Below are 57222 nucleotides of genomic sequence, written 5' to 3'. Positions count from 1 at the left end.
CGTGGCGCGCAACTGCTGAACGTCGCGCTCGGCGGGACGCTCGTCCAGCACCTCCCCGACCTCGTCGGCGACGACTCCTTCCAGCCCGGCGAGGGTGTCTTCGGGCCGAAGACCGTCGCGATCGACGCCGACTCGCGGCTGGCCGCGCTGCTCCGGCAGGACGACGACGAGCTCGACGTGCACGTCTACCACCACCAGTCGATCGACCGCGTCGCCGACGGACTCGTCGTCACCGCCCGCACCGAGGAGGGCGTCATCGAGGCGGTCGAGCTGCCGACGGTCCCCTTCGGTCTCGCCGTGCAGTGGCACCCCGAGGAGGAGACGGCCGACCGGCGTCTCTTCGCCGGGCTCGTGGACGCCGCGCGTCGACACCGCGACGCCGGGACCACCGCAGGACTCAGCACCAGCACCAGCACCACACCCGGCACCGAGAGCAGGAGCACCGCACCGTGAGCTACACGATCCTCAATCCGGCGAACGAACACGTCGTCACGACCGTCGAGCACCTCGACCTCGCCGAGACGGACGCCGCCATCGCCCGCGCCGCCGTCGCCCAGCGGTCCTGGGCGGCCGTCAGCCCCGCCGACCGCGCCCAGGCGCTCCGCCGTTTCGCCGCATCGGTCGACGCCGACCGCGAGCACCTCGCGAGCCTCGAGGTCGTCAATTCGGGCCACCCCATCACCCAGGCGCGGTGGGAGGCCGGTCACGTCCGCGACGTGCTCGAGTACTACTCGGCGTCACCCGAACGGCTCTTCGGTCAGCAGATCCCCGTCGCCGGCGGCATCGACCTGACCTTCCACGAACCGCTCGGCGTCGTCGGCATCATCACCCCGTGGAACTTCCCGATGACGATCGCGGCCTGGGGCTTCGCGCCGGCGCTCGCGGCGGGGAACGCGGTGGTCCTGAAGCCCGCGGAGTGGACGCCGCTCACGAGCATCCGCCTCGGCGAACTCGCCCTCGAATCCGGCCTGCCCGAGGGCCTATTCCAGGTGTTGCCTGGCCGCGGGTCGGTCGTCGGCGAGCGCTTCGTCACGAACGAGACCGTCCGGAAGGTCGTCTTCACCGGATCGACCGCCGTCGGCAAGCGCATCATGGCCGGCGCGGCCGAGCAGGTGAAGCGGGTCACCCTCGAACTCGGCGGCAAGAGCGCCAACATCGTGTTCGCAGACGCCGACCTCGAACGCGCGGCCGCCGCCGCCCCCTACGGCGTCTTCGAGAACGCGGGCCAGGACTGCTGCGCCCGGAGCCGGATCCTCGTCCAACGGAGCGTCTACGAGCGGTTCATGGAGCTGTTGGAGCCGGCCGTGCAGGGTGTGGTCGTCGGCGATCCGAACGACGAAGCCACCGAGATGGGGCCGCTCGTCTCCGCTCCGCACCTGGCCGCTGTGCGCTCGTACGTGCCCGAAGGCGCGCCGGTCGCCTTCACCGGGAGCGCCCCGGACGGCCCGGGGTACTGGTTCGCGCCGACCGTGCTGACGCCCGGCCGCGACGACCGCACCGTCCGGGAGGAGATCTTCGGTCCCGTCGTCGCCGTCCTGCCCTTCGAGGACGAGGCCGACGCCCTCACCCTCGCGAACGACACGGAGTACGGCCTCTCCGGCTCGATCTGGACCCGCGACATCGGCCGTGCGATGCGGGCCGCTCGAGCGGTGGAGTCGGGCAACCTGTCCGTCAACTCCCACTCCTCCGTCCGCTACTCCACCCCCTTCGGCGGGTTCAAGCAGTCGGGTCTCGGGCGCGAGCTCGGTCCCGACGCGCCGCTCGCCTTCACCGAGACGAAGAACGTCTTCCTCGCCGTCGACCCCGGTCCCTGAGCTTGTCGAAGGGCCGCACCACCCCGGATCCGAGCACCACCCCGGTCCCCGAGCACCACCCCGGAACCTGAGCTTGTCGAAGGGCGGGGCAGAGAGAAAGAGCACCACATGACCATCACCCCCATCGACCTCACCCAGCGGCTCGCCGGGAAGGTCGCCGTGATCACCGGCGGCGCGAGCGGCATCGGCCTCGCCACCGCGAAGCGCTTCGCCGCTGAAGGCGCGACCGTCGTCATCGGCGACCTCGACCCCACGACCGGCCAGGCGGCGGCCGAGCTCGTCGGTGGGCTCTTCGTCCAGGTCGACGTGACCGACCAGGCGCAGGTCGACCACCTGTTCGACACCGCGGCCGAGACCTACGGCTCGGTCGACATCGCCTTCAACAACGCCGGCATCTCCCCACCCGACGACGACTCGATCGAGACGACCGAGCTCCCGGCCTGGGAGCGGGTGCAGGACGTGAACCTCAAGTCGGTCTACCTGTGCTCGCGCGCCGCCATCCGCCACATGGTGCGGCAGGGGAAGGGCTCGATCATCAACACGGCGTCGTTCGTCGCCGTCCTCGGTTCGGCCACCTCGCAGATCTCGTACACGGCGTCCAAGGGCGGAGTGCTCGCGATGAGCCGCGAGCTCGGCGTGCAGTTCGCGCGGCAGGGCATCCGCGTCAACGCCCTCTGCCCGGGTCCCGTCAACACCGCGCTGCTGCAGGAGCTCTTCGCGAAGGATCCGGTGCGCGCGCAGCGGCGACTCGTGCACATCCCCATCGGTCGGTTCGCGGAGCCCGAGGAGTTGGCCGCCTCCGTCGCCTTCCTCGCGAGCGACGACTCGTCCTTCATCACCGGGTCGACGTTCCTCGTCGACGGTGGCATCTCCTCCGCCTACGTGACACCGGAATGAGCTGACGACATGCCCGGGCTGGGGACGCGACCCCGGGGAAATAGACTGATCCGATGAGCGAGACGCGGAAGGGCGACGAGGCGACCGAGGTGCTCAGCGCCGAGCTCCTCCTGCGTCCGGGCCGCGCCGGGAACGCCTTCGAGGAGACCGTCCAGCGGCTCCTGCAGTCCATCCGTCTCGGGCTCATCGAGCCGGGCGGTCGTCTGCCTGCCGAGCGGGAACTCGCGACGATGCAAGGGGTCAGCCGAGACACCGTGCGGGATGCGATCGCCGCACTCACCGAGGCCGGTTACCTGACCTCGCGGCGCGGGCGCTACGGCGGGACGTTCGTCATGGACGAGCTGCCCGACGACGAGGCGATCAACGCGGCCGACTCCCCCGAGGTCGGCCGGGTCACGATCTCGGCGGCGGAGATCGAGGACACGCTCACGCTCCGCAGCATCCTCGAGGTCGGTGCGGCGCGCGAAGCGGCGCAGTGCAAGCTGTCCGGCGCCGACCGCGAACGCCTGTGGCAGGCGCTCGGAGACTGCCGGGACGCGGCGCCCGCCGACTACCGCCGCCACGACTCCCGCCTCCACCTGCTCATCGCGGAGCTCGTGGGTGCCCCCAGCCTGCTCCCGCTCGTCGCCGAGTCACGCATGCGGGTCAACGAACTCCTCAACGGCATCCCGCTGCTGGCCGTGAACATCGCGCACTCCGACGAGCAGCACGAGCGCATCGTCAAGGCGATCCTGCGCGGTCACCCCGAGGAGGCGGCGCAGGCGATGGCCGAGCACGTCGCCGGCTCCGAGGCGCTCCTCCGCGGCTTCCTCGCCTGAGCGCCTGTCGCGGCGCGGACATGGAACGACCTCCCGGCGACGAGTCGCGAGGAGGTCGGATGCGCCGGCCGGGCCGGCGGGTGCGAGGTCCTAGAAGGACTTCGGGTAGGTGCGGGCCGGGATGGCACGGTAGCCGTCGCGCTTGACGACGACGACCGATCCGACGGCTGCACTCGCAGCGAGGAGGGCGATGATGCCGAGATAGATGGTCATGGTTCTATGAAACGCCTGTCAGCCGTGAAGGACAAGCGAACAATACTGACGCTACTCGGTAGCATCGCTACATGGATGTCCGCCGACTCGACCTGCTTCGCGAACTCGCCGAGCGCGGCACGGTGCACGCCGTCGCCGAGGCCACGCATCGGACCCCGTCCGCGGTCTCCCAACAACTCAAGGTCCTCGAGCGCGAGGCCGGCCTGCCGCTCACCGAACGGCGTGGTCGCGGCCTCGTCCTCACCGACGCCGGCCGGGCACTCGCGGCCAGCGCCACGGACGTCGCCGTCGCGATCGAGCGGGCGACGAGCGTGTGGGACGAGTACCGCAACCGTCCGATCGGCACCGTCACGGTCGCGACCTTCCCCACCTTCGGGCAGATGGTCGTACCCGCCGTGCTCCGCACGCTCGAAGCGGTACCCGGCCTGCGGGTCGTCGTGAGCGACCGAGACCCCGACCTCGAGGACTTCCCCGACCTGGCGGCCGACTTCGACATCGTCATCGCGCAGGCGATCAGCGGCGAGCGCAACTGGGTCCGTCGCGGTCTCCGCATCACGCAGCTGCTCTCGGAGCCGCTCGACGTCGTGCTGCCGGTCGGGCATCGCCTCAGCGGCCAGACCGTCCTGACCCCGGCGGACCTCGCGGACGAGTCCTGGATCGGCGTGCCGGTCGGCTATCCGCTCGACCGCCTGCTCCGCAGCATCGAGGCCGAATCGGGCGGCGAGCTCCGAGTGGTGCAGCGGGTGAGCGACAACCGCATCGCCGAGGCGATGGTCGCGGCGGGCCTCGGTATCGGCCTCCTCCCGCGATACACGGCCAGCGGTCCGGAGCGCGGCATCGTCCTCCGTCCGCTCGCGGGGCTCGACGCGACGCGACGGATCGTCGCACTGTCGCGTCCCGACCGCGCCGAACGGCTGGCGGTGCGGACCGTCCTCGACGCGATCCGCGTGGAGGCGCAGTCGGTCGCCGCTTCGCACACCGCGCCGGAGCCCGAGGAACTCACCACGCCCCGCTGGGTGTGAGCGGGACCGTTCTCAGGAGTCCGTCGGTGCGCCGGAGGCGGCGACGACGGACACACCGCAAGAGTCCTGAGAACGGTCCCGCGGCGCCGGTCAGCCCTCGGCCCGACCGGCGCCGCTGCGCTCCCGGCGGTACCGCTGCACGCCGCGCCAGACCGCGACGCCGACGGCGATCACGACGCCTGCGATGACCACCTTCTGCAGGATGCCCGCGTACTCCTCGACGATGTGCCACTGCTCGCCCAGGAAGAACCCGGCGAGCACGAAGATGGTGTTCCAGATGGCGCTGCCCGCGAAGGTGAGCAGGGTGAACCGCAGGACCGGCATGCGTTCGACGCCGGCGGGTACCGAGATGAGGCTCCGGAAGATCGGGAGCATCCGCCCGAAGAACACCGCCTTCGAGCCGTGCTTCTGGAACCAGGCCTCGACGCGGTCGACGTCCTCGACGTGGACGAGCGGGACCCGCTCAGCGAGGCGGCGCATGCGGTCACGTCCGAGGACGGCGCCGATCGCGTAGAGGGCCAGCGCGCCGATCACGGAACCGGCCGTCGTCCAGATGAGGACCTCGACGAGACCGAGCTTGCCCTGACTGGCGGCGAATCCGGCGAGCGGCAGGATGATCTCGCTCGGCAACGGCGGGAAGAGGTTCTCGAGGGCGATGGCGAGCCCGGCTCCCGGACCACCCAACGTCTCCATGAGGTCGACCGCCCAGTCGGCGACTCCTCCGAGGGCACTGTCCCCTCCGGTCGAGGCTGCGGACAGGCTGAACGTGGCGGCGGTGGACGTCGTCATACCCTCGACGCTACGCGACACCAGCTCGCCATCCCTGGGAACCTCCGCTCAATCCCCACCCGTCGGCTCCACCGAACCGGTCCTTTCTCAGGACCTCTCCGGCATGGCGACCCTCCCCCGGGGCGACACGCCGGAGGTCTCCTGAGAAAGGAAACCGATAGCGTTGGGGCATGCGCATCGCCACCTGGAACGTCAACTCGATCCGTACCCGCGTCGGCCGCGTGGTCGACTGGCTCGTCCGAGAGGACGTCGACGTCCTCGCCATGCAGGAGCTCAAATGCAAGCCCGAGCAGTTCCCGATGGAGGCCTTCACGAAGGCCGGCTACCAGGTGGAGCTGCACGGGCTCAGCCAGTGGAACGGCGTCGGCATCGCCAGCCGCCTACCGATGGAGGACGTGCAGATCGGCTTCCCCGACATGCCGGGCTTCGGCAAGCCACCGGCGAGCCTCGCGCTGGACGGTCCCGGCTTCGACGCCGACGGCCTGCCGCTCGAAGCGCGAGCCATCGGCGCGACGGTCGACGGCGTCCGCCTCTGGAGCCTGTACGTCCCGAACGGCCGCGCGGTCGGCGACCCGCACTACGACTACAAGCTCCGCTGGCTCGCCGCGCTCGAAGCCGACACCCGCTCCTGGCTCGCCGAGAACCCCGAGCTGCCGCTCGCACTCATGGGCGACTGGAACGTCGCGCCGCTCGACTCCGACGTCGGCGACCCGAGCTTCGGCCCGGGCTCGACCCACATCTCGGCACCGGAGCGCGCCGCCCTCGCAGCCTTCGTCGACGCGGGACTCCAGGACACCGTCCGACCGTTCGTCCCCGAGGGCTACACCTTCTGGGACTACAAGCAGCTCCGGTTCCCCCGCAACGAGGGCCTCCGGATCGACTTCATCTACGGCTCACAGGCGTTCGCGGACCACGTCGTCGAGGCGTCGATCCACCGCAACGAGCGCAAGGGCGACAGTCCGAGCGACCACGTTCCCGTCGTCGTCGACCTCGACTTCACCCTCTCCGAGGAAGAGGACGACGACTCGCCGATGATCTTCGGCTGAGCCGGCGCCCCCTCACTCGAGTCCGGTCAGGCGTTCCGACGCCGGCGGGCGAGCAGGAGCGCGAGGGTTCCGAGTGCCACCACGCCACCGCCGAGGACCGCGGGAGCGAGCGACGAGACGCCCGTGTCGGGCAGCCTGGCCGCAGCACCGGCCACCGGTTCGGCCATGACGACGCCGTCGGCGCCGACGGTCACCTGACGCTGCAGGCTGTTCACGCCGGTCGCCGCGTCCCAGGTGCCGACGTTCGCCGTCTGGACGGCGTAGAGCGGGTTCGCCGCGACCGACTCGTGCGTGGCCGGCAGCGACAGCGCCGTGTCGTAGCGACCGGCCGGGACGTTGGCGAGTGACGCCTGAAGTGTGACGGTCTCCCCCGCACCCCAGGTGCGGGCGTCCGAACCGAACGGGACGCGCACCGTGCGCTCGGCGTTCGACAGCACGAGGTACGCGAGCCGGCTGTTGTACGGAGCCGCCCAACCGTCGTTCCGGACCGTGAGCGAGAGCGTGTCGTCCACGACCGAGCTCTCCGTCATCACGAAGCGGTAGCCGAGTCGCTTCGCGGTGGTGTCGAGGTTCTCCTGGCCCCAGGACTGCAGGACGTCCTGGAGGTAGTCCCAGTTCAGGTAGCTGAAGTTGTATCGCTCCATCTCGGCCGAGGCGGTCGCCCACTCCGACCGCGGCGGGTTCACGTTGCAGGTCTCGCCGCCGACCGGCACCCAGTCGCTCTCCTGCGCGAGGTAGTCCTGATCGAGGGAGATCGGGTCGGACAGGTAGGTGCCCCAGTCGTCGGGTGCCGCGAGGAAGCAGTCGTTGTGGTGCCCGATGCGCGAGATGGCGCTGCCGTCGAACGCCTGCGCCTCGGTGATGGCCCCAGCGGTTCCGGACGGCACCCCGAGGATGTTCTGCTTCATGTTCATGGTCCGCACCTGGATGGAGCGGTCAGCTGGAACCGCCTCGAGGAGCGCCTCGACGACTGCGCGACGCTTCGCCCAGTCCTCGTCCGTGAGGACACCGGGGTTCGCCGGGTCCGCGGCGAAGTGGTCCGTGTAGTAGCCCTCACCCCAGAGGCCGACGAAGCCGGCCTGCACGACCGAGATGACGTCGGCGTTGTCCTGGAAGATCGGCGTGAGCTGCTCGATGTGGGTGAGCACGATGTCGAGCGGTGCGTCGCCGTAGGGCGGTGTATAGGGCCAGTCACCGCCCGCCAGGTACGCGAAGCGGGGGATGATCGAGATGCCGGCGGTGCGAGCCGCGTCGAAGTCCGCCTGGACGAGCGCGAGCCAGGCCGGGTCGAGGGTCGGCTCGGCCACGAATCGTTCCATGTAGAAGACGCGGACGAGTTCGGTGATGCCCTCCTCGCGGTAGGCCGCCAGGGTGGCGACGTCGAGCGGCGTGTACCCCGGCCCGCCCTCGGTCCCCTCGGGGTGGTAGTGAGTGTTGTTCGTGTGGTCGAAGCCGCGCTCGGGATTTGCGATGATCGCATCGCTCGGCTCGTAGGCGACCGTGTCGGCCGGGGTCGGGGCAGGTGCTTGCGCCGCAGCGCTCAGCGGTGTGGCGACGACGATGCCGCACGCGGCGAGCACGGCGACGAGACGGAGACGACGGTTCACGGGAACTCCAGCGGGGTCCGGTGGTGCACGGAAGAGGTTGCCCACATCCTGCTGAACCGACACCCGAGGTGCAAGAGAATGCTCGAAACCGACCCGAAGTGATCACTATCGCTTAGCGATTCACCACGAAGCACTGACTCGCCGCCGTTTCCGCTCGCCCTATGAGCGAGGCGCGCCCCCGCGCTTCCGCTTGTTCGCATCGATGGCGGGACGCTCCGCGACCACCGGCCAGGTGCCCGTGTGCCCCTCGCGTGCGGCCGCAGCGGCGAGGATCCGCGGCTTGGCGGCGAACCATCCGACGATGAGCAGCGGGATGAGCACGACGAGGGAGGCGAGCACCCAGCGGCCGGTCTCCGAGAACCCCATCGTCACGAGGACGAACGCGAGGAACGCCAACGTGAGGTACGACGTGAACGGCGCCCCGAAGAGGCGGAACGACGGCCGCTCGACCTTGCCCTGCTTCGCCCAGCGCTGCAGCTGGATCTGGCAGAGGATGATCGTCGCCCACCCGCCGATGATGCCGATCGCCGAGATCTCGAGCACGATTTCGAACGCCTTCGACGGCACGAGCGCGTTGAGGCCGACACCCAGCAGGGTGAGTGCCGCCGTGAGCAGGATGCCACCGAACGGGACGCCGTTCTTGCTCATCTTGCCGGTGAACGCGGGGGCCGAACCGTTGACGGCCATCGACCGGAGGATGCGGCCGGTCGAGTAAAGCCCCGCGTTGAGGCTCGACAACGCCGCGGTCAGGACCACGAAGTTCATGACCGACGCCGAGATCGCCCCGGCCTGCTCCGACCCGATGTGCGAGAAGAAGGTGACGAACGGGCTCTCGCCGGCCTCGTAGGCCGTGTACGGGAGCAGGAGCGAGAGGAGCAGCACTGAGCCGACGTAGAAGATCGCGATGCGGAAGATGACCGTGTTGACGGCCTTCGGCATGATCTTCTTCGGCTCGGCCGTCTCACCGGCAGCCGTACCCACGAGCTCGATGGCCGCGTAGGCGAAGACCACACCGGAGATCGCGATCATCGGGGCGAAGGCGCCGACCGGGAACAGCCCTCCGTTGTCGCCGATGACCGAGAACCCGACGGCGCCGATGTCGGTGCGTCCGCCGAAGACGATGAAGCAGACGCCGACGATGAGGAAGATGACGAGCGCCGACACCTTGATGAGCGCGAACCAGAACTCCATCTCTCCGAACAGCTTGACGGAGACGAGGTTGAGCGCCAGCACGACCACCAGGGCGGCGAGCGCGAAGACCCACTGCGGGAAGTCCTCGAGCTCCTTCCAGCCGAACAGCTTGCCGAAGGTCTTGATGTAGAGCGCGGCCGCGGTGACGTCGACGATCGAGGTCATCGCCCAGTTGAGGAAGTACAACCAGCCCGCGCCGAACGCCATCTTCTCGCCGTAGAACTCACGCGCGTAGGAGATGAACGAGCCCGAAGACGGACGGTGGAGGACGAGCTCGCCGAGGGCGCGAAGGATGAGGAAGGCGAAGAACCCGCAGAGCGCGTACACGAGGATGAGCGCCGGGCCGGAACTGTTCAGGCGACCACCCGCGCCGAGGAAGAGTCCGGTGCCGATCGCGCCGCCGATCGCGATCATCTGGATCTGCCGCGGCTTGAGGGTCTTGTGGTACCCCTCCTCCTCGCCGGAGAAGTCCTGCACGGCGAGCATCTCGTCACCGACGGTCTCGCGGGATGCGGCCCAGTCTCCGGAACGTTCGTGTCGTGGGGTCGTGCCTTCGGTCATGTCGTCCCATCGGGTCGGGTCCGACGGGGCTCCGCCGGACTGGACGGTGGTATATCTCAGTCGTGCCCGCCCAAGAGTAGTCGCGATCGTTCGGCTTTTCCGGCCATCGCTGTCCATGCTTCGGAGGACAGCGGAGCTCCGGACGGACCGATTCGGGGGGTCAGGCGAGCAGGGCGGCGACGACGACGAGGACCGGCACGGAGAGGATCGTCGTCAGCAGGACGGTGTCGCGGGCGAGCGTGACACCCTGCTCGTACCGGCTGGCGAAGTTGTAGACGTTCTGGGCCGCCGGGAGGGCGGCGAGGACGACGGAGGCGAACAACGGCGTGTCGCTCAGCCCGAAACCGAAGTGGGCGATGAGGTAGGCGAACCCGGGCATGACGACCGACTTGATCGCTGTCGCCACGAAGATCTCCCGACGTCCGCTGCCGGCCTGCAACGGCCTCATGCCGTGCAGCGACATGCCGAACGCCATGAGGATGAGCGGCACGGCCGCGCCGCCGAGGAGCTCGAACGGGGCCATGACGGGCTCGGGGAGCCGGACGCCGAAGAGGTTGAGTACGACGCCGACGATCGACGCGACGATCATCGGGTTGCGGAAGGGCTGCGTCACGATGCCGAGGAACGAGACGGAGCCGCGCTGTCTGACATCGAGGATGGTGAGCGCGATCGGAGCGAAGACGAGCAGCTGCAGCAGGATGACCGGGGCGACGTAGCCGGCCTCACCGAGGACGTAGACCGCCACCGGGATGCCGATGTTGTTGGCGTTGACGTAGCCCGAGCCGAGTGCGCCGATCGTCGCGACGGAGAGGTCCTTGCGCAGCCACACCGCGTTCAGCAGCACGAAGAGCGCGGCGGCCGACAGGGCACTCGCGAGGGCGACCCAGATGAAACTGCTGAACACCTCGTGCAGGTCGGCCGTGGCGAGCACGGTGAACAGCAGCGCCGGGTTGGTGACGAAGAACGCCACCCGGTTGAGCACGTGCCCGGTCGTCGGCCCTCCGACCTCGAGGCGGCCGGCGAAGTAGCCGACGAGGATGACGGTGCCGATGATCGCGAACCCCGTCAGCACTCCACCCATGCCGTCCAGCCTAGGCGCAGCCCGTCCGGTGGCCCGTTGAGCCGACGGTTGTGGAGCGGGCGGTCGGCGTGGAGAATCTGGGGAGGAGAGTGGGGCACCACCATCGCCCCGCGATCCGCTCCCACCAGGAGCCCGCACCAATCACCCACGAGGAGATCCGACGATGACGTCATTCGACCCGGTCGCGTCCAGCGACGCGATGCACAGCACCACCCTCCCCCATGAACGCCTCTCCATCACCCGCGGACCGCGCTCCGGGCTGACCATCAGCGTCGCCCTGCACTCCACCGCCCTCGGACCCGCCCTCGGCGGCGCGCGACTCTGGCGCTACGGGTCCTGGCTCGAGGCCGTCGACGACTCCCTCCGCCTCGCCGCGGGGATGACGATGAAGAACGCGGCCGCCGGTCTCGCGCACGGCGGCGGCAAGTCCGTCATCCACCTGCCCGTCGGCACGACCCTCGACCCTGCGGAGCGCCGCGACGCGATGCTCGACCTCGGCGACGCGGTCGAGGCGCTCGGTGGCGCCTACCGCACCGCGGAGGACGTCGGCACGACCGCCGAGGACATGGCCGTCGTCGCCGAGCGGACCGACCACGTCAGCGGGCTGCCGGCCGATCGCGGTGGTGTCGGCGAACCGAGCGAGGCGACGGCGGCCGGCGTGCACGCGGCCGTCACCGCGACGCTCGAGACGGTCTTCGGCACCCCGCTCGTCGCGGGCCACCGGGCGACGATCTCCGGGCTCGGCCAGGTCGGCGGACGTCTGGCCCGACGGCTCGCGGCCGAGGGGGCTCGCCTCATCGTCACCGACGTCGACCCACGGAAGCGCGCCCTCGCCGAGGAGATCGGCGCCAGCTGGATCGAACCGGGCGACGAGCACCTCGTCGAGACGGACCTCTTCGTGCCGTGCGGTGTCGGCGGGGCCCTGAACGCCCGGGTGATCGGGCAGCTGCGGTGTCGCGCCGTGGTCGGGGCGGCGAACAACCAGCTCGCCTCCCGCGCCGACGCGGTGGCCCTCGAGGAGCGCGGCATCCTGTGGGCGCCGGACTTCGTCGCGAACGCGGGCGGCGTGATCTACCTCGCCATGGCGTCCGAACCGGGCGCCGATGCCGCTGCCATCGAGCAGCGGGTGTCGGCGATCGGGCGGACCGTGCAGTCGATCTACCGAAACGCCGCAGCGGAGGGCGTCACGACGCTCGTCGCCGCCGAACGCCTCGCGATGGCCCGCATCGATGCGGCCGGCGGGGTCCTCGCAGCGGTCTGACGACGACGAACGGCCCGTCCACCCGGAGCGGGTGGACAGGCCGTCGATCGCCGGTGTCAGGCGAGGTCGAGGGATCGCGTCAGAGCTTGACGACCATCTTCCCGGTGTTGGCGCCGCGCATGAGCGCGAGGAACGCGTCGAGCGTGTGGTCGAGGCCCTCGTAGACGGTCTCGTCGAAGACGACGTCGCCGTTCTGCAACCAGGCACCCATCTCACCGGAGAACGCCGGGAAGTGCTGCGTGTAGTTGCCGACGGTGAAGCCCGTGAGGGTGAGCCCGCGGGTCACGATGTTCGACAGGTTGCGCGGGCCCTCGGCACGCTCGGTGTCGTTGATCTGCGAGATGACGCCGCAGAGCGCTGCGCGTCCGCCGTCGTTGAAGGCGTCGATCGCCGCTTCGAGGTGCTCGCCGCCGACATTGTCGAAGTACACGTCGATGCCGTCGGGTGCCGCGGCCGCGAGCTGCTCGGTGACGGGGCCGTCCTTGTAGTTGAACGCGGCGTCGTAGCCGTACTTCTCCTTCAGCAGGGCGACCTTCTCAGCCGATCCGACCGAACCGATGACGCGCTTCGCGCCCTTGAGACGGGCGATCTGGCCGACCATCGTGCCGACGGCACCTGCAGCACCGGAGACGAACACCGTGTCGCCCTCCCGGAACTTGGCGACCTCGAGCAGACCGACGTACGCGGTGAGGGCCGTCATACCGAGGACGCCGAGGTAGGCGGACAGCGGGACGCCGGGGAGTTCAGGGACGACGCGGAACCCGCTGGCGTCCTCCTGGACGAGGTCGCGCCAGCCGAACTGGTGCAGGACGACGTCGCCGACGGAGAAGCCCTCGGCGGCCGACTCGACGACCCGGCCGATGGCGCCGCCGGTCATCGTCTCACCGAGCTGGTACGGCGCGACGTAGGAGCGGGCATCGTTCATGCGACCGCGCATGTAGGGGTCGACGGAGAGGAAGAGGTTCTGGACCCGGAGCTGGCCGGGCGCGAGCTCCGGGAGTTCGACGGAGACGGTCCGGAAGTCGGACTCGGTCGGCCAGCCGACCGGTCGCGAGACGAGCTGGATCTGGGTGCTGAGCGCGGGGGTGTTCATGTGGTGCCTTTCCTTGGTGCAGTGATTCGGTGGGCGGGCGCAGCACGTCGTCGGGTTGCGGACGGGGTGACGCCTGGGGCGTCGCGGAGGTGTCAGACGGCCAGTGCGATGACGAGCGCGATGAGTCCGAGCAACGGGGTGGTCCCCTGGACGATCGCGGCGCGGGCCTTCGTGCGGTCCGAGGTGATGAGGACGAGCGAGGCGAGGAGCATGGAGCCGGCCGAGGCGAAGACGAGGGCCGCGCCGATACCGGTCGAGCCGGTGATGAGGAAGACGATGCCGACGATCGTGCCGATCGCGAGGAACAGGTTGTAGAACCCCTGGTTGTACGCCATCCCGCGGGTGGTCTCGGCCTCGAGCTCCGAGGTGCCGAAGGTCTTGCGGGTGGCCGGGTCGGTCCAGCGCAGCGACTCGAGCACGAAGATGTAGACGTGCAGGAGGGCGGCGATGCCGACGAGGACGAGACTGACGACGAGCATGGGACGGGCCTTCCGGGAGATCGGCGTCGAGTCGTCCGGACGGAGCGACATTCTGTACCGATGGGTCTACTATAATAGTAGAACGCTCGGTCCACAACCCCGTCACGCGGATGCCGAGTGAGGAGGAGGCACCCATGGGACGCACGCAGGAGTTCGACACCGTCGCCGTCGTCCAGGCGGCGCGCGACGTCTTCTGGGACCGCGGGTACGAGGCGACCTCGCTCGCCGACCTCGAAGCGGCCACCGGTCTGCGACGGTCGAGCCTCTACCACGCCTTCGACAGCAAGCGCGGGCTCTTCGACGCCGCCGTGCAGGACTACCTCGACACCGTCATCCGACCGCGCCTCGCGGTCCTCGCGCTGGCGACGGACGGCAGAGCCGGGCTCACCACCTACTTCTCCGGCGTGCAGACGGTCATCGCGACCCTGCCCGACGACTCCCCCCGCCGCGGTTGCCTCCTCCTCAACAGCGCGGCCGGCCTCGCGGCCCACGACGACGCACTGCGCGAGGTCGTCGACGGCTACCGGGCCGAGCTCACCACCGCCGTCTCGGACGCCCTGGCCCTCGCCCGTCCCGAGGTGGACGCGGGCGAATTGGCCGCGGCCGCACGGCAGCTCACCTCGTTGTCGGTCAGCGCGCTGCTGCTCGCCCGAGTCAACCGGGAGGAGGCCGTCGCCATCCTCGACGTCGCCCTCACGCAGGTCGGCAGCTGGTAGCGGACGCATAACACCGGAACCCTCCGGATGTCACCGGCGGACGCCAATGTGACGCTCTGTTTCGGCGACCGAGAGGGGTCCGTCGCCCTCGCGTAGCATGGCGGGCACCCCACCCCTGGAGCCCGAGACCCATGACGAACGCTGCCCCAAGCCCGCTCGCCGCGGGCTCGCCGGCCACCCGCGACGCCGCCCCTGTCGGCTCGGCGGATCGTGCCTCCACGGTCGCGTTCGCCGGGGTCGGCCGCACCTTCGCGAGCGGTGCCGGCAAACGCACCGACGTCCCGCGGCCCGTGCTGCGCGACGTCACGATCACCGCCGAGGCCGGCGAGGTCGTGGCGATCCTCGGCACGAGCGGCTGCGGCAAGTCCACCCTGCTGCGGATCGCGGCCGGTCTCGACCACCCGACCGCCGGCTCCGTGCTCATCGACGGCACACCCGTCGCCGGCATCGACCCGCGCACGGCCTTCGGCTTCCAGGAGCCTCGACTCCTCCCCTGGCGCACCATCGCGGCGAACGTCGCACTCGGTCTGCCCAAACGGACACCCGCAACCGAAGGACGTGCCCGCGTCGCCGAGCTGCTCGAACTCGTCGGGCTCGCGGACTTCGCCGAGCACCGCCCACGGGAGGTCTCCGGCGGCATGGCGCAACGCGCCTCGCTCGCCAGGGCCCTCGCCCGCCGGCCGGGCGTCCTGCTCCTCGACGAACCGTTCGGTGCCCTCGACGCCCTCACCAGGCTGAAGATGCAGGATCTGCTGCTCGCCATCCACCTCGCCGCGCCCACCACGATCCTGCTCGTGACGCACGACGTCGACGAGGCCCTCCAGCTCGCCGACCGGGTCATCCTCCTGGGTCGTGAGGACGGACACCCCGGTTCGACCATCGCCCAGACCGTGACTGTCCCCGGCAACCGCCCGCGCGACCGCGGGTCGGCAGAGCTCGCCGAGCTGCGCGGCCGCCTCCTCGACGGACTCGGCATCGACCGCCACGGTCTCGCCCGCGGCGACCAACGACTGCCGTCCATCCCGCACTTCCCGTACTGAGCCACCCACCACCTCCGCCGTCATCCCGCACCGATCCACAGCAAGGACCAACGCATGACCTCACGACGCCGCTTCACCACCTCCCGCGCCGGGCGCGCTGCCCTCGTCGCCGCGACCGCCGCCGCAGCGCTCCTCCTCAGCGGCTGCGTCGCGGGCGAGAACGCTCCTGCGGCCGGCGGCGACAGCACCGCCGGCACCACCGAGGGCGGCACGCTCGACATCGACTTCGCGACCTACAACCCGCTCTCACTCATCATCAAGGACCAGGGCTGGCTCGAGGACGCACTCGACGACCAGGACATCACCGTCAACTGGGTCCAGTCGGCCGGCTCCAACAAGGCGAACGAGGCGCTGCGGGCCGACGCGATCGACGTCGGGTCCACCGCCGGCTCCGCCGCACTCCTGAACCGGGCGAACGGATCGGCCATCCAGGCGATCGACGTCTTCTCGCAGCCCGAGTGGTCGGCGATCGTCGTCGGCCAGGGCTCGACGATCACGGACGTCGCCGAGCTCAAGGGCAAGAAGGTCGCCGCGACGAAGGGCACCGACCCCTACTTCTTCCTCCTGCAGGCGCTGGAGGAGGCCGGCCTGTCCGCCTCGGACGTCACGATCGAGAACCTCCAGCACGCCGACGGCTGGGCTGCCCTGCAGAACGGTTCCGTCGACGCGTGGGCCGGTCTCGACCCGATCATGGCCGGCGCCGAGGAGGCGGGCGCGAAGCTCATCTACCGCAACGTCGACTTCAACAGCTACGGCATCCTGGCCGCGACCGAGTCCTTCATCGACGAGCGTCCGGACGTCGCGCAGACCGTCGTGAACGCCTATGAGCACGCTCGTGAATGGGCTGCGTCGAACCCCGACGAGACGGCGCAGATCCTCGCGGACGCCGCGGGCCTCGACCTCGCCGTGGCGACGAAGGTGATCGCGGAGCGCTCGAACCTCGACGTCGACCCGGCCCCGGGCAAGGCGCAGGAGCAGGTCCTGTCGATCATCGGCCCGATCTTCGTGGAGTCCGGCGACGTGTCGTCGCAGGACAAGGTCGACGACGCCCTGGCCGACCTCTTCAACCCGAGCTTCGTGGACGACGCGGACCCGTCCGTCATCGGCGCGAAGTAGTCCGCCCCCTGAACCGTCCCGAGAGGAACCCATGACCGAGTTCGCCGGTCTCGGCACCACCGCAGCCGCGGGTGCCCAGGCGACCCAGTCCGGCCGCGACGCGCGCGCCGTTCTCGGGTCCCGCAGGATCGTCGTCGTCCTCGGCGGCTTCCTCGTCCCCGTCGTCATCCTCGGGGCCTGGCAGCTCGTCACCGCGTTCGGCCTCGTCCCCGCCTCGCAACTCCCGGCACCCGCCGAGGTCTGGGCGGCCGGCGTGGATCTCGCGCAGCGCGGCTGGTTGCAGCAGGACGTGGCCATCTCGGTGCAGCGGGTCCTCATCGGCTTCCTCATCGGCGCTGTCCTCGGCCTCGTCCTCGGCGCGGTCGTGGGGCTCTCGCGCCTCGGCGACATCCTGCTGTCGACGACCTTCGCGGCGATCCGTGCCGTCCCGTCGCTCGCGTGGGTCCCGCTGCTCATCCTCTGGCTGAAGATCGGTGAGGAGTCGAAGATCACGCTCATCGCGATCGGCGCGTTCTTCCCGGTGTACACGACGGTCTCCGCCGCGCTCCGCCACGTGGACAAGCACCTGGTCGAGGCGGGCCGCGCCTTCGGGCTGAACGGCGTCGCGTTGTTCCGGACGGTGCAGCTGCCCGCCGTGACGCCCTCGGTCGTCTCCGGCCTCCGGCTCGCGCTGGCGCAGTCATGGCTGTTCCTCGTGGCGGCGGAGCTCATCGCCTCGTCCATGGGACTCGGGTTCCGCCTGGTGGACTCGCAGAACAACGGCCGGGTCGACCGCATCTTCTTCGTCATCATCGTGCTCGCGCTGCTCGGCGCGATCACCGACGCGCTCGTCGGTGTCCTCGACCGCTGGATCAAGCGCCGCTGGGGGTAGCGGCCCGCCGCGGTCGACCGTGCAGTTCCCCAGCGCGAACGGCCGAATGTTGCAGCGAAGTCGCTCCTGACGCAAGAAATCCGCACCCCCTCCGCCCCTACGCTCGAAGGAATCGTCACCCACCCCGGGCGACGCCTGCGCACGCGGAAGGAGGTTCACCATGTCGAACGTCGCCACCACCCACACGAAGAGCATCGTCGGAGAGCCGGAGGTCGTCGAAGACGCCGCCGCACTCGTCGGGCACCCGGCCTGGACGGACCTCAAGGCCGCCGCGACCGCGCTGCAGGCCGTCCAGGTGAAGGACGGCTCGATCCCCGAGTCAAACGACCACGAGTCGGCGGCAGGGCACGTCGCCACGATCGTCGCGAGCGTCCGCACCCTCACTCCGAACTTCCCGCACGGCGCCGAGTACCTCGACGCGCTCGTCGCCGACTTCGACCGCTGGGAGCGCGACGGCTTCGGCGTCCCGGACTTCCTCGACTCGCTCGTCGCCTTCCACCCCGAGCGGCATCGCGTGGACGGCCTGGGACACCTCGTCGTGTTCCCGATGGTCACGCAGAACGGTTCGACCGACCGCCACATCGAGGCCGTGCTCGTCGAGGTCATCTGGCCCGAGTTCATCGCAGCGCTCGAGGCCGGCGACTACACGAACGCGCTCTTCGTACCGATCCGCTTCCTCGACTTCACGCCGGGGTACGACACGAACTCCGCGGTCCTCTTCCCCGAGACGGTCGCGATGCGCGCGATCCCGGCGTTCACCTGGGGCGCGATCTTCCAGGACCGCGAGGCGGCCCGGTACCGGCGGGTCGTCCGAGCCGCTGCCGAGATCACCAAGCTCGAGCTCCCGGCCGAAGCCGCGTCCCTCCTGGACGACCAGCAGCTGGCCGAGGAGACCTTCGTGATGTGGGACCTCATCCACGACCGCACGCACATGCGCGGTGACCTCCCGTTCGACCCGTTCATGATCAAGCAGCGGATGCCGTTCTTCCTGTACTCCCTCGAGGAGCTGCGCTGCGACCTCACGGCGTTCCGCGAGTCGGTCAGGCTGGAGCGCACGCTGACGACCCGCGCGGAGTCCGAGACGCTCGACGCGGCGGACGTGGCGATCCTCGAGCACGCGAAGCTCGTCCAGTACGCGATCATCTTCGACCGCATCTTCCGGTTCGCCATCACCGGCTCGCGCGTCCGGAACTACGACGGCGTCGGCGGTCAGCTGCTGTTCGCGTGGATGCACCAGCACGGCGTGCTGCACTGGACCGACACCAGGCTCACGATCGACTGGGACGAGGTCCCCGACGTGGTCGTGCGGCTCGGCGAGAGCATCGACGAGTTGTACTGGCGATCGATCGACCGTCCGAAGACCGCGCACTGGCTCGCCGCGTACGAGCTCGTCCGCGCGACGCTCACGCCGCACCCCGCGTCGCAGTGGGCGCGTGGGCTGTCCGACGAGATCCTGAGCGGACCGCCGCGCGGACTCACCGACGCGGTCCTCGACGACGAGTTCCCCCTGTCGATGTTCTACGAGGCGCTGGGCAAGAAGATGGCGGACGTCATCACGTCGACCGCAGGGATCACGGGGCGATCCGCGGCCTGACCCGACCGTGCCGCGGAGGAGCCCGGAGCAGCACTCTCCTGAGTGCCGCTCCGGGCTCTTGTCCGAGTGCCGGACCGCCGCGCTCCGTCGCTCGACGGATGTCCCCGGCGGGGCGTCGCGCTAGCGTGGACGGCATGAGCGAGCCCGCCGTCGACCAGCAGGAGGACCGCCCGGTCGACCCCTACGACGCCGAGTGGCGGCGTCCGGCCGCGACGCCGTCGGAACAGCGATCCGACATCATCCTCGCCATCGCGCTCGGCGTCGGCACCCTCCTCAGCCTGACGCTGTACACGATCGCCGGGTTCTACCCCGAGCCCGCACCGATGTGGGCGTCCGTCCTCTGGGCGATCGGCATCACCGCGCCGCTCGCGTTCCGTCGCCGCTTCCCGTGCTCGGTGGCCGTCATCGTCGCCGTCATGTTCATCGTGGGCGGCACGGTGCTCGTACCCGAGGTCCTCTTCACGAACATCGCCCTGTTCCTCGCGATCTACACGGTCGGGGCGTGGGTTCCGAACCGACGTCGCGCTGCGCTCGTCCGCGTGCTCATCATCGTCGCCATGTTCGTCTGGCTGCTCGTCTCCATGTTCATCCAGGCGACCGACCCCGACGCCTTGCCCAGCCTCTCCCGGGTCGGGCTCTTCTCGCCCCTCGTGGCGTTCATCCTCATCCAGATCCTGACGAACATCCTCTACTTCGGAGCCGCGTACTTCTTCGGCGAGCGCGTGTACCAGTCCTCCCGGGAACGGGCGGCGCTCGAGCAGCGCACGGCCGAGCTCGAGGCGGAACGCGCCCGGTCCGCCCGGCAGGCGGTCGCCCTCGAGCGGGTGCGGATCGCGCGCGAGCTGCACGACGTCGTCGCCCACCACGTCTCGGTCATGGGCGTCCAGGCCGGTGCCGCGCGCACCGTGCTCGATGCGGACCCGGCCGCCGCGCGGGATGCACTCACGAACGTCGAGCTCGGCGCACGGAGCGCGATCGACGAGCTGCGCAAGATGCTCGGCACCCTCCGCGCACACGGCGAACCGACCGACGAGGAGAGCAGCCCGTCGACCGTCGGCGTCGGCCAGTTGGGTCGGCTCGCCGACGAGTCGACGGCGAACGGGCTGCCGACGAGGTTCGAACTCGTGGGGACACCGGTCGCGATCCCGGCCGTCGTCTCGTTCAACCTGTACCGGATCGCGCAGGAGGCGCTCACGAACGCCCGCAAGTACGGCGGTACCACGGCGACGGCCGAACTCAGGCTCCGCTATCTGGACGACGCGGTCGAACTCGAGGTCACGAACACGGGGACCGTCCCGACGGTGGCCCGACGCGGCGGGCTCGGGCTCATCGGGATGCGGGAGCGCGTGGCGTCGTCCGGTGGCGTCCTCGAGGTCGGGGCACGCGCCCGCGGCGGCTTCCTCGTGCGGGCCGCCATCCCGCTCGGCCGGCCGGGCGACCAGGCGATGGAGCCCGTCGCCGCGTCCATCGCCGACGCCCGCCTCGCCTCCACCTCCGCAGGACGACCCCAGACCACCACCACGAAGGACCAGGCATGACCGAGCAGCCCACCCGCATCCTCCTCGTCGACGACCAGGAGCTGCTGCGTGCGGGCTTCCGCATCATCCTGGGCTCACAGCCCGGGATCGAGATCGTCGGTGAGGCGTCGGACGGTGCCGAGGCCGTCGCGCTCGCGACGACACTCGCGCCGGACGTGATCTGCATGGACGTCCAGATGCCGGGCATGGACGGCCTCGAGGCCACCCGTCGGATCGTCGCGGATCCGGACACCAACGCCGCCGTCCTCATCCTCACCACCTTCGACCGCGACGACTACCTGGCCGAGGCGCTCCGTGCCGGCGCGAGCGGGTTCCTCCTGAAGAACTCCTCGCCGGAGGAACTCGTCGCGGCGGTCTCGGTGATCGCGGGCGGGGAGGCGCTCCTCTCCCCGGCGGTCACGCGCCGGGTCATCGAGGGGTTCACCCGTCAGAGCCCCGTCGTCGAGGACGCCGCGCAGGACCCCGCCCTCCCGGCCGGGCCGACGACCGGCGCCGACTATGAGCAGCTGACGGAGCGCGAGCGCGAGGTCCTGCAGCTGGTCGCCCAGGGCCTGTCCAACCAGGAGATCGCGACCACGCTCTTCGTCGGCGAGGCGACCGTGAAGTCGCACGTCTCGAAGGTGCTGCAGAAGCTCGCCCTCCGTGATCGCATCCAGGCGGTCATCTACACCTACGAGCACGGGCTGGCGTCGCCGCGCAGCTGAGGGTTCGCTCCGTCTCCGCGCAACCCCGTCGGTCGGTCGGATGCGAGGAGTAGCGTGACGACCATGGAATTTCGATACCTCGGCAACAGCGGACTCAAGATCTCAGAGATCATCTTCGGCAACTGGCTGACCCACGCCTCGCAGGTGGAGAACGACGTCGCCACGGCGAGCGTTCGCGCCGCCCTCGACGCGGGCATCACCACCTTCGACACGGCCGACGCCTACGCGAACACGGCGGCTGAGCAGGTGCTCGGCGACGCCCTCAAGGACGAACGACGCGCGAGCCTGGAGATCTTCACGAAGGTCTACTGGCCCACCGGCCCGAAGGGGCACAACGACGTCGGGCTGTCGCGCAAGCACATCATGGAGTCGGTCGACGGTTCACTCACGCGTCTCGGTACCGACTACGTCGACCTGTACCAGGCCCACCGCTACGACAGCGAGACGCCCCTCGAGGAGACGATGCAGGCCTTCGCCGACGTCGTCCGGGCGGGCAAGGCGCTCTACATCGGCGTGAGCGAGTGGAACGCCGAGCAGCTGCGCGCCGGCCACGCCCTGTCCAAGGAGCTGGGCTTCCAGCTCATCTCGAACCAGCCGCAGTATTCGATGCTGTGGCGGGTCATCGAGGAGGAGGTCGTCCCGACCTCGCGCGAACTCGGCATCTCCCAGATCGTCTGGTCGCCGGTGGCGCAGGGCGTCCTCAGCGGCAAGTACCTGCCGGGCGCAGAGCTCCCGCAGGGCAGCCGGGCCACCGACGAGAAGGGCGGCGCCGACACCATCAAGCGCTTCCTCGACGACGAGGTGCTGACGGCCGTCCAGCAGCTGAAGCCCATCGCCGACGAGCTCGACCTCACCATGGCGCAGCTGGCGCTCGCCTGGGTGCTGCACAACGACAACATCGCCGGTGCGATCGTCGGGGCCTCGCGTCCCGAGCAGGTCACCGCGAACGCCGCCGCGGCTGGTGTGAAGCTCGACGACGCGGTCATCGCCCGCATCGACGAGGCCATCGGCTCCGTCGCCGAGACCGACCCCTCGAAGACGGTCTCCCCGGAGTCCCGCCCCGCCTGATCCAGCGCTCGGCTGGTCCACGACGCCCGGTATCCCCCACTCGACGGAGAAGGAGACCGGGCGTCGTCGCGTCAACCCGTCCTACGGCGGATGCCGGTGGCACACCACGCCGCGTAGCGTGATCGCCATACCGGGAGAACCCGACGCAGGACACTCGGTCCAGCACGCAGATCACAGGAGGCGGCCGATGCTCGAACTCAGCCACATCGACAAGTCGTACGGCGAGCGGAAGGTGCTCGACGACGTCAGCTTCCAGGTCGCCCCCGGTCGCATGACGGGGTTCGTCGGCGGGAACGGTGCCGGCAAGACGACGACGATGCGCATCCTGCTCGGTGTCCTCGCCGCGAACGCCGGAACCGTCACCCTCGACGGCACCCCGCTCACCCCGGAGGACCGCCGCCGGTTCGGCTACATGCCGGAGGAGCGCGGCCTCTACCCGAAGATGCGGGTCGAGGAACAGCTCGTCTACCTGGCCCGCCTCCACGGGTTCACGACCCACGCCGCCAAGCGCAACGCCGGCGAACTGCTCGAGCGTCTCGGCCTCGGCGAGCGCCGGAACGACGCCCTCGAGAGCCTGTCGCTCGGCAACCAGCAGCGGGCGCAGATCGCCGCGGCGCTCGTGCACGACCCCGACGTCCTCGTCCTCGACGAGCCGTTCTCGGGCCTCGACCCGATGGCGGTCGACGTGGTCGTCGGGGTGCTCAGCGAGTTCGCCGCAGGCGGCTCGCCCGTCCTGTTCTCCAGTCACCAGCTCGACATCGTGGAACGCCTCTGCGACGACCTCGTGATCATCGCCGGTGGCAGGATCCGCGCCTCCGGCTCGCGCGAGTCCCTCCGCGAAGCCCACGCCGGCAACCGCTACGAGCTGCTCACCGCGGCCGACACCGGCTGGCTGCGCGAGCGTGCGGGGATCTCCGTCGTCGACTTCGACGGTGGCTACGCCCTCTTCGACGCCGACGACGCCCAGGCGGCGCAGGCCGTGCTCCGTGAGGCACTGACCCACGGTGACGTCACGAGCTTCGCCCCCCTCCGCCCCACCCTCGCCCAGATCTTCAAGGAGGTCATCCAGTGACCACGGCAACCGAGTCCCCGATCCAGCCCGCCGGTCGTCGTCGCTCCGGCCCGGCCTCCCCAAGCCTCGTGCAGAGCATCGGTCTCGTCGCCGAGCGCGAAGTCAAGATGCGTCTGCGGAGCAAGACGTTCCTCATCTCGACGGGCATCCTGCTCCTCGTGATCCTCGCCGGCATCGTCGTCGGTGGGTTCCTCGCGAAGAACACCGCCTCGGAGACCACGAAGGTCGCGGTCGTCGGGAACGCGGGTGCGGGACTCGTCGACGGCAAGACCTTCGACGTGACCGAGGCGGCCGACGTCGCCGCCGCTGAAGCCCTGGTGAAGTCGGGTGACGTCGAAGCGGCGATCACACCGGCCACCGACGACAACCCCACCGGCGTCCAGGTCATCTTCGACTCCGAGGCCTCCAACACGCTCATCATGCAACTGAGCGCGCAGCCGCAGGTCACCATCCTCGATCCCGACGCCGACGCCTCCGCGGGCTTCCTGCTCTACATCGTGTCGCTCGGGTTCGGTCTCGTGTTCTTCGTCTCCGCCACCACCTTCGGGGCGTCGATCGCGCAGAGCGTCGTCGAGGAGAAGCAGACCCGCGTCGTCGAGATCCTCATGTCCGCCATCCCCGTGAAGGCGCTCCTCGCAGGCAAGGTGCTCGGCAACAGCATCCTGGCGTTCGGGCAGATCCTGGCGATCGCGGCGCTGTCGGTGATCGGGCTGACCGTGACGGGCCAGACGGAGCTGCTCGCCGGACTCGGGACCCCGGTCGTCTGGTTCGTGGTGTTCTTCGTGCTCGGCTTCATCCTGCTGGCCGCGCTGTTCGCCGCTGCCGGATCGCTGGTCTCGCGTCAAGAGGACATCGGTTCGACGACGACCCCGATTACGATGCTGATCATGATCCCGTACTTCGCCGTCATCTTCTTCAACGACAACCCGGTGGTGATGACGATCATGTCCTACGTGCCGTTCTCGGCAGCCGTGGGCATGCCCGTCCGTCTCTTCGTCGGCTCGGCGCAGTGGTGGGAGCCGATCCTGTCCCTGCTGATCCTCGCGATCACCGCGGCACTCGTCATCCTCGTCGGCTCGCGGATCTACGAGAACTCGCTGCTGAAAATGGGTGGCCGGGTCAAACTCTCGGAAGCGCTCAAGGCATGAGCGGGCTCGGCGGGATCGACGAGGTCTTCAACCCGGGTGCCTTCGAGGCCAAGCAGTTCCTCGACGCCGAGCAGCGCCTCCCCGCGCCGGCCCCGCTCGCGGGCGATCCGGCCGGCGACATCTACGGCGACGAGCCCATCGTGCTCGACCTCGTGGACGAGGACGAGGAGGACCAGGACGCCCGGCTGACGCCCGAGCAGGCCGCCGCGCTGGCGGCCGAGCAGCCGGCTCAGCCCTCCGCCGAGGACGAGCAGCAGGCCGCCGTCGCCTCCTCGATCGCCGTGCACGCGCTCGCCTACGAGCACGCGCTCGCGCAGGAGACGCCGGACGCGGAGCCGGAGCCCGGTGCGCACGCCGACGTCGACGCCGCGATCGACGCCGTGCCCGAGGAGGTCGTCCCCTCCTCCGACGGCCCGCGTCACGCCGCCGACTGACCCTGTTTCCCGGTTCACAATTCAGGAGCGCCTCGGCGCGTCCCCGCCGACACGCAAGGTGCGGGCGCGCCACGCCCGGGCGCTCCTGAATTGTGAACATGCCCGACGGCGACCCGAGCACGCAGGAAGTCGGCCCGCGATGCACGGAAGCTGCGTGTGGCATGCGCGAGGATGGATCAGTGACCGACTCTCTGCATGACACCAGCATCCGTGGCTTCGCCTCCGACAACTACTCCGGCGTCCACCCCGAGATCCTCGACGCCCTCTCGGCGGCCAACGGCGGCCACCAGATCGCCTACGGCGAGGACGACTACACCCGTCGGCTGCACGAGGTCTTCGCCGATCACTTCGGCCGCGACGTCGCCGTGTTCCCCGTCTTCAACGGCACCGGCGCGAACGTCGTCGGTCTGCAGTCCATGCTCCCGCGCTGGGGTGCCGTCATCTCGGCGTCGACCGCGCACATCAACTCCGACGAGGGCGGCGCGCCGGAGCGGGTCGGTGGCATCAAGCTCCTGACGGTCGACGCCCCCGACGGCAAGCTCACGCCCGACCTCATCGACCGCGAAGCGTGGGGCTGGGGCGACGAGCACCGTGCACAGCCGCTCGTCGTCTCGATCACGCAGACCACCGAGCTCGGCACCCTGTACACGCCCGAGGAGATCCGCGCGATCGCCGACCACGCGCACGGTCACGGCATGAAGCTGCACCTCGACGGCGCCCGCATCGCCAACGCCGCAGCAGCCCTCGGCGTCCCACTGCGCGCGTTCACCGCCGATGCCGGCGTCGACGTGCTGTCCTTCGGTGGGACGAAGAACGGGCTCATGTTCGGCGAGGCCATCGTCGTCCTCGAACCGTCGGCGTCGGAGGGCCTCGTCTACCTCCGGAAGCTCAACATGCAGCTGGCGTCGAAGATGCGCTTCGGTGCGGCGCAGCTCATCGCCCTGCTCGAGCCGGCGGCCGACGGCGGCGACGGGCTCTGGCTCCGCTCCGCGACCCACGCCAATGCGATGGCCGCGCGCCTCCGCACCTCCCTCGAGGCCCTCATCGCCGCCGGCGAGGCACCGGGACTCGGCTTCAGCCAGCCGACCCAGGCCAACGCGGTGTTCGCGACCCTGCCAGCGGGCGTCCCCGACCGCTTGCGCGAACGCTTCCGCTTCTACGACTGGGACGCCGCCAAGGGCGAGGTCCGCTGGATGTGCTCGTTCGACACCACGGAGGACGACATCGACGCGTTCGTCGCCGCGATCCGCGAGGAACTCGCCCGCGCGTAGCGGCCGGTCACGATGACGGCAGGCCTCTGCGCGTCGACCCCCGATATGGCAAGGTTGGAGATCGGGCTTCCAACCGGATGAGAGAGACGGTCATGCACTATCAGTCGACGCGGGGCCACGATCTGCCCCAGCACTTCTCGGACATCCTCCTCGGCGGGCTCGCCCCGGACGGCGGCCTGTACCTCCCGGCCGAGTACCCGCAGCTGACCGCTGACGAGCTCGAGTCGTGGCGCGAGCTGTCCTATGCCGACCTCGCGTTCGCCGTGCTGTCGAAGTTCGCCGACGACATCCCCGCAGCCGACCTCCAGGACATCACCCGTCGCACCTACACCGCCGAGGTGTACTCGAACGGCCGCGCCGGCGACGACGCCTCGCTCATCACCCCGCTGCGCACCCTCGGCGAGGAGGGCGGCACCGAGCTGCAGCTCCTCGGCCTCTCGAACGGCCCGACGCTCGCCTTCAAGGACATGGCGATGCAGCTGCTCGGCAACCTCTTCGAGTACACGCTCGCGAAGAGCGGCGACGAGCTCAACATCCTCGGCGCGACGTCCGGCGACACCGGGAGCGCGGCCGAGCACGCCATGCGCGGCAAGACCGGCATCCGGGTCATCATGCTGAGCCCGCACGGCCGCATGAGCAGCTTCCAGCGCGCGCAGATGTTCAGCCTCCAGGACGACAACATCGTGAACCTCGCCGTCGAGGGGAACTTCGACGACTGCCAGGACATCGTGAAGGCCGTCTCGAAGGACGCTCCGTTCAAGGCACTCCACGCCGTCGGTACGGTCAACTCGATCAACTGGGCCCGCGTCGTCGCGCAGGTCGTGTACTACGTGCACGGCTGGCTGCTCGCGACCGACGGTCCGGGCCAGAAGGTGTCGTTCTCGGTGCCGTCCGGCAACTTCGGCAACGTCTGCGCCGGGCACATCGCCCGCTCCATGGGGCTCCCGATCGACCAGCTCGTCGTCGCGACGAACGAGAACGACGTCCTCGACGAGTTCTTCCGCACGGGCGTGTACCGCCCGCGCTCGGCGGCCGAGACGCACCACACCTCCAGCCCGAGCATGGACATCTCGAAGGCGTCGAACTTCGAGCGCTTCCTCTACGACCTCGTCGGTCAGGACGCGACCCGCCTCGGTGAGCTGTTCCGGTCCCTCGACGAGGAGGGCGGGTTCGACCTCTCCGGGACGCCCGAGTTCGAGCGGATCAGCGAGTTCGGCTTCGTCTCCGGTCGCAGCACGCACGCCGACCGCGTCGCCACCATCCGCGACGTGCACGAGCGCTACGGCGTCACGATCGACCCGCACACCGCCGACGGCGTCACGGTCGCCCGCCGCCACCTGCGCGAGGGCGTCCCGATGCTCGTCCTCGAGACCGCGCTGCCGGCGAAGTTCGCCGAGATCGTCCGCGAGGCGCTCGGCGAGGAGCCGGAGCGACCCGAGGCGTTCGAGGGCATCGAGGGGCTCGAACAGCGCTTCGAGATCGTGCCGGCCGACGTCGACCGCATCAAGGCGATCATCGTGGAGCACACCGGCCGCTGACCCACCCCGGTCCCTGAGCCTGCCCTGGTCCCTGAGCCTGTCCCGGTCCCTGAGCCTGTCGAAGGGCACCGCGCTGTCGACACCGCGTCGGGTCCGGCGGGGAGCACGGAGGATAGGCGTCCGGCGTCCCTGAGCCAAGCCCCCGCGACGTCTCGGCGTCCGGCCTACGCTGCCGTCATGAGCAATCCCATGGATCCAGCAGCAGTAGACGCCCAACGCGAAGCCCTCGCCCACGGCGGCCCGGGCGCCCAGGCACACGTGCCCGGCGAGGACCAGACCGACAGCTCGGTCGGCGGTGTCGTGCCCGACGGCGGTGCGGTCGACCGCTCGGCCGACGACGCGGCCCCCGGTGACGGCGGCCTGAGCAACGCCGGCGACGGCGTCGGTGGTGACGACGTCGTCGGCGACGCGGGTCTGGACGACGACTCGGACACCGAGGACGCCGTCGAGGACCTCGACGACCAGGACGACCTCGCCGACCGCGCTCCCGTCGGCGACAGCTTCGGCGAGGGCCCGGAGTAGCGCTCCGGTCCCTGAGCCTGTCGAAGGGCGCTCCCGCTCAAGTCACTCCGGGCCCCGAGCCTGTCGAAGGGCGCTCCCGCTCAAGTCGCTCCGGTCCCTGAGCCTGTCGAAGGGCGCTCCCGCTCAAGTCGCTCCGGTCCCTGAGCCTGTCGAAGGGCACTCAGGGGACGAGGATGAGCTTCCCGCTCGGGTGACCCGACTCGCTCTCGCGGTGCGCATCGGCGGCCTCAGCGAGGGGCCGGACCGTCCCGAGCTCGAAGCTGAAGCGTCCCTGTTCGACGAGGGACGCGACCGCCGGGATCGCCTCCGCCCGCCAGGCCTGCTCCTGCGCCGTGAGCGGAAGCGGGTTGCCGCCTGACCATGCCTGGATCCCGAGGTCGGCCGCCTTCGCGCCGACGACGATCGTGCCGATGTGCTGCCGGTCCTCGACCAGCTCGAACGAGGCCTCGAGCGCCTCGTCGGTGCCGACGGCGTCGAGCACCCGGTCGACGCCCTGCGGGGCGGCCTCGCGCACGCGCTCGACGAGCCCGGGACCGTAGGTGACGGGGATCGCCCCGAGCTCCCGCAGGCGCGCATGGTTCCCCTCGCTCGCGGTGGCGACGACGGTCGCTCCCCACGCCACGGCGAACTGCACTGCCGCGTGCCCCACCGAGCCCGATCCGCCGTGGATCAGGAGGGTCGTCCCCTCGGTCACGCCGAGCGACCGGAGCGCCTGGTAGGCCGTGCTCACGGGGATGCCGATCGCCGCCGCCTCCTCGAAGGAGATGGCCGCCGGTTTGCGGATGATCTGGTCGGGCGTGACGACGACATGGGTCGCGTACGTCCCGGAGGCGTTGACGACGACGACCTCGTCGCCGATCGACCAGCCCTCGACCCCGTCGCCGACCTCGACGACGACCCCGGCGCCGTCGCTCCCGACGCGTCGGGTGCCGTGCAGCTCGCCGCCGCGGACACCGCTGCGTAGCTTCCAGTCGATCGGGTTCATGCCCGCGGCGCGCACCTCGACGACGAGTTCGCCGTGGCCCGCCTGAGGCGTCGGCACCTCGACGAGCTCGAGGACGTCGGCCGGGCCGAGCTCCTGGTACTGGATGACGGTCGCCATGTCGTTCCCTTCTCGAGACGCGCCGTGCGCGCTCCTGATCGACGTCCGCCGCGCATCGCGACGGCCCTTCGAGGCTACTCCCGACGCTCCTCCACAGCCCCTCGGAACCTCCGGACCATGACGCTGCATGACCCGCGGATGGCACCGGCCCCGGCCTCCCGCGTAGCGTTGCAGCATGCCTCCCACTGATGGATCGACGTCCGCAGCGCCCGCCGCCACCATCGCGAACCTCCTCGCCGAGACCCGCAGCTACGCCCCACCGGCCGACCTCGCCGAGACGGCGAACGTCGGCCCGGAGGAATGGGCTCGCGCAGCCGCCGACCCCGTGGCGTTCTGGGAGGAGCAGGCCCGACGCCTCGACTGGGTCACCCCGTGGGAGACGGCTCACACCTGGGACCCGGCCCGGCCGGTCGAGGGGTCCGACCCGTCGGACCCCGAGCCCGAACTCACCGTCCCCGCCGCCACCTGGTTCGCCGGGGGAACGCTCAACGTGGCGGTCAACTGCGTCGACCGGCACGTCGACGCCGGACGAGGCGACAAAGTGGCCCTCCACTTCGAGGGAGAGCCGGGCGACCGCCGCTCCATCACCTACGCCGAGTTGCAGCGCGAGGTCGCGAAGGCGGCCAACGCGCTGACAGCACTCGGCATCGGCCAGGGCGACCGCGTCGTCATCTACCTGCCGGTCATCCCCGAGACGGTCATCGCCACCCTCGCCGTCGCCCGCATCGGCGCCATCCACTCCCTCGTGTTCGGTGGGTTCTCGGCCGAGGCGCTGCGCTTCCGCGTGGAGGACACCGAGGCCAAGCTGCTCATCACCACCGACGGCCAGTACCGCCGGGGTACGGCCGTGCCGGTCAAGCAGAACGCCGACGCCGCGGTCGACGGCGTGCCGTCCGTCGAGCACGTGCTCGTCGTCGCACGCACGGGCGACGAGACGCCGAACGTGCCGTGGACCCCCGGTCGCGACGTCTGGTGGCACGACACTGTGGGTGTCGCCGCCGACACCCACGAGGCCGAGGCGTTCGACGCGGAGAACCCGCTCTTCATCATCTACACGAGCGGCACCACCGGGAAGCCCAAGGGACTCGTCCACACGTCAGGTGGCTACCTCACGCAGGCGTCCTGGACCCACTGGGCGATCTTCGACGCCAAGGACGACGACGTCCACTGGTGCACCGCCGACCTCGCCTGGGTCACCGCGCACACCTATGAGATCTACGGTCCGCTCTCGAACGGGCTCACCCAGGTGATCTACGAGGGCACGCCGAACACCCCGCACCAGGCACGGCACTTCGAGATCATCGAGCGTTACGGCGTGACGACGTACTACACGGCGCCGACGCTCATCCGGACCCTCATGACGTGGTTCCCCGAGGGGCCGCCCGCCGAGTACGACCTCTCGACCCTCCGGCTCCTCGGTACCGTCGGCGAGGCGATCAACCCCGAGGCCTGGATGTGGTTCCGCGAGCGCATCGGGCGCGGCGAGACCCCGGTCGTCGACACCTGGTGGCAGTCGGAGACGGGGTCGGCCGTCATCGCGCCGCTCCCCGGTGCGACCACGATCAAGCCGGGTTCCGGCAGTCGCGCACTCCCCGGCCTGGAGGCGCTGGTCGTCGACGAGGACGGCGAGACGGTGCCGTACGGATCCGGCGGGTATCTGGTCGTCAGCCGCTTCGGGCCGTCGCTCGCGCGCACGGTCTGGGGCAACCCGGAGCGCTACCGCGACTCGTACTGGGCGAAGTACTGGAAGCAGGGCTACTTCTTCTCCGGCGACGGCGCCAAGTGGGACGAGGACGGCGACATCTGGGTCCTCGGGCGCGTCGACGACGTCATCAACGTCTCGGGCCACCGCCTGTCGACCATCGAGATCGAGTCGGCCCTCGTGTCGCATCCCCACGTGGGCGAAGCCGGCGTGGTCGGCGTGCACGACCCGATCACGGGGAGCGCGATCGCCGCGTTCGTCATCCCGTCCTCGCGATCCCACGGTCCGGAGGCCGACGGCGAGGCGTACTGGTTGGAGCGCTCCGCGGCACTCCGCGAGGCACTGCGCTCCCACGTCGCGAACGAGATCGGCCCGATCGCGAAACCCCGCGACGTCTTCGTGGTCCCAGACCTCCCGAAGACCCGCTCGGGGAAGATCATGCGGCGTCTGCTCGGCGACATCGTCGACCAGCGGCCCCTCGGCGACACGACGTCGCTGCAGGACGAAGCGGCCCCGCACCGGATCGCGGAGATCGTCACTGCTGCACGGACCCCTCATGCCCGGGAATAGCGCCCCGATCGATGCAGTTGCATCCATCGTCAACGGCGACGCAACCTCTGTCCACTTCCCTTGTTTCGCTTGGAGACCGCATGTCCATCGTCACCCGTACCGCCCAGACCGACGCCCCCATCCTCGACGTCCTCGCCGACCGCTGGAGCCCCCGCGCCTTCGTGAGTGAGCCCGTCGACGCCGCCAAGATGGCCTCGGCCCTCGAAGCCGCGCGTTGGTCGCCGAGCGCCAACAACGTGCAGCCCTGGCGGTTCATCGTCGGCACCAAGGGCACCGCCACGTTCGACACGATCGCTGAGCAGCTGGTGGCCTTCAACCGCGGTTGGGCCGCTCAGGCCGGCGCGCTCATCGTCGCCGTCGCCGAGACGCTCGACGACGAGGGCAACGAGCGCCCCTGGGCCATCTACGACCTCGGCCAGGCGATGGCGCACCTGAGCATCCAGGCCCACAGCGACGGTCTCTTCGCGCACCAGATGGCCGGCTTCTCCGCCGACGGCATCCGCGAGGCGTTCTCGCTGCCGGACGGCCTCGTGCCGTTCACCGTCACCGCGCTCGGCGAGCTCGGCGAACCCGAGCTCCTGCCCGAGGGCATGCTCCGCGACCGCGAGACCGCTCCGCGTGAGCGTCGTCCCCTCGCCGACCTCGTGATCGTCCAGGAGTAGTCCGCTCGGTTCCTGCACCACCACGCTGCGCAGTCCGGTCCGCCGGGCTGCGCAGTCGTCGTTCGCGGGGCTCATCCGTCATCGCTCGGGCTAGGCCGGTGACGACGCAGTCCAATGGCCGACACGATGAACAACGCAGTCAAGGCTGCTCCCACGCATGATCGCACGATGAGTTCTCCAGTCGCGCCCCAGTGGGCCCCGTAGACGATCATGCTGACCGTCGCGAGACCGGCGAGCAGGGCAGCGAGAGCGCTCATCGAAGCTCGTTCCGTCAGACGCCACCAATCGCGCGACGTATCCGGCTCCGTTGCACCGCGTGACTGGCGTGCTATCGCCCAGACGCCGACCCCTTGGAACACCGCGACCACGGAGCCGCCGTCCGCCGTTCCAAACTGAACTGGCGCAGCCAGGAGACCGACGACGAGGCACACTCGCATCAACCGCGAGCGTATCCTCACATGCTCAACCCTCTCGCACATATGAAATATTTGAGCATATCTCAATCTGCGACCGACAACTCGATCGGTCAAGGACCAGTGACGGTCGAGGAGTCCGCCCCCGTCCGCTCAAGGCAGGCGGACATCCAACCGCCTGTCGAAGGGCGTGTCCGTCGCGCCGCTACAGCCCCGCGACGAGGTTGATGACGGTCGCGAGGATCACGGAGCCGAACAGGTACGACAGCAGGGTGTGCTTGAGGACGGTGCGGCGCAGCTCGCTGGACCGCAGCGTCGTGTCGGAGACCTGGTAGGTCATGCCGAGGTCGAACGAGAGGTAGGCGAAGTCGCTGTACTGCGGCGCCTCCTCCTGGTTGAAGTCGATACCGCCCTCCGGCGCCGCGAAGTACATGCGCGCGTACCGCAAGGTGTAGATCGTGTGGATGAGCGCCCAGGAGAGCGCCACGCTCACGACCGCGAAGCCGGCAAGCACGCCCTGCTCGACCCCGGAGGACGCCCTCGCCTGCAGGATGACGACACTCAGGGCCACGAGGCTCCCGACACTCGCGAGCACGATGAGCACCTCACTCGTCGTTCGCCCGGGCTCCTCCGAGGTCGCGTGTTCGCGCGTCGGCTCCGGGCCCATCCGCCAGATGCGGATCCAGAGGGAACCGACGAAGACCACGCACGTGGTCCCCCATCCGGCGAGGATCGCTCCGGCCCAGAACCAGTTCAGGCCGACGATCACGCCCACGGCGACACCGACGAGGGCGGAGACGGTCAACCGGAGCTTCGCGCCGTGCCGCACCATGATCGTTCCGGACGTCGATGAGCTCACGAGCTGATCGTGGCACCGTCCGTGGAGCGCATGACGCAGACTCGCGGCCGACGCCGCACCTCACACCGCCTCGACGAACAACTCCTCCAACTCGGCGAAGACGCCGACGGCGAGGCGCTCGAACTGCTCGGCGCTCAGCAGGATCGTCTCGCCCGGGACGAGGCCGGTGAACGACGTCCCCTCGGCGTACTGCAACACGGTCCCCACCGTGAACACCCGGTCGTGGTCGAGGATCGACGCGACGATGAGTTCGAGCTCGTTGAGCGCCCCGGGACCCTTCCCGAGCACCGAGCGCACCCGGTGGACGAACGGCCGATCGAGCACCAGGGTGAGGCCGGTGAAGAACTCGGGGTCGACCACGGCCAGCGCTGCGGGGTCCGCTCCGGCCTCGGCCAGCGTCTCCCGTCCGGCGACGAGCGCGGCGATCATCGTCTTCGCCTGGTCGACCTCTCGCTGTTCGAAGGTCTTGCGTCCCAGCATGGGTGTCTCCTCGGCGTCGCGGATCGGGTGCGCTTCACGCTACTCCCCGGCACGCCCGGATCACAGCAGGCCTCGCGCGTCCGTTGGTCAGGCCTGCTTCCGCTCGCGACGCGGGACGTGGAGCGACACGACGCCGGCGTCGCGGTTGATGCGACGGACCCGCGCCCGCCAGATGAGTGCGAACGCGACGACGAGCACGACCATGGCCGGCACCACAAGCGCCTTGAGCACCGGCATGCTCGGGAACAGCAGCCCCCAGAGCACGGTGTTGCCGTCCCAGAGGCCGTGCATGACCGCGACGAGCAGGTAGGTCAGGAGCACGCCCACGGTGATCCGGAACCGACCGTTGCGTGCAGCCGCGAACAGCGCCGCGGCGAACAGTGCCGTCCACAGTGGGTGTCCGACCGGGTCGAAGACGGTCCGGGCGAACGCGGCCCCGGCCGCTTGGAACGCCGGGTGCGAGAGGATCGTCTCGAGTGGTGGCGAACCGGCGGCGAGCTTCTGGGAGGCCTCGACACCGTTCGCCCACCCTTGCCCGATGTACCAGAGGTTCTCGAGGACGGCGAAGCCGATCCCGACGGCGCCGCCGACGAAGAGCCCGCCCCGGGCGGTCTTCACCGGCAGCCGCCACGCCACGATCACGACGGCGATGATCTTCGCCAGCTCCTCGGCGACCCCGGCGAAGAACAGCCCGATGTCGTGAGGGTTCTCACCGGCATCGGTCGCGGCGACGCCGATGAGGGAGTCGAAGGTGCTGCCGAGCGTGATGGCGATGAAGCCTCCGACCAGGACCGCCCAGAGGAGCGTCGCCGTCGTGACGCCGTCGCCCGACTGGAGACGTCGGGCCATGATGAGCAGCAGGGTGGACGCGGCCAGCCCCGAGCCGAGCAGGATCCACGCGGGGATCACCGCCGGGTTGCCGAGGAGGACGTGCGGCACCAGTAGCAGGAACAGCCAGAGCGCCAGGCCGCCGAAGAAGAACCAGGCGGGGGCGTGCGCGTGACGCCAGAGGGGCGCTGTGGTGTCACTGGTCTCAGGCGTCGTGCTCGGGGCTGCGTGTGTCATCGGGTCCTCTCAGGGCGCGCCGACCGGGCCCACCGCGAGGATCACGCTAGTGCGCGGCATCCGTCGCGCACCAGGGGTTTCCTCCCCCACTCGGGGGTCACGGCCAGCGCGGTGCTGTCGCGTGAGCGCGGGGCATGCGCGTGAGCGCGCCCCTCCGGAGGGGCGCGCTCACATCGGTGGGTCGCGCTCGGGTCAACGCACCGCGCTGGCCGCAAGCAGCCGGCTAGGCCGGGACCGCCGCGCGCTCCACCGTCAGGCCGTCGCCGTCGAGCGCCAGGCCCACGTGCACGGTGTCGCCGTCGCGGATCGAGCCGTCGAGGATGGCCCGCGCGAGGCGGTCGTCGATCTCCCGCTGCATGAGTCGACGCAGCGGACGCGCGCCGTACATGGGGTCGTATCCGCGCTCCGCAAGCCACGCGCGGGCGTCGGGCGTGACGGCGAGGTGGAGCCGACGCTCCCCCAGTCGACGCTGCAGGCGGTCGATGTACAGCTCGACGATCTGGCCGAGCTCCGCTTCGCTGAGCGGCTGGAACACGACGATGTCGTCGAGACGGTTGATGAACTCCGGCTTGAACGCCTGGCGCACGAGCTGCTGGACCGCCTCCTCCTTCTGCTCGAGGGAGAGCGAGGCGTCCATCAGGTACTGCGAGCCGAGGTTGGAGGTCAGCACGAGGATGACGTTCCGGAAGTCGACCGTGCGCCCCTGTCCGTCGGTCAGGCGACCGTCGTCGAGCACCTGCAGGAGGATGTCGAACACCTCGGGGTGCGCCTTCTCGACCTCGTCGAGCAGTACGACGGAGTACGGGCGTCGACGAACGGCCTCGGTGAGCTGCCCGCCCTGCTCGTAGCCGACGTACCCCGGAGGTGCACCGACGAGCCGGGAGACCGAGTGCTTCTCGCCGTACTCGGACATGTCGATGCGGACCATGGCCTTCTCGTCGTCGAAGAGGAACTCGGCGAGCGCCTTCGCCAGCTCGGTCTTGCCGACGCCGGTGGGGCCGAGGAACATGAACGAACCGGTCGGGCGGTCGGGGTCGGAGATGCCGGCCCGGGTGCGCCGGACGGCGTCGGACACGGCGGCGACCGCACGGTGCTGCCCGATGAGTCGGCGGGACAGCTCCTGCTCGAGGTGCAGCAGTTTCTCCGTCTCGCCCTGCAACAGGCGACCGACGGGGATGCCGGTCCACGCGGCGATGACAGCGGCGATGTCCTCGGCGGTCACCTGGTCGTTGACCATCCGGGGCTCGCCGTCGGTGTCCTGCTCGGCCGACTCCGCGAGCGCGAGTTCGCGTTCGAGCTGCGGGATGTCGGCGTAGAGGAGCTTGGACGCCTGTTCGAGCTTGCCCTCGCGCTGGGCGCGTTCGGCCTTGCTCCGGGCGGCGTCGAGCTGCTTCTTGAGGTCGCCGACCCGGTTGAGGCTCGCACGCTCGCGCTCCCAGCGCGCCTGCAGCTCGCCGAGCGCGGCCTGGCGGGTCGCGAGGTCCTCCCGGAGGCGGGCGAGGCGCTCCTTGGAGGCGTCGTCCTTCTCCTTCTTCAGGGCGAGCTCCTCGAGCTTCAGGCGGTCGACGCTGCGTCGCAGTTCGTCGATCTCGACGGGTGCCGAGTCGATCTCCATGCGCAGTCGGCTGGCAGCCTCGTCGATGAGGTCGATCGCCTTGTCGGGCAGCTGCCGCGACGTGATGTAGCGGTTGGACAGGGCTGCTGCGGCGACGAGCGCGTTGTCGGCGATGGCCACCTTGTGGTGCGCCTCGTACCGCTCCTTGAGGCCACGGAGGATGGCGACCGTGTCCTCGACGCTCGGCTCACCCACGAACACCTGCTGGAAGCGACGCTCCATGGCGGCGTCCTTCTCGATGAACTCGCGGTACTCGTCGAGCGTGGTCGCGCCGATGAGCCGGAGCTCACCGCGGGCGAGCATGGGCTTCAGCATGTTGGCCGCCGCGACGGACCCTTCGCCGCCACCGGCGCCCATGAGGACGTGGAGCTCGTCGATGAAGGTGATGATCTGTCCGTCGGACTCGTCGATCTCCTTGAGCACCGCTTTGAGGCGCTCCTCGAACTGCCCGCGGTACATGGCACCCGCCACGAGCGCGGAGAGGTCGAGGGAGATGAGCTGCTTGCCCTTGAGGCTCTCGGCGACGTCGCCCGCGACGATGCGCTGGGCGAGGCCTTCGACGACGGCGGTCTTGCCGACGCCGGGCTCGCCGATGAGGACGGGGTTGTTCTTGGTGCGTCGCGTGAGCACCTGGCTCACTCGACGGATCTCGGCGTCGCGGCCGATGACCGGATCGAGCTTGCCGGAGGCGGCGATCTCGGTCAGGTTGACGCCGTACTGCTCGAGCGCGCTGCGCTGATCCTCTTGCTGAGGCGTCTGGCCTGCTGGCATGGGTACGGTCTCCTGTTCAAAACTTGAGTTGATGTGACTCAAGTTTACCACCGCCTTTCTCTGCCGACAAGATGCGATCGGCAGGTGATCTCCAGCGCATCGAAGGGTAGGCTTACCTATCGATGCCTCGCCTCAGTGAACAGACCCCCGACTCGATCTTCATCCTCCTCGCAGCCGTCGTCCGGCGCATCGAGCAGGTGAGCCCGAGCTATCGGCGATTCACGTTCACCGGTCCCGAGGTCCAGCACATCGCGGACAACCGTCACGACCAGCGCATCAAGCTGCTCTTCCCGCTGCCCGACACCGGTTTCGACGAGCTGCCGATGCACGACGACTGGTACCAGGCCTGGCGACTGCTGCCCAACGACAAACGCCACCCGATGCGCACGTACACGATCCGCGAGGTCCGGCCCGAGCTCGCCGAGTTCGACGTCGACATCGCGCTGCACGGCCGCGTCGGCCCCGCGTCCACCTGGGCGATGGACGCGAAGGTCGGCGACGAGCTCGTCGTCAACGTCCCCAACGCCCGGTCGGCCGTCCCGGCCGGCGGCATCGACTGGCACGCACCGGCCACCGTCGACCAGGTGCTCCTCGCCGGCGACGAGACGGCCCTGCCCGGGATCGCCGGGATCCTCGAGCGCCTGCCGAGCACCGCGCGCGGGATCGCGGTCGTCGAGCTGCCGCATGAGGACGACATCGCCGCGCTGTCCACGAAGCCCGACGGGGTCGAGGTCGTCGTCCTCCCCCGCGGCGACCAGCCCGTGGGCACCCTGCTCATCCCCGAGGTCGAGCGCATCGCGAGCCGCCTCGCGCCGAGCGTCGACACCGCCACGATCGCCACGCAGCCGGCACTCGAGGACGTCGACGTCGACACCGAGCTGCTCTGGGAAGCGCCGGTCAACGCGACCGGAGGCCCCGTCCTCGAGAGCGCACCGCTCTACGCGTGGCTCGCCGGAGAGGCGTCGGCCATCAAGACGCTCCGCCGACACCTCGTCTCCGGGTGCGGCGTCGACCGCAAGTCGGTCGCGTTCATGGGCTACTGGCGACACGGCAAGGCCGAAGACAACCGATGAGCCGGTGAGCGCCGACCTCGACAGCCTGCGGCTCCCGACCGCGGCCGCCCGCGCACGAGAGGCGTCGACCGGTATCGCCCGATCGACCGCGTCGCGCTGGCTGCTGCTCGTCGCCGCGCTCGTCGTGCTCGCCGCCATCGCCGCGGGCAGCCTCTTCATCGGCTCGGGGACGATCAGTGGCGCCGAGGTCTGGCGGGCGCTGTCACAGGGCGGCGACGACACGAACGCGATCCTCGTCACCGGGTTCCGGGTGCCGCGCATGCTCCTGGCCATCGGCGTCGGTGCGGCGCTCGGCCTCGCCGGAGCGATGATGCAGGCCGTCACGCGGAACCCGCTCGCCGACCCCGGCATCCTCGGCGTCAACGCCGGGGCGTACATCGCGGTCGTGCTCGCCGTCGCCATCGCCGGCACCGCCGACCTGAGCTCCTACGTGTGGTGGTCCTTCGCCGGCGCGGGCCTCGCCTCCGTCATCGTGTACGTGATCGGCTCCCGGGGCCGCGCGGGGGCGACCCCGGTCCGTCTCGTCCTCGCCGGCGTCGCGCTCTCCGCCGCGCTCCAGGGGGTGACCTTCGCGATCACGATCCGCAACCCCGACATCTTCGACAAGATCCGCTTCTGGCAGGCCGGCTCGCTGCAGAACCGCCAGATGGACGTGCTCCTCGGGGTGCTGCCGTTCCTCATCGTCGGGGTCGTCCTCGCCCTCGTCGTCTCCCGATCACTCAACGCCGTCGCCCTCGGAGACGATCTCGCGACCTCACTCGGCACGAAGGTGCTCCGGACGCGGGTGCTGTCGGTCGTCGCGATCACCCTGTTGTGCGGCTCGGCCACCGCGGCGGCCGGACCGATCGCCTTCCTCGGACTCATGTCGCCCTACCTCGCCCGGGCCGTCGTCGGACCGGACCAGCGCTGGGTACTGCCGTTCACGATGGTGTTCGCGCCGATCATCTTCCTGCTGTCCGACCTCGTCGGGCGGGTCGCCGTCCCCGGCGAGATGCCGGTCGGGATCGTCACGGCGTTCGTGGGTGCCCCGCTCCTCATCGTGCTCATCCGCCGTTCGAAGGCGCAGGGGCTGTGACCGCGGTCGCCGAGCCGGGCCGGCGCACCGTGCGGATCGGTCGGGTCAGCTGGGTGGTCCACCGGCGTGAGCTGATCGTCGTCGGCGCTCTGGTCGCCGTCATCGTGGGGGTCGGCGCCTTCGCGCTCACCCAGGGCGAGTACCGCATCCCGCTCGACAAACTGCTCGCCGCGGTCACCGGCACGGGTTCGGAGAGCGTCCTGCGCATCGTGTTGGAGTGGCGCCTGCCGCGGGTCGTGATCGCCGTCGTCGGCGGGATCGCACTCGGGCTCTCCGGCGCGATCTTCCAATCGATCACCCGGAACCCACTCGGCAGTCCCGACATCATCGGGTTCAACTCCGGCGCGTTCACCGGCGCGCTCATCGTCACCCTCGTCGTCGGCGGGAACTATGCGGCGATGGTCTCCGGGGCGTTGATCGGCGGGCTCGCGACGGCCCTCGTCGTCTACCTCCTCGCGTGGTCTCGGGGCGTCCAGGGGTTCCGGCTCATCGTGATCGGCATCGCGATCAGCGCCGTCCTCAACGCATTCAACGACTACCTGCAGCTGCGAGCGGACCTCAATGCCGCCATCGCCGCTGCCAGCTGGGGCATGGGTTCGCTCGCCGACCTCGGGTGGCAGGACGTCGTGCCCGTGACGATCGCGGTCGCGGTCCTCGTCCCCCTCCTCGCGCTCATGTCCCGCCGACTCGGCATGCTGGAGTTCGGCGACGACGTCGCGAGCGCCCTCGGCATCCCGGTCGAACGCACGCGGCTGCTGCTGCTCGTGATCGGCGTCGCCCTCACCGCGACCGTCACCGCGGTCGCCGGCCCCATCATCTTCGTCGCCCTCGCCGCACCCCAACTCGCCCGGCGGCTGACGAAGTCCGCCGGCATCACCCTCGTCCCCTCGGCCGCCATGGGTGCGGCGTTGCTCCTCGTGAGCGACGTCGTGGCTCAGCGGATCATCGCCCCGGCCGCCCTGCCGGTCGGTGCGGTGACCGTGACCCTCGGTGGCATCTACCTCATCGCCCTGCTCATCACGCAGGCGGGAAAGCGCTGACATGAAGACCGATACCCCCACCACGAGACTCGCCGGAACCGGCCTCCGCGTCGGCTACGACCAGCGGACCATCATCCACGAGCTGGACATCGCGATCCCCGACGACTCGTTCACGGTCATCGTCGGCCCGAACGCCTGCGGCAAGTCGACGCTCCTGCGTGCCCTCGCCCGGCTGCTGAAACCGACGCAGGGACAGGTCGTGCTCGACGGTCAGGAGATCACGCGGTACCCGTCGAAGGAGGTCGCGAAGCGCATCGGGCTGCTGCCGCAGACGTCGATCGCTCCGGACGGCATCTCGGTGATCGACCTCGTGTCGCGTGGCCGATACCCGCACCAGTCGATCCTCCGACGCTGGTCGGCGGCCGATGAGGCGGCGGTGCTCGCGGCGATGGAGGCGACGAACGTCACCGAGCTGTCCGGTCGCCTCGTCGACGAACTGTCCGGCGGCCAGCGCCAGCGCGTGTGGGTGGCGATGGCCCTCGCTCAGGAGACGCCGTTGCTGCTGCTCGACGAGCCGACGACCTTCCTCGACATCACGCATCAGGTGGAGCTGCTCGACCTCTTCACCCGGCTGAACCAGGAGGGTGGCCGCACCCTCGTCGCGGTCCTGCACGACCTCAACCAGGCGGCGCGGTACGCGACGCACCTGATCGCGATGCGCGACGGTCACGTGGTCGCGCAGGGTGCGCCGGCGGACATCGTGACGGCCGAGCTCGTCGAGGAGGTCTTCGGGCTCCGCTGCCGGATCATCGACGACCCCGAGTCGCACACGCCGCTCGTCATCCCGCTGATGGGCGCGCACTGACCCGTGTTTCTGGCCGGCGTCAGCGCGGTGCGCTGGCGTGAGCGCGGGTTTGCGGGCGTGGGCGCGCCCCGCTGACGTGAGCGCTGGCCTCCGGAGGGGTGCGCTCACGCCGGTGGGGCGCGCTGACGAGGTGGACCCGTGCCGGTGTCAGCAGCCGATGGCGGGTTTGCCGGGTCGGCAGGGCTTGTCGACGCCGACGGTCGAGTTGCGGACGATCTGGACCGTGTGGGGTTCCTCGGTCGGGATCGACAGGGTTCCGACGACGGGCAGCCACCCGCTGTCGCCGATGCGGTACTCGGCGGCGTACTCGACCTCCGTGGTGATGGTCTTGGTCCCGACCGTCGTGTAGCGGTGGCTGGTGGGGGTCTTGGAGAACTCGGCCAGTCCGAGGGCGGCCCAGGAGGATCCGCCGGTCCGGACGGTCGCACTCTCGCCGTCGCCGTAGTCGAAGGTGAATCCGACGGGGATGAAGTTCACCTCCGCGACCTGGCCCAAGAGGGTGCCGGTGCGGGTGTGGCCGGAAGCACCTGCGATGACGTTGGTGTGGAGCCCGCGGACACCCCAGGCGGCGGGCTCGGTCGTGACGGTGGGGGCGGCGGGGGCGAAGCTGGCGACGTCGCGGATCGTGACGGGGGCCGCCGGTGCTGCTTCGAGGTCGGTGCCGAGGTCGCCGGGGGTGAAGGTGTAACACTCGTCCGGCCGCATGAGGCTGCAGACCGTCCGCTCACCGTTGGGACCATCGGTCACCCCGGGCGGAAGCTCCGCCGAGCCGCCTCCTTCGTCGTCGCCTCCGCCCGTTCCGCCGCCGGACCCACCGCCAGTGCCAGGGCGTTCGACGCTGCCGCCGATGTCGACCGAACCGTTACCGATGCAAGCGCCGATGGAGTGGTCCAAGTCCGAGCACTGCGCAGCTACCGCCGCAGTCCCAGGGCCGAGTGCGAGGATGAGACCAAGGACCAGCGCCCAGGCGGTAGGCACCGTCGGACGGTGAGATTCGTTCAGTCGCATTGGTCCTTCTCCTTCTCCTTGGAATTCACGAAGAGCGATCGATCTGCTTCTCGGTACGCGATGTCGACTGACCAGAGCGACTGGGTCGCACGATCGGCTGAAACAACAGACGCCCCGGCGCTATCGAGTACCTGGACACTCGAGATATCGACACAGACGTCTGCACGAGCGACGATCTGGAGGGAGTCCGGGTGGGGCAGCCAGAGGTCGAGGACGACGGATTGGATCGACGGCGTACCGGTGACGGCGTACCCCAGCTCTGCCGATCGGCGATACCCGTCGATCTCCACCTGAGCGACGTCGTCTGATGCCAGCGTCGAGATCCGTTCCGGGTTCGCTCCGCCTTCGGCAAGGATCTGGAACGAGAGCTCCTGGAAACGCTGATACGTATCGGTCACGGCCGCCAGCGCCTGTTCCTCGTTCTCGAAGACCGGCGGCGAACTCTTCGGAGGCGGCGCGGGTTCAGGTCCGGTGCATGCGGTGAGGGCGAGCAGTCCCGCCGTGAGAACGATCGTGGAGACAGAGCGAGAGCGCGAGGTCCGTGGCATCCCTCGACGCTAAGCGCGCCCAGACTCCCGCCCGGGGTTATCCACAGAGCAGATATGCCTACACCGACATATGCCGCACAACTGGCCCGCGTGCCAGCGCGATGCGCTGACGCGAGCGCACCTCAAGGGACGTGAGCGCGGGTCTCCGGAGGGGTGCGCTCGCGTCAGTGACCCGCGCTCACGTCAGCGCACCGCGCTGGCCGAAGCACAAGCGTTACCGGGACGTGACTTGGGAAGCTTAGGCTTACCTCATACCCCACGTCTTCAACGGAAAGCAGAACATGCGCCGCATGACCCGCACCCTCACCGCCGTCGCCGCCCTCGCGGTCGCAGGCCTCGCCCTCGCCGGCTGCACCGCCGGGTCCTCCACCGACGACGCCTCCACCGGCACGCTCGGCACCGTCGACACGATGTTCGGCGAGGTGACCGTCCCGGAGCCCGCCGGCGACCTCACCGTCGTCGCCCTCGGCTGGTCCGACGCGGAGATGGCGCTCTCCCTCGGCGTCGTGCCCGTCGGTGTCTACGACTGGCAGTCCTTCGGCGCCGACAACAAGGCCGTCGGCCCATGGGCCACCGACCTGTTCGGCGACGTCACCCCCGAGATCATCGAGGACAGCGGCGACACGGTCAACTACGAGCAGATCCAGGCGCTCGAACCCGACCTCATCCTCAACACCCGGTCCGCCGGCGACGAGAAGCAGTACGAGCGGCTCTCGGAGATCGCCCCGACCGTCTTCGCACCCAAGGGGACCGCCGCGTTCGCGACCCCGTGGGACGTCCAGCTCGAGCAGGTCGCCGCCGCGCTCGGCAAGACCCAGGAGGGCGACGCACTCGTCTCCGCCACGAAGCAGTCGATCAACGAGGCCGCCGACCTCCACCAGGAGTTCGCCGGGCTCACCACCGTCGCCGCGACGAAGTTCGGCGACGCCTACGGCGCTTACCTCGAGGGCGACGGTCGCTTCGACATCCTCGCCGACCTCGGCTTCCAGCAGAACCCGGCCGTCCTCGACCTCGAGGCCTCCGGCTTCTACGCGGCGGTCTCTGCCGAACAGGTGTCCGCGTTCGACGCCGACGTCGCCGTCCTCCTCCCGATCGGGTTCAGCGCAGCGGACACCACCGCCGACCCGCTGCTCGCGAGCCTCCCCGTGGTGCAGGACGGTCGCGCGATCGTCCTCGACCCCGCCGACGAGCTCACGCAGGCCTACAGCGCGGCGTCCGTGCTGAGCATCCCCGTCGTCCTCGAGCAGCTCGTCCCGAAGCTCGCCGAGGCCGCCGCCAAGGTCGCGAAGTAGGGTCCAGCCCACCAGCACCACAGCAGGAGATCCGCGCGAGAGCCGGACGGAATCGCGTCTTCCGTCCGGCTCTCGCGCTGTTCTCCGGCTCTCACGCTGAGCGCCCCGACGCTCAGGCCGGCCGGGACAGCTTCCGCAACCGCGCGAACCCCAACGCCGCGACAATCACGAGCACCCCGACGAGCAGGACGACGGCCGCACCCGGCGCCACCGGCGCCAGCGCGGTCAACCCACCACCGACGAGGATCGCCAGCAGGACGGCGTCCGACTGCCAGAGCAGGACGTTCAGCGAGGATGCGTCGCCGAACGGCGTCGGGACGGGCATGAGCAGCAGGATCGGCAGTGGTCCCTTCGCCGCGTCGAACGTCCGGAGCACGATGATCCACACCGCGAGCAGCGGCCACCACCCGAGCGGCTGGAGGAGGGTCATCCCGCCCGGTGCCGCGGAGGCGAGCACCCCGAGCAGGGCGCCGATCCCTCCGATCACGACCGCGGCCAGCAGCGGGGCGACGGCTCCGGCGAGCACGAGCGAGCGGGGGCTCCGACCGTAGAGCGTGGGCGTCCCCGCGCTCTCGACCCCGTGTCGCACCGCGTCGCACCAGACACCCACCGCGAGGTAGGCGAGGAACGCCGCGGGGACGGCGAGCATCCACCGCACACCGTCCGGGAGCCCGAAGGAGAGACCGACCGACGCGCCGGACGCCGCCAGGACGAGGGAACCGAGGGCGACCCGCCCGGGTGTCCGCCGAGCTCCGACGATCGACCGCCTGAGGACGACGAACCAGAACGGCCCGGTCATCCGCAGCGGGACACGGCGACCGCTCGTCGGGGAGGCTCGCAGCCCGCCGACGGCACCCGAGGCGTCACCGCTCTGCAGCATCATCCCGACCCGCTGCCAGCGCAGCGCCTGGTCGAGGAGGGGTCCGCTCCGCAGTCCGTCCAGCGCCCTCGGGACGAGCAGGAGGGAGACAGCACCGAGCACGACGAGCGCGACAGCCGGCCACCACGACACCGGCACCCCCACCGACGCGAACCAGCCACCGCCGCCACCCCAGGTGAAGAGCCGCGCCCAGTCCCCCGTCGCGAGTGCACCGCCGAGCACCATGGCCTCGATGCCACCGGCCACCGGCGACCAGAGGAGCCCCAGCCACCCCCACGGCGAAAGGAGCAGCATGCCAGGGACGAGGAGACCGAGCACCCCGCCTGCACCGGCGACGATGACAACGGCGGCGACCGTCCGTCGCGAACCGTGCTGACCGAGCAACCACGCCACCGCGAGGAGCAGGGAGAAGCCCACGGCACCGATCACGAAGGCCACCACGGCGGCGGGCACGGTCGGTCCGGTCATGCCGATCACCGAGGCCGTGTCGGCGGCCACTCCCACCGAGACGGTCGCCCGCTCCCCCGGCACCAGGAGTCGCGACAAGCCGACCACCCCGGCCACGAGGACCGAGAGCCCCGCGAGTGCGAGCGCCGAGGTGACGAAGGGACGACGCAGCGTGAGTCGACGCGGCAGTGGCGAATCGGCGAGGAACTGCACCGCCGCGGGTCTCGGCACGACCGGTCCCCTCGTCCGGCCACCGAGCACGACGACGATCGTCGCGATCGCCGAGAGCAGCGCGACCGCCCCGGGCCGGACGGCCGCCACGACGCCCGCCGCATCCGGCTCGATCAGTCCGAGGACAGCGAACCGCACGAGCGGTGCGCCCACGATGAGTGCGACGAGCAGCGCGGCATAGACGACGAACGCGACGTCGGCGACCCGCGGACGCCCGTCGCGCGCGGCGAGCACCGCCCGGCCGGCGCGGAGGATCCGACGGTCGTCGCGCGAGATGCGCCCGGTGCCGGTGCTCACGGGGCTTCGACCGTGATCGCCTCGTCCGCGACCCGTTCGACGAGCCCGGCGTCGTGGCTCGCGAAGACGATCGCCGCCCCGCGCTCCTTCGCGAGCAGGATGCGGTCGGCGACGAGGCCACGCCGCTCGGCGTCGAGGCGCTGCTCCGGTTCGTCGAGCACGAGGACGTCGAAAGGCCGGACGAGCGCCGTCGCCAGGGCGAACAACTGCGACTGACCCGAGGACAGCTCGGTGGCGAAGCGGCGCGCGAGCGTGTCGATGCGCAGGGCCACGAGCAGCTCGTCGGCGGCGTCGTCCGCCGCCTGGCCGGTCACACCCCAGGTCGTCGAGATGTAGCGCAGGTGTTCGCGCAGCGTCAGGTCCGGCGCGTAGGCCGGGGTGCCGATGAGGGCTGAGACGGAGCGACGCACCGTGCGGTCGCGGTCGTCGATGGTCCGGCCGCCGATCGTCGCCGTCCCGCTCGACGGGCGCAGCCGTCCGCTGAGGATCCGCAGCAGGGTCGTCTTGCCCGATCCGTTCCGCCCCCGGACGGCGAGCGCCATCCCCCGCTCGACCCGGATGTCCGTGGGCGCCAGCAGGGTCTCCCCGTCGATCACCGCGCCGACGCCGTCCGCCTCGATCAGCGGCTGCATCGCGGCAACCGACTCCCCCTCGTGTCCCGACATCGTCCCATCCTCGCAGGCGTCCGCCGAGGTGTCCTCCACCGCACGGCGGATCGCGCGGTCGGGCGTCGGGGCTCAGCACGTCGGTCGAGGGTGCAGAATGCAGAGCATGGGAATCGTCACCGGGCGCCGGAACGCGCGTCCGCCGAAGCAGCGCCGCGGTGGCGGACCACCCGAGGGCGACGCCTATGACGAGGTCGTGCGGGAGATTCGAGCCGGACGTCTCGACGCCGACGCAGGCGCCGAACGACTGATCGAGCGGCTGACCGACGCGGAGCTCCTCGGTCTGCTCGACGGCGACTCCCCGCGCCGACTCCTCCCGCTGATCCCCGTGCTGCTCCACCGGCGTCCGTTCGTGGCCGGAGCCGTCCCCCGGCTCGGGATCCCGGGGGTCCGGTTCAGTGACGGCGCCCGCGGTGTCGTCATCGGCGAGTCCACCGCATTCCCCGTGACGATGGCGCGGGCGGCCACCTGGGACCCGGTGCTCGAGGAGCAGGTGGGTGAGGCGATCGGTGCGGAGACGCGGATCCGCGGGGCGAACTACTCGGCGTCCGTCTGCGTCAACCTGCTCCGCCATCCCGCGTGGGGGCGCGCACAGGAGTGCTACGGCGAGGATCCGGTGCTGACGGGCCGGATGGGGTCGGCCATGACCCGCGGCGTCCGCGTCCACACGATGGCGTGCGTGAAGCATTTCGCGCTCAACTCCATGGAGGACGAGCGGTTCGAGGTCGACGTCTCGGTGGACGACCACGCACTGCACGAGGTCTACCTGCCGCACTTCAAGGCCGTGATCGACGCCGGCGCGGACTCGGTCATGAGCGCGTACAACCGGGTGCGGGGCGAGTACATGGACGTCAACCGTCCGCTGCTCACCGAGGTGCTGCGGGAGGAGTGGGGCTTCACGGGCTTCGTGACGAGCGACTGGGTCTTCGGGACCCATGACGCGGTCGGCAGCCTGGAAGCCGGGATGGACGTGGAGATGCCGCTCCGCCTGCGACGGGCACACGAGTTGCCCGCCGCCCTGCGGGCCGGCACCCTCCACCACGCCACCGTCCTGCGCTCGGCCCGGCGCATCCTGCGGACGACTCTCCTGCACGCCGCGACCCGCACCGAACCGCAACCCTCGGCGGACGTCGTCGCCGGCTCGGCCCACCGCGCGCTCGCCCGACACGTCGCCGAGGAGTCGATCGTGCTCCTCGCCAACCGCCCGGTCGACGACGGCGTACCGCTCCTCCCCCTGTCGGCGACGACCCGTCGGATCGCGGTGGTCGGCCGTCTCGCGGACCGGGCGAACCTCGGCGACCACGGCTCGTCGCGCGTCCGTCCGCCGACCACCGTCTCGCCGCTGCAAGGGCTCCGTGAGGCACTCCCCGACACGCAGATCACGACCACCCCGGCCGGGAACGTGCGGGCCGCGATCGCTGCGGCGGTGGCAGCCGACACGGCCATCGTCGTCGTCGGCTTCGATCAGCACGACGAGGGCGAGTCGGTCGTCACCGGCGGCGTCGACGTCGGCGTCCTCGGGGCGGCCCTGGACTCGGGTCGACTCCGTAGCGCCATCACGGGCGTCGCGCACCTCGCGTCGCGGTTCGTGCGCGGCGGCGATCGCACTTCGCTCCGGCTCCGGCCGTCGGACGAACGCCTCATCCTGGCCGTCGCCGCAGCCAACCCGCGAACGGTCGTCGTGCTCATCGGCGGGAGCGCGATCCTGACCGAGGCCTGGCGCGACCGGGTCCCGGCGCTCGTCCTCGCCTGGTACGGCGGGATGGAGGGTGGTCGAGCGCTCGCCGACATCCTGACCGGTGTGGTCGAGCCCGGCGGGCGACTACCGTTCGTGATCCCGACCGATCCCGCACACCTGCCGCCCTTCGACCGCGAGGCGAAGGCCGTCGTGTACGACGACCGCTGGGGACAGCGGCGGTTGGACGAGGAGGGTCACACGCCGGCTTTCCCGTTCGGCTTCGGCCTCGGGTACACGACGATCGACCACCGCCTGCTCGGGCACCGGTTCGACGACACCGGTGGGACCGCCGAGGTCTTTGTGACGAACACCGGTCACCGCGAGGGGTCGACCGTCGTCCAGCTCTACGCCGCCGACACCGCACTCGAGCGACCGGTCGCCCAGCTCCTCGGGTTCCGGAAGGTGACCCTGCAGGCGGGCGAGGAACGCGTCGTCCGGGTCGTCCTCGATCCGACACCGACGCTCGAACGCGACCCGGTCACCCGCCGCTGGTCACCCCGCACCGGCGACTGGGCACTGCAGGCCGCCCAGCACAGCCCGTCGACCTGGGCGGACGCGACCCCGCTGCGGACCGGTGACAGCGACCTCCACGACGACCCCGCCCGACTGCCGGACACAGCCGGCTGACTCAACCCGATCAGCTCGGGCCGGCCGACTCGAGGTCGGCGAGACCCTCGACCCGCACGGCGAGCTCCTCATCCCGTCCGAGGACGGCGCGGAGGAGGCGCTGCGAGTCACGCCGGACGGAGAGCACCGCGTCGTCGCGTCGCAGCACGAGGGTGCCGTCCGGCCCAGTGTAGCGCTGCTGCAGGTCGTCCAGCTCACCGGCCCGGAGCAGCGCGACCGTGCTGGACGCCGCCGGGTCGACGAGACGCACGAGGGCCGACTCGCCCTCGAGCTCGCTCGCGACCACCCGCCGGGCGCTCGCGTCGAAGATCGTCTTCTGCGCCGCCCGGGTCACGACGAACGGTCGTGCCGGACCGTCGAGCAGCCGGTCGACGACGTCGCGGGCCGCGTCGGGGCGACCGACCCGTCGGGCCGCGGCCTGCATCCGCGCCAGACGACCCGGCTCGCCCAGGATCCCGTCGATCTTCCACCCGATCGTCGTCGCGGTGTTGCACCGGACGGCGGCACCCTGCTCCATGAGGTAGTCGCCGTTGCGGACCTCCTGCCCGGGGATGGGGTTCACGAGGACCATCGGCAGACCGGCGGCCATGCACTCCGACGCCGACAGTCCTCCGGGCTTGCCGATGAACAGGTCGGCTCGGCGCAGGAGCCGCGGCATCTCGTCGGTGAAGCCGAGCACGGTGTAGCGGTCGTCGCCGGGCGCGATGAGGTCCTCGACGCTCCGCCGCAGTGCCTCGTTCCGCCCGCACACGATCGTCGCGGTGAACGGCGACCGCAGGTGCAGCGTCTGTCGGACGACCGCGAGCGCGTAGTCACCGCCGGACGCACCGGCCGAGATGAGCAACATGGGCGGTGCTGCCGGGTCGCGCTCGGCCGGGGTGCTCGGCTGGGCGGCGATGGGGATCCCCGAAGCCACGACGCGGTCGGGCGGGAGACCGAGGGCCGTCAGCTGGACCCGCCCCTCCTCCCGGGCGAGGAAGAGCGCGTGGAAGGCGCTCGTCAACCACAGCCCCTGGAAGTCGTAGTCCGTGGTGACGATCGCGGTCCTGGCGTCGACGGCGCCGCGGAGGATGAGGGAGGCCAGCAACTGGGCCGGGAGGAAGTGGGTGCAGATGATCGCCGTGGGTCTGAAGCGTTTGATCGCGCTGACCACCGGCATCGCGTTCGCCCGCGTCCAGGGGTCGAGCGGGCCGCGACGACGGAACGGTGCGTCGCTGAGGTCGTAGCCCCACTCCACGAGCCAGGGCGTCTCCTCGACGAGCACGAAGTACCCCTTGCCGAGGACGTCGCAGTACAGGGAGGTGCTCGCCTGCAGGACGTCCAGCACCTCGACCTCGGTGACGTCGGGACGCCCGGCACACGCCTGTTCCACGGCGGCGGCGGCGCTGTTGTGTCCGGACCCGACCCCGGCCGACAGGATCAGGACGCGTTCGCCGCCATCCGGTCCGGGGTGCTGCTTCGATGTCCTGCGCATGAGCCGATGCTAGCGCGCGGCCTCCGGCGCCAGGGCTGCCTCGTACAGACTGATGAGGCGGGTGGTCTGCGTCGACTGGCGCAGGGTGCGGGCGAGGCCCGGTGCGACGACCGGTGCGGTTCCCGCCTCGATGTCGGCGACGGCGCGGCGGATCGCTTCGGCGAGCGCCTCGACCCCACCGTCCGTCGGCTGCCACATCGAGTCGGCCGGGAGCTCCGCCGCGATGTTCGGGTCGCTGATGATCGACGGTGTGCCGAGTGCGGCCGCCTCGAACACGGTCATGCCCTGCGTCTCGAACCCGATCGACGTCTGCACGAGGGCGTCGGCGTCGGTGATCGCGCGCAGCGAGTCGGGGTACGAGACACGACCGGCGAAGACGACGTGGTCGGCGAGGTCGTGTTGTGCGACGAACGCCTGGGCCTTCGCGAGCAGGAGTCCGGCCCCGTACAGGCGGAACACCGCGTCGACGTCCGCGAGCCGGACCGCCTCGAGGAACTCCATGAGCCGCTTCTCCTGGCTGAAGCGGCCGATCCACACGAACGACGGCAGCCGGTGCGGCACGTGGAGCGTGGTCGCGCGTTCGTCGAGGATCTCGTCGAGCACCGCGTCGTCGACGCCCGTCGACAGGACCTCGGCGTGGGCGGTCACGCCCTGCTCGCGGAGGACGCGCGCGAAGTGGTGCGACGGCGCGATGACGACGGCCGCACGCTTGGCGAACTCCTGCAGGTAGGACCAGACGCCGGTCGGCAAGGTCGAGAGCCGCGGCCGGAGGACCCGGCGCTGCCACCACGACAGGGCTCCGACGACGAGGCCCGGCGCCGGCATGGTCTGCTCGATACCGACGTCCATGCGGTTGTGCATCGTGTGGAGGGCCGGGATCCCGTGCCGTTCGGCGTAGCGGTAGGCCGTGAGCGCCTGCCAGAAGTCGGCCTGCACGTGGACGACGTCGACCGGGGGTAGCTCGGCCAGGCGTGCGTCGAGCCAGCGGTCGGTGAGCCGGCCGGGCACGGTCATCGAGTACTCGCGGTCGAGCGTGATGGGGATCGAGGGAGTGTCGAGATAGTGCGGGTCGTCGTCGTGCTCCTGGTGCATCCGCGGCGAGCACACCGTGACGGTGTGCCCCGCGGCCTCCAGGAAGCGCCGCTGCAGCCGGATCGAGACCTGGGCCCCGCCGGACGACTCGGGGTGCTGGTCGCTGAAGACGAGGATGTGCATGGTCACCAAGGCTACCCGTGGCACCGGGGTCGCAGGTGTCCGGCGCCGCGACTCAGGCTTCGTCGAGGACGGCGACGATCGACTCCTGCAGGTACCCGAGCCAGGCGTAGATCGCCATCATGAGCTGCGGATCCTGCTCGTCGTCCGAGCTCGTCGGAGACGGGTCGAACGGCTCCGCGTCGTCCTCCTCGATGCCGAGTCGAGCCGCGATGGTGAGCCGGGTGTCGTTGAGGAACCGCAGCCAGGTCCAGGCCGTCTCGCCCTCGAGGGTCACGGCTGCACCGTCCTCGTGCCCGACAGGGACGTCCGTCGGCTGAGCCGCGTCGGACGCGTCGGCGGTGAGCGCCGCCAGGACGGTCCGCGCCGCGGTCACCTTGCCGCCGACGAGGTCGTCGGCGGTGAAGCGTCGGAACTCCGCGGCGGCCTCGGGGTCGTCGCGGTACCCCTCCGGCACCAGTCTCGCCATGGCGGGGTCGAGCTCCACGGCGGTCGCCAGCCCGGCGCGCGTCGCGTCCTCGAGCATGTCGACGAGCTGGCTCGCCAACTGTTCGAGGATCGAGGTCTCCTGCTCGTCGAGACGGAGCACGACGGGTCCGACGGGCGGACGGACGAAGGCGCTCATGCGTCGGCCTTCGCGAGCGAGGCCCAGAGCCCGTACCCGTGCATCGCCTCGACGTGGCGCTCCATCTCCTCGCGGTTGCCGGTCGCGACGACCGCACGGCCCTCGTGGTGCACGGCGAGCATGAGTCGCTCCGCCTCCTCGTGGGTGTAGCCGAAGTAGCTGCGGAATACGAGTGAGACGTAGGACATGAGGTTCACCGGGTCGTTCCACACGATGGTGACCCACGGTTGCATGGTGAGGGTCGCCTCGTCGACGATCGGCTGGTCGAGGATCTGCGCCATCCTCCAAGCCTCCCACGATGCGTGCCGCAGCGCCTCCCTGCCGGGGTCCGACTCAGGAAGCGGACGGTGCGCCGGCGCGCGGCTGGCGGAGCGGCAAGGTCACGGTGAAGGTGGAGCCGCGGCCCGGGCGGCTGGACACGGTGATCCAGCCATGATGCGCCTCGGTGATGGACTTCACGATCGACAGCCCGAGGCCGACGCCGGGCCGCGCGTCGTCGCGGACCTCCCTGGCCCGGAAGAAGCGGTCGAAGAGCTGCCGCTGGTCGTCCGGTGAGATGCCGATGCCGGTGTCCGCGACGTTCACGGTGCAGGTCTCGCCGTCCACTGCGACGGTCACGACGACGCGCCCACCTCGCGGGGTGTACTTCACCGCGTTCGACAGCAGGTTGTCGAGGACCTGGCGGAGCCGGCCACCGTCGCCCTCCAGTTCCACATGCGGCGGGACCTCGGCTCGGACGACGACACCGGCCTCCGACGCCTGCGGCAGGATCGCTCCCACGCTCTGCCGGGCGATGTCGGCGACGTCGGTGAGGGCGATCCGCACCCGCATCTCGGCGTCGCCCGCAGCGAGCAGGTCGCCGATGATCGCGTACAACTGCTCCGCGTTGCGCTGGATCGTCGAGACCTCGCGCTCGAGCCCGAGCTGCCGAAGGTCATGCCCCTCGGTGAGGAGGTCGAGGTAGCCGATGATCGACGTCAACGGGGTGCGGAGTTCGTGGGACACGTCGATGAGGAACGCTTCCCGCAGCGCCACCGCGTTCGCGAGGTCGGTCACGTCGTGACCGACGGTGATGGTGCCGACGAACGTGCCGTCGTCGGTGTGCACCTGTCGCGCGTTCCCGATGATGGCGCGCTGGTCGCCCGGCTCCCCCACCCAGTACAGATCGCCGCGGAAGCTCTCTCCGCGCAGCGCCCGGTTGATGACCTGCTCGTCGGGCCGCAGCCGGGTCTTCCGGTCCGGTCCGTAGACGTGGACGCCGGCGCGGGTCTTGGGGTCGAACCCCGCCAGTCGGGCCTGCTCGTACGTGGCCTCATTCCGGAGCGCCACCGTGCCGTCGGGCCGGAAGAAGGCGACGGCGGCGTCGACGGATTCCGAGACCGTCGTCGCGACGGCCGCCGATTCCGTCGCCGCGGCGAGCGCGATGCGCGCCCGGCCTTCGTGGGCGCGGAGCTGATGCGCGGCCAGGTGCACGGTGACGGTCATGATGAGGACCAGGGCCGGCAGGATGCAGATCGCACCCCACCCGCCAGGCGTCGTCGGCCACGCTCCGGCGCGCGCGACCGGCACCAGTGAGACGAAGATCGCTCCGAACACCGGCACGGGCAGTGCCGAGACCCCGAACCCACCCGCGAGCCAGAGCACCGGGATCACGATGAGGAGACCCGACGTCGGCAGGTTCGGCAGGGTGTCGCGGAAGAACCCGACGGCGAGGATGTCGATGGTCGGAACGAGCACGAGCAGGCCACGGAGCTTGCCTGACGGCGGCACGGCGAAGAGCAGGGACGTGGCCGCAGCGGTCAGGGACAGCCCGATGAGGAAGTCGGGCTCCAGCAGGGTCCACGTCGAGGTCAGGCCGATGTACAGCCCGAGCATCAGGATCGAGGCGATGAACGCGAACTGCGCACCTGCGAAGAGGTGGTTGGTCCGCGGCAGCGGTGCGGCTGCCGCGGCCGGGACTGCGATGCCGACGGTCGGTGGTGCGGGCCGTGGAGCGGCGGCAGGTCGAGCCGGGGCGGGCCGAGCCTGGCCCGGCTGCGTGGAGGCTGGCCGAGCGCCGCCACGATCACGGAAGCGTGGGTCCTGGGGCTGACGCTGGGCCATGGCTGCTCTCCGGAAGGGGACGAGCGATCACCGGGATCGGGTCGCTCACTCCCGAACCCTACCCGGTGAGCGCACCGCCTTCAGCAACTGTTGACAGTAGGCGACTCAGGTCGGGAGTCGATCGGGCCGCTTGGGCGGGTACACCCAGGTGACCATCACCACCGAGATCATCATGAGGAGGAACCACGACACCAGCTTGGTGAGCGGGACGAGCTGCCAGCCGTCCTCCTGATTCGGGTACAGCCAGGCGCCCGTGATCGTCCCGATGTTCTCGGCGATCCAGATGAAGCAGGCCACGAGCAGGAACGCCACCAGGACGGGCATGCGGTGCGTCCGACGGAACACGCGGAAGTGCATCATCGTCCGTGCGAACACGAGGAGGACGGCCGCGAGCAGCACCCATCGCAGATCGACGATGAAGTGCTGGCTGAAGAAGTTCACGTAGATGCCGGCCGCGATGATCGTCGTGAGCCACACCCGTGGATAGCGGTCGAACCGGAGGTCGAAGAGCCGGTACACCCGGACCATGTACGACCCGACGGCCGCGTACATGAACCCGGTGTACAAGGGCACGGAGCCGAGGTGCAGGACCCCGCCGCCGTCGTACTCCCACGACCCCACCCCGGTCTTGAACAGCTCCATGCCCGTCCCGACGACGTGGAACAGGACGATCACCCAGAGCTCGCGGCCCGTCTCGAGCCTGGTGACGATCATGACCACCTGGATGACGATCGCAGCGATGACGAGCGCATCGTTCCGGGCGAGCCAGACGTCGTCCGGGTACCAGAGGCGGGCGGCGACGATGACCGCGAGCATCGCTGCGCCGAAGATGCACGCCCACGCCTGTTTCGCCCCGAAGACGAGGAACTCGACGGCCTTCGCCCGTGCACCGCCGTCGGGGGCGTCGCGAAGGAGACGGTTGGCCCGGTCGTCGATCCAGCGCTCGACCGCGGTCAGTTCGTGCTGGTCCACCCGACGTCCGTCGCGACCCGCTCCGTCTGCGGGGGTGGGCGGCTCGGACATCGGGCCAGCATACGGGCACACGCCGCGCCGGACCTGAGACGTCGGGACCGCCCCGACGTGGGCTTCGACGGGCAGCTCCTAGGGTGGATCCATGCCGCAGAACCGCACGCTCCGGACCGCCGCCACGGCGTTGCTCGCCATGGCAGCCGTCCTCGGCCTCTCGGGCTGTGGCGACGTGAACGCGACTTCCGCCGCCGGGCGGGACTCCGAGCACCTCCTGGACGGCGTCCCGGAGGTGGCCGATGTCGACACGACCGGGAGCAACACCCTGCCGTGGAGCGGCACGGCATCGGCGTCGGTGCTCATGGACGACGACGTCACCGACGATCGGCTGAGCGCGATCGTGGACCGCATCGGCGGGTTCCTGAACGAGCAGGCGAAACGGAGCGGCGGAGCGACGTGGGAGGGCGTCGACCTCACCGTCCGTGGGTTCACCCTGTCCGTCCTCGACCGACGAGCCGACAACGCGACCCAGCTGGAGCTGCTCGCGTCACTCGAGGACGAGGGCGTGCCGGGCGGTGAGCTGCAGCTCGCCTCCGCTGGAACCGACGGTGCACGTGCGTCCTCGCTCTCCCTCGTGGCGCGTCCCGGAGAGGACTTCCTCGACGCTTACGACCTGGCCAGGGCGACCGCCGACGCGACGCCCGCCTACGCCGCCGCGGTCGTCAGCGGCCGCAGCGACGACGGTGTCGACCCGGCCGAACCCGACGAGGACGATACCGACGATGCGGCCCCCGGCTTCCTCAACTGGGACGGGGACGCGCGGTTCTCCATCTCCTCAGGCGTCGACGACGACGCGACGGTCGGCGGCGACCCCGGTACGACCCGTGCCGCCTACCTGGCCGTCGCCGGACGGTTCGAGGTCATCGGCGCCGCGCTGACCCCGGCCACGATCGACCTCCGCGTCTCGAGCGTCGACGACGTGGCCGCCGCGACCGCGGTGGCGACGAGTGCGGTTCCGGCGGACGTCGCAGTGGAGGTCCAGGGCGGTATCGTCACCTGGGATGACGGCGTCCAGTCGGCGGACATGCTGCCGGTCGTCCAGGCGCTCGGCGCGGTGCCCGGCGTGACCGCGATCGCGGCGTCGAGTGACAGCGTCAGGCTCACCGTCGCGGGTCCGGGCGCCGGGCGCACCGCCCTCGACGTCCTCGACGCCCTGCCCGAGGCGTCAATCGTCGAGTCGCTCGGCATCGACGGCCCCGTCGTGAGCGGTTCCCCTGGAACGTTCTCCGTGCGTGGCGCTCGCGGGGACGCGACCGTGCTGTTCGGCCTGGTCGAGCGGTTGACCGCCATGGGCTCGCTGGCGTCCGTCGAGA

The 57222-nt window shown here is 70.3% G+C and carries 52 protein-coding genes (2 of these 52 running past the window's edge); 30 read left to right on the top strand and 22 right to left on the bottom strand.

Annotated elements, in window-relative coordinates; genetic code table 11:
* The 4 genes from GV015_RS07045 to GV015_RS07030 all read left to right on the top strand — a co-directional run.
* Positions 1-453, top strand: the 3' portion of a protein-coding gene (locus GV015_RS07045; protein WP_159877590.1) for a gamma-glutamyl-gamma-aminobutyrate hydrolase family protein. It extends 390 nt beyond the left edge of the window; only the last 453 of its 843 coding nucleotides appear in the window; its start codon lies beyond the left edge, outside the window; the stop codon is at positions 451-453.
* On the top strand, positions 450-1814 hold the full coding sequence (locus GV015_RS07040; RefSeq protein ID WP_137242375.1) for an aldehyde dehydrogenase: 1365 nt from the start codon (positions 450-452) through the stop codon (positions 1812-1814). Before GV015_RS07045 ends, GV015_RS07040 begins: the two co-directional genes overlap by 4 nt.
* Before the next feature lie 108 nt (positions 1815-1922).
* Positions 1923-2711, top strand: coding sequence for a 3-oxoacyl-ACP reductase (locus GV015_RS07035; protein ID WP_201299371.1), 789 nt, complete (start codon positions 1923-1925; stop codon positions 2709-2711).
* Between the two features lie 53 nt (positions 2712-2764).
* Positions 2765-3529: a FadR/GntR family transcriptional regulator gene (locus GV015_RS07030; protein ID WP_124768611.1), complete on the top strand. Its 765-nt coding sequence runs from the start codon at positions 2765-2767 to the stop codon at positions 3527-3529.
* Between the two features lie 90 nt (positions 3530-3619).
* Here the strand turns inward: GV015_RS07030 and GV015_RS19230 are convergent, their stop codons facing one another.
* The gene (locus GV015_RS19230) at positions 3620-3742 is read right to left on the bottom strand and encodes a hypothetical protein (protein WP_255376692.1); all 123 of its coding nucleotides are present in this window, start codon (positions 3740-3742) and stop codon (positions 3620-3622) included.
* Positions 3743-3813: 71 nt separating this feature from the next.
* On the opposite strand from GV015_RS19230, the gene GV015_RS07025 reads away from it, so the two are divergent.
* The gene (locus tag GV015_RS07025) at positions 3814-4764 is read left to right on the top strand and encodes a LysR family transcriptional regulator (RefSeq protein WP_079704995.1); all 951 of its coding nucleotides are present in this window, start codon (positions 3814-3816) and stop codon (positions 4762-4764) included.
* 90 nt (positions 4765-4854) lie between these two features.
* Here the strand turns inward: GV015_RS07025 and GV015_RS07020 are convergent, their stop codons facing one another.
* Complete coding sequence (locus tag GV015_RS07020; RefSeq protein ID WP_079704994.1) at positions 4855-5553, bottom strand: DedA family protein; 699 nt, start codon at positions 5551-5553, stop codon at positions 4855-4857.
* 170 nt (positions 5554-5723) lie between these two features.
* Here GV015_RS07020 and GV015_RS07015 point away from each other — a divergent pair, with 170 nt between their 5' ends.
* Positions 5724-6599 carry an exodeoxyribonuclease III gene (locus GV015_RS07015; protein ID WP_071262231.1) on the top strand — a complete coding sequence of 292 codons (876 nt, stop codon included), beginning with the start codon at positions 5724-5726 and terminating at the stop codon, positions 6597-6599.
* Positions 6600-6625: 26 nt separating this feature from the next.
* On the opposite strand, the gene GV015_RS07010 is transcribed toward GV015_RS07015, so the two are convergent.
* The 3 genes from GV015_RS07010 to GV015_RS07000 all read right to left on the bottom strand — a co-directional run bounded on the left by GV015_RS07010 (position 6626) and on the right by GV015_RS07000 (position 11039).
* Entirely contained in the window at positions 6626-8206 is a 1581-nt protein-coding gene (locus GV015_RS07010) for a DUF4832 domain-containing protein (RefSeq protein WP_159877588.1), read from the bottom strand.
* A 159-nt stretch (positions 8207-8365) separates the two neighbouring features.
* Entirely contained in the window at positions 8366-9958 is a 1593-nt protein-coding gene (locus GV015_RS07005) for an amino acid permease (protein WP_201299370.1), read from the bottom strand.
* 160 nt (positions 9959-10118) lie between these two features.
* On the bottom strand, positions 10119-11039 hold the full coding sequence (locus GV015_RS07000; protein ID WP_159877586.1) for an AEC family transporter: 921 nt from the start codon (positions 11037-11039) through the stop codon (positions 10119-10121).
* 163 nt (positions 11040-11202) lie between these two features.
* Between GV015_RS07000 and GV015_RS06995 the strand changes: the two genes are divergently transcribed.
* Positions 11203-12300: a Glu/Leu/Phe/Val dehydrogenase family protein gene (locus GV015_RS06995; protein ID WP_236555360.1), complete on the top strand. Its 1098-nt coding sequence runs from the start codon at positions 11203-11205 to the stop codon at positions 12298-12300.
* Positions 12301-12379: 79 nt separating this feature from the next.
* Here GV015_RS06995 and GV015_RS06990 read toward each other — a convergent pair whose 3' ends face one another.
* Complete coding sequence (locus GV015_RS06990) at positions 12380-13393, bottom strand: NADP-dependent oxidoreductase (protein ID WP_159877583.1); 1014 nt, start codon at positions 13391-13393, stop codon at positions 12380-12382.
* Between the two features lie 92 nt (positions 13394-13485).
* Positions 13486-13872, bottom strand: a complete 387-nt coding sequence (locus GV015_RS06985) for a DUF1304 domain-containing protein (protein ID WP_159877581.1) — start codon at positions 13870-13872, stop codon at positions 13486-13488.
* A 134-nt stretch (positions 13873-14006) separates the two neighbouring features.
* Here GV015_RS06985 and GV015_RS06980 point away from each other — a divergent pair, with 134 nt between their 5' ends.
* From GV015_RS06980 to GV015_RS06915, 14 genes are all read left to right on the top strand, one after another.
* Positions 14007-14588: a TetR/AcrR family transcriptional regulator gene (locus tag GV015_RS06980; RefSeq protein WP_159877579.1), complete on the top strand. Its 582-nt coding sequence runs from the start codon at positions 14007-14009 to the stop codon at positions 14586-14588.
* Between the two features lie 131 nt (positions 14589-14719).
* A complete protein-coding gene (locus GV015_RS06975; RefSeq protein WP_159877577.1) occupies positions 14720-15628 on the top strand; it encodes an ABC transporter ATP-binding protein in 909 nt (302 codons plus the stop codon).
* Positions 15629-15682: 54 nt separating this feature from the next.
* Positions 15683-16744: an aliphatic sulfonate ABC transporter substrate-binding protein gene (locus tag GV015_RS06970; protein WP_159877575.1), complete on the top strand. Its 1062-nt coding sequence runs from the start codon at positions 15683-15685 to the stop codon at positions 16742-16744.
* A gap of 31 nt (positions 16745-16775) precedes the next feature.
* Positions 16776-17615, top strand: a complete 840-nt coding sequence (locus GV015_RS06965) for an ABC transporter permease (RefSeq protein ID WP_159877573.1) — start codon at positions 16776-16778, stop codon at positions 17613-17615.
* 160 nt (positions 17616-17775) lie between these two features.
* Positions 17776-19209, top strand: a complete 1434-nt coding sequence (locus tag GV015_RS06960; RefSeq protein ID WP_159877571.1) for a DUF6421 family protein — start codon at positions 17776-17778, stop codon at positions 19207-19209.
* A 134-nt stretch (positions 19210-19343) separates the two neighbouring features.
* Entirely contained in the window at positions 19344-20747 is a 1404-nt protein-coding gene (locus GV015_RS06955; protein ID WP_159877569.1) for a sensor histidine kinase, read from the top strand.
* Positions 20744-21451, top strand: a complete 708-nt coding sequence (locus tag GV015_RS06950; RefSeq protein WP_159877567.1) for a response regulator transcription factor — start codon at positions 20744-20746, stop codon at positions 21449-21451. Before GV015_RS06955 ends, GV015_RS06950 begins: the two co-directional genes overlap by 4 nt.
* A 63-nt stretch (positions 21452-21514) precedes the next feature.
* The gene (locus GV015_RS06945) at positions 21515-22519 is read left to right on the top strand and encodes an aldo/keto reductase family protein (RefSeq protein WP_159877565.1); all 1005 of its coding nucleotides are present in this window, start codon (positions 21515-21517) and stop codon (positions 22517-22519) included.
* A gap of 187 nt (positions 22520-22706) precedes the next feature.
* Positions 22707-23591 carry an ABC transporter ATP-binding protein gene (locus GV015_RS06940; protein ID WP_159877563.1) on the top strand — a complete coding sequence of 295 codons (885 nt, stop codon included), beginning with the start codon at positions 22707-22709 and terminating at the stop codon, positions 23589-23591.
* Positions 23588-24739 (top strand): ABC transporter permease, encoded by a 1152-nt coding sequence (locus GV015_RS06935; RefSeq protein WP_236555359.1) that lies wholly within the window; start codon positions 23588-23590, stop codon positions 24737-24739. The genes GV015_RS06940 and GV015_RS06935 overlap by 4 nt, the downstream gene beginning before the upstream one ends.
* Positions 24736-25173 carry a hypothetical protein gene (locus tag GV015_RS06930; RefSeq protein WP_079704981.1) on the top strand — a complete coding sequence of 146 codons (438 nt, stop codon included), beginning with the start codon at positions 24736-24738 and terminating at the stop codon, positions 25171-25173. Before GV015_RS06935 ends, GV015_RS06930 begins: the two co-directional genes overlap by 4 nt.
* Positions 25174-25334: 161 nt before the next feature.
* Complete coding sequence (locus GV015_RS06925) at positions 25335-26444, top strand: low specificity L-threonine aldolase (protein ID WP_201299369.1); 1110 nt, start codon at positions 25335-25337, stop codon at positions 26442-26444.
* Between the two features lie 92 nt (positions 26445-26536).
* Positions 26537-27982 carry a threonine synthase gene (gene thrC, locus GV015_RS06920; protein ID WP_159877559.1) on the top strand — a complete coding sequence of 482 codons (1446 nt, stop codon included), beginning with the start codon at positions 26537-26539 and terminating at the stop codon, positions 27980-27982.
* Between the two features lie 177 nt (positions 27983-28159).
* The gene (locus GV015_RS06915) at positions 28160-28504 is read left to right on the top strand and encodes a hypothetical protein (protein WP_159877557.1); all 345 of its coding nucleotides are present in this window, start codon (positions 28160-28162) and stop codon (positions 28502-28504) included.
* A gap of 160 nt (positions 28505-28664) precedes the next feature.
* On the opposite strand, the gene GV015_RS06910 is transcribed toward GV015_RS06915, so the two are convergent.
* A complete protein-coding gene (locus GV015_RS06910) occupies positions 28665-29606 on the bottom strand; it encodes an NADP-dependent oxidoreductase (RefSeq protein WP_159877555.1) in 942 nt (313 codons plus the stop codon).
* A 175-nt stretch (positions 29607-29781) separates the two neighbouring features.
* Between GV015_RS06910 and acs the strand changes: the two genes are divergently transcribed.
* A complete protein-coding gene (gene acs / locus GV015_RS06905; protein ID WP_159877553.1) occupies positions 29782-31878 on the top strand; it encodes an acetate--CoA ligase in 2097 nt (698 codons plus the stop codon).
* Between the two features lie 80 nt (positions 31879-31958).
* A complete protein-coding gene (locus GV015_RS06900; RefSeq protein WP_159877551.1) occupies positions 31959-32540 on the top strand; it encodes a nitroreductase family protein in 582 nt (193 codons plus the stop codon).
* Between the two features lie 618 nt (positions 32541-33158).
* On the opposite strand, the gene GV015_RS06895 is transcribed toward GV015_RS06900, so the two are convergent.
* From GV015_RS06895 to GV015_RS06880, 4 genes are all read right to left on the bottom strand, one after another.
* On the bottom strand, positions 33159-33812 hold the full coding sequence (locus GV015_RS06895) for a DUF1345 domain-containing protein (protein ID WP_236555358.1): 654 nt from the start codon (positions 33810-33812) through the stop codon (positions 33159-33161).
* Between the two features lie 60 nt (positions 33813-33872).
* Complete coding sequence (locus GV015_RS06890) at positions 33873-34292, bottom strand: hypothetical protein (protein ID WP_159877549.1); 420 nt, start codon at positions 34290-34292, stop codon at positions 33873-33875.
* Positions 34293-34379: 87 nt separating this feature from the next.
* The gene (locus tag GV015_RS06885) at positions 34380-35357 is read right to left on the bottom strand and encodes a PrsW family glutamic-type intramembrane protease (protein ID WP_159877547.1); all 978 of its coding nucleotides are present in this window, start codon (positions 35355-35357) and stop codon (positions 34380-34382) included.
* Positions 35358-35580: 223 nt separating this feature from the next.
* Positions 35581-37743, bottom strand: a complete 2163-nt coding sequence (locus GV015_RS06880; RefSeq protein WP_159877545.1) for an ATP-dependent Clp protease ATP-binding subunit — start codon at positions 37741-37743, stop codon at positions 35581-35583.
* 122 nt (positions 37744-37865) lie between these two features.
* On the opposite strand from GV015_RS06880, the gene GV015_RS06875 reads away from it, so the two are divergent.
* From GV015_RS06875 to GV015_RS06860, 4 genes are read left to right on the top strand one after another with little or no spacing between them, the layout of a single operon-like run.
* Positions 37866-38816 carry a siderophore-interacting protein gene (locus GV015_RS06875; protein ID WP_124768591.1) on the top strand — a complete coding sequence of 317 codons (951 nt, stop codon included), beginning with the start codon at positions 37866-37868 and terminating at the stop codon, positions 38814-38816.
* A 4-nt stretch (positions 38817-38820) separates the two neighbouring features.
* Positions 38821-39891 (top strand): iron chelate uptake ABC transporter family permease subunit, encoded by a 1071-nt coding sequence (locus tag GV015_RS06870; protein WP_159877543.1) that lies wholly within the window; start codon positions 38821-38823, stop codon positions 39889-39891.
* Positions 39888-40931 (top strand): iron chelate uptake ABC transporter family permease subunit, encoded by a 1044-nt coding sequence (locus GV015_RS06865; protein WP_159877541.1) that lies wholly within the window; start codon positions 39888-39890, stop codon positions 40929-40931. Before GV015_RS06870 ends, GV015_RS06865 begins: the two co-directional genes overlap by 4 nt.
* 1 nt (position 40932) lies before the next feature.
* Complete coding sequence (locus tag GV015_RS06860; RefSeq protein WP_138946288.1) at positions 40933-41736, top strand: ABC transporter ATP-binding protein; 804 nt, start codon at positions 40933-40935, stop codon at positions 41734-41736.
* Positions 41737-41883: 147 nt separating this feature from the next.
* Here GV015_RS06860 and GV015_RS06855 read toward each other — a convergent pair whose 3' ends face one another.
* Positions 41884-42483 carry a hypothetical protein gene (locus GV015_RS06855; RefSeq protein ID WP_159877539.1) on the bottom strand — a complete coding sequence of 200 codons (600 nt, stop codon included), beginning with the start codon at positions 42481-42483 and terminating at the stop codon, positions 41884-41886.
* 251 nt (positions 42484-42734) lie between these two features.
* Complete coding sequence (locus tag GV015_RS06850) at positions 42735-43142, bottom strand: hypothetical protein (protein ID WP_159877537.1); 408 nt, start codon at positions 43140-43142, stop codon at positions 42735-42737.
* A 440-nt stretch (positions 43143-43582) separates the two neighbouring features.
* On the opposite strand from GV015_RS06850, the gene GV015_RS06845 reads away from it, so the two are divergent.
* The gene (locus GV015_RS06845; protein WP_236555357.1) at positions 43583-44584 is read left to right on the top strand and encodes an ABC transporter substrate-binding protein; all 1002 of its coding nucleotides are present in this window, start codon (positions 43583-43585) and stop codon (positions 44582-44584) included.
* Between the two features lie 112 nt (positions 44585-44696).
* Here the strand turns inward: GV015_RS06845 and GV015_RS06840 are convergent, their stop codons facing one another.
* Positions 44697-46439, bottom strand: a complete 1743-nt coding sequence (locus GV015_RS06840) for a hypothetical protein (RefSeq protein ID WP_159877533.1) — start codon at positions 46437-46439, stop codon at positions 44697-44699.
* Positions 46436-47104 (bottom strand): ABC transporter ATP-binding protein, encoded by a 669-nt coding sequence (locus tag GV015_RS06835; protein WP_236555356.1) that lies wholly within the window; start codon positions 47102-47104, stop codon positions 46436-46438. Before GV015_RS06835 ends, GV015_RS06840 begins: the two co-directional genes overlap by 4 nt.
* A 106-nt stretch (positions 47105-47210) precedes the next feature.
* Between GV015_RS06835 and GV015_RS06830 the strand changes: the two genes are divergently transcribed.
* Positions 47211-49469 carry a beta-glucosidase gene (locus tag GV015_RS06830; RefSeq protein WP_159877531.1) on the top strand — a complete coding sequence of 753 codons (2259 nt, stop codon included), beginning with the start codon at positions 47211-47213 and terminating at the stop codon, positions 49467-49469.
* 10 nt (positions 49470-49479) lie between these two features.
* Here the strand turns inward: GV015_RS06830 and GV015_RS06825 are convergent, their stop codons facing one another.
* From GV015_RS06825 to GV015_RS06800, 6 genes are all read right to left on the bottom strand, one after another.
* On the bottom strand, positions 49480-50943 hold the full coding sequence (locus GV015_RS06825; protein ID WP_159877529.1) for an MGDG synthase family glycosyltransferase: 1464 nt from the start codon (positions 50941-50943) through the stop codon (positions 49480-49482).
* A 9-nt stretch (positions 50944-50952) separates the two neighbouring features.
* Positions 50953-52158, bottom strand: a complete 1206-nt coding sequence (locus GV015_RS06820; protein WP_159877527.1) for a glycosyltransferase — start codon at positions 52156-52158, stop codon at positions 50953-50955.
* A 52-nt stretch (positions 52159-52210) separates the two neighbouring features.
* Complete coding sequence (locus GV015_RS06815) at positions 52211-52780, bottom strand: DUF2017 family protein (protein WP_079704959.1); 570 nt, start codon at positions 52778-52780, stop codon at positions 52211-52213.
* Positions 52777-53061, bottom strand: coding sequence for an ATP-dependent Clp protease adapter ClpS (gene clpS / locus GV015_RS06810; protein ID WP_056009029.1), 285 nt, complete (start codon positions 53059-53061; stop codon positions 52777-52779). Before clpS ends, GV015_RS06815 begins: the two co-directional genes overlap by 4 nt.
* Before the next feature lie 52 nt (positions 53062-53113).
* Entirely contained in the window at positions 53114-54883 is a 1770-nt protein-coding gene (locus tag GV015_RS06805; RefSeq protein WP_159877525.1) for a cell wall metabolism sensor histidine kinase WalK, read from the bottom strand.
* Positions 54884-54988: 105 nt separating this feature from the next.
* Complete coding sequence (locus GV015_RS06800; protein ID WP_159877523.1) at positions 54989-55906, bottom strand: DUF817 domain-containing protein; 918 nt, start codon at positions 55904-55906, stop codon at positions 54989-54991.
* Between the two features lie 91 nt (positions 55907-55997).
* On the opposite strand from GV015_RS06800, the gene GV015_RS06795 reads away from it, so the two are divergent.
* Positions 55998-57222, top strand: partial view of a hypothetical protein gene (locus GV015_RS06795; RefSeq protein ID WP_159877521.1) — the 5' portion only. The gene runs 248 nt beyond the window's last position; only the first 1225 of its 1473 coding nucleotides appear in the window; its start codon is at positions 55998-56000; its stop codon lies off the right edge, out of view.

It is taken from the genome of Plantibacter sp. T3 (assembly GCF_902506515.1).
Taxonomy (GTDB): Bacteria; Actinomycetota; Actinomycetes; order Actinomycetales; family Microbacteriaceae; genus Plantibacter; species Plantibacter auratus.
The sequence above is the reverse complement of the archived record's forward strand: the minus strand, read 5'-3'. Positions and strand labels throughout refer to the sequence as shown.

Bases quoted from the DNA above. Each gene is read 5' to 3' on its own strand.
- GV015_RS07000 (WP_159877586.1), bottom strand. From the start codon at position 11,039: ATGGGTGGAGTGCTGACGGGGTTCGCGATCATCGGCACCGTCATCCTC.
- GV015_RS06845 (WP_236555357.1), top strand. From the start codon at position 43,583: ATGACCCGCACCCTCACCGCCGTCGCCGCCCTCGCGGTCGCAGGCCTC.
- GV015_RS06900 (WP_159877551.1), top strand. From the start codon at position 31,959: ATGTCCATCGTCACCCGTACCGCCCAGACCGACGCCCCCATCCTCGAC.
- GV015_RS06965 (WP_159877573.1), top strand. From the start codon at position 16,776: ATGACCGAGTTCGCCGGTCTCGGCACCACCGCAGCCGCGGGTGCCCAG.
- GV015_RS06925 (WP_201299369.1), top strand. From the start codon at position 25,335: ATGCGCGAGGATGGATCAGTGACCGACTCTCTGCATGACACCAGCATC.
- acs (WP_159877553.1), top strand. From the start codon at position 29,782: ATGCCTCCCACTGATGGATCGACGTCCGCAGCGCCCGCCGCCACCATC.
- GV015_RS06980 (WP_159877579.1), top strand. From the start codon at position 14,007: ATGGGACGCACGCAGGAGTTCGACACCGTCGCCGTCGTCCAGGCGGCG.
- GV015_RS06820 (WP_159877527.1), bottom strand. From the start codon at position 52,158: ATGCACATCCTCGTCTTCAGCGACCAGCACCCCGAGTCGTCCGGCGGG.
- GV015_RS06815 (WP_079704959.1), bottom strand. From the start codon at position 52,780: ATGAGCGCCTTCGTCCGTCCGCCCGTCGGACCCGTCGTGCTCCGTCTC.
- GV015_RS06825 (WP_159877529.1), bottom strand. From the start codon at position 50,943: ATGCGCAGGACATCGAAGCAGCACCCCGGACCGGATGGCGGCGAACGC.
- GV015_RS07030 (WP_124768611.1), top strand. From the start codon at position 2,765: ATGAGCGAGACGCGGAAGGGCGACGAGGCGACCGAGGTGCTCAGCGCC.
- GV015_RS06910 (WP_159877555.1), bottom strand. From the start codon at position 29,606: ATGGCGACCGTCATCCAGTACCAGGAGCTCGGCCCGGCCGACGTCCTC.
- thrC (WP_159877559.1), top strand. From the start codon at position 26,537: ATGCACTATCAGTCGACGCGGGGCCACGATCTGCCCCAGCACTTCTCG.
- GV015_RS06940 (WP_159877563.1), top strand. From the start codon at position 22,707: ATGCTCGAACTCAGCCACATCGACAAGTCGTACGGCGAGCGGAAGGTG.
- GV015_RS06875 (WP_124768591.1), top strand. From the start codon at position 37,866: ATGCCTCGCCTCAGTGAACAGACCCCCGACTCGATCTTCATCCTCCTC.
- GV015_RS06950 (WP_159877567.1), top strand. From the start codon at position 20,744: ATGACCGAGCAGCCCACCCGCATCCTCCTCGTCGACGACCAGGAGCTG.
- GV015_RS07015 (WP_071262231.1), top strand. From the start codon at position 5,724: ATGCGCATCGCCACCTGGAACGTCAACTCGATCCGTACCCGCGTCGGC.
- GV015_RS06890 (WP_159877549.1), bottom strand. From the start codon at position 34,292: ATGCTGGGACGCAAGACCTTCGAACAGCGAGAGGTCGACCAGGCGAAG.
- GV015_RS06975 (WP_159877577.1), top strand. From the start codon at position 14,720: ATGACGAACGCTGCCCCAAGCCCGCTCGCCGCGGGCTCGCCGGCCACC.
- GV015_RS06960 (WP_159877571.1), top strand. From the start codon at position 17,776: ATGTCGAACGTCGCCACCACCCACACGAAGAGCATCGTCGGAGAGCCG.
- GV015_RS07020 (WP_079704994.1), bottom strand. From the start codon at position 5,553: ATGACGACGTCCACCGCCGCCACGTTCAGCCTGTCCGCAGCCTCGACC.
- GV015_RS06915 (WP_159877557.1), top strand. From the start codon at position 28,160: ATGAGCAATCCCATGGATCCAGCAGCAGTAGACGCCCAACGCGAAGCC.
- GV015_RS06880 (WP_159877545.1), bottom strand. From the start codon at position 37,743: ATGCCAGCAGGCCAGACGCCTCAGCAAGAGGATCAGCGCAGCGCGCTC.
- GV015_RS06990 (WP_159877583.1), bottom strand. From the start codon at position 13,393: ATGAACACCCCCGCGCTCAGCACCCAGATCCAGCTCGTCTCGCGACCG.
- GV015_RS06830 (WP_159877531.1), top strand. From the start codon at position 47,211: ATGGGAATCGTCACCGGGCGCCGGAACGCGCGTCCGCCGAAGCAGCGC.
- GV015_RS06805 (WP_159877525.1), bottom strand. From the start codon at position 54,883: ATGGCCCAGCGTCAGCCCCAGGACCCACGCTTCCGTGATCGTGGCGGC.
- GV015_RS06955 (WP_159877569.1), top strand. From the start codon at position 19,344: ATGAGCGAGCCCGCCGTCGACCAGCAGGAGGACCGCCCGGTCGACCCC.
- GV015_RS07025 (WP_079704995.1), top strand. From the start codon at position 3,814: ATGGATGTCCGCCGACTCGACCTGCTTCGCGAACTCGCCGAGCGCGGC.
- GV015_RS19230 (WP_255376692.1), bottom strand. From the start codon at position 3,742: ATGACCATCTATCTCGGCATCATCGCCCTCCTCGCTGCGAGTGCAGCC.
- GV015_RS06835 (WP_236555356.1), bottom strand. From the start codon at position 47,104: ATGTCGGGACACGAGGGGGAGTCGGTTGCCGCGATGCAGCCGCTGATC.
- GV015_RS07005 (WP_201299370.1), bottom strand. From the start codon at position 9,958: ATGACCGAAGGCACGACCCCACGACACGAACGTTCCGGAGACTGGGCC.
- GV015_RS06930 (WP_079704981.1), top strand. From the start codon at position 24,736: ATGAGCGGGCTCGGCGGGATCGACGAGGTCTTCAACCCGGGTGCCTTC.
- clpS (WP_056009029.1), bottom strand. From the start codon at position 53,061: ATGGCGCAGATCCTCGACCAGCCGATCGTCGACGAGGCGACCCTCACC.
- GV015_RS06860 (WP_138946288.1), top strand. From the start codon at position 40,933: ATGAAGACCGATACCCCCACCACGAGACTCGCCGGAACCGGCCTCCGC.
- GV015_RS07035 (WP_201299371.1), top strand. From the start codon at position 1,923: ATGACCATCACCCCCATCGACCTCACCCAGCGGCTCGCCGGGAAGGTC.
- GV015_RS06970 (WP_159877575.1), top strand. From the start codon at position 15,683: ATGACCTCACGACGCCGCTTCACCACCTCCCGCGCCGGGCGCGCTGCC.
- GV015_RS06985 (WP_159877581.1), bottom strand. From the start codon at position 13,872: ATGCTCGTCGTCAGTCTCGTCCTCGTCGGCATCGCCGCCCTCCTGCAC.
- GV015_RS06800 (WP_159877523.1), bottom strand. From the start codon at position 55,906: ATGTCCGAGCCGCCCACCCCCGCAGACGGAGCGGGTCGCGACGGACGT.
- GV015_RS06885 (WP_159877547.1), bottom strand. From the start codon at position 35,357: ATGACACACGCAGCCCCGAGCACGACGCCTGAGACCAGTGACACCACA.
- GV015_RS06945 (WP_159877565.1), top strand. From the start codon at position 21,515: ATGGAATTTCGATACCTCGGCAACAGCGGACTCAAGATCTCAGAGATC.
- GV015_RS06995 (WP_236555360.1), top strand. From the start codon at position 11,203: ATGACGTCATTCGACCCGGTCGCGTCCAGCGACGCGATGCACAGCACC.